Origin of the sequence: Caballeronia sp. INML3B (genome assembly GCF_023631305.1) — a bacterium.
Lineage (GTDB): Bacteria > Pseudomonadota > Gammaproteobacteria > Burkholderiales > Burkholderiaceae > Caballeronia > Caballeronia turbans.
The window spans coordinates 55,907-113,577 of the sequence record NZ_JALQDI010000005.1 but is presented as its reverse complement, the minus strand read 5'-3'; the positions used below and the strand labels follow the sequence as shown (position 1 = coordinate 113,577).

The following is a 57,671-nucleotide window of genomic DNA, read 5'->3' as shown; positions in this document are numbered from 1 at the left end:
ATCGCGCAGGATGCGCTGATTCACGCGCGCGGCGATTTCGTGGCGATGGGCGGCATCCGCGACGAGCGGCTCGCGCATGTCGATCACGGGCAGAGGCGCGACGCCGATCGCGCCGCCCGAGCGCGCGGCGACCGCATGCCAGGCCGCGACGATGTCCGCTTCCTCGGGCGGCGCCTCGCAGAACGCATCGAAGTCTTTCCCGTTGCCCGCGACGAGCCAGTTGAGCACGCTGCGGCGCGATTCCTTCGTCGAACGGTTCGACACATAGAAACCCGCGACGACGTAACAGCGGAACACCGCGCGCGTCAACCCGACGTAGACGAGACGCGCGCGCTCGGCCGCCTGCTCGCGCGCGATCAGCGCGCTCACGCGATCGTCATGCTCGCCTTCGATGCCGTAATGGAGCACGGCTTCGCCCGTGTCGTCGTGATACTCGCGCGCGTCGGGCAAGCCCGATTTCGACGAATCTCGTGACGCGCCGTCGTTCAAAAACGGGCAGAACACGACCGCATATTCCAGTCCTTTCGACTTGTGAACGGTCACGATCTGCACGAGATTGCGATCGGATTCGAGACGCAACTGCGCTTCCTCGCCGCCGCCCTGCTGCTCGCGTTGCGCGGCAAGCCAGCGCAGCGTCGGCGCGATCCCGGGCTGTTCGGCCGAACGCGCCTGCAGCAACTCCGCCAGATGATTCACGTTCGTGAGCCTGCGCTCGCCGTCGGGCCGCGCGACGAGACGCGTCGCGATCGACAACTCGCGCGCGAGCGTGCGCCACATCACCGCGAAGCCGCGCTCGTGCCAGATCGTGCGATAACGCGAGAAGCGCTCGACCCAGCTCGTGGAATCGATCGGCGCGCCGTGCGGATCGGCCGCGTCCGCGTGCTCCAGCCGCCAGAGCGCAGCGGCGTCGAGCCCGAACCAGTCGGTCGCGAGCGCCGCGCGCAGACGGCGCAAGTCGCCCGGCGTGTCGATGGCGGCGAGCACGCGCTCGATCTGCTCTGCATCGGGCGAGCCGAACACCGACGCCTGCGCGAGCTCGACGCTGCCGATGCCCCATGCGGCAAGCACGCGCTTCACGAGGCTCCCCTGCCGATGCGTCTGCACGAGCACCGCGATATCGCCCGCCGAAAGCGGCGCGCGGCCGATCGTCACCTCGCCGCGCTGCGCGCCGCGCAGGAGCCGCGCGATCTCGGCGGCGCAGGCTTCGGCAGCGTCGCGCTGCGCGCTGGTTTTCAATAGCGCCGATTCGCCGTCCGGCAGCATCCACACACAGAAATCGGCGATGTCGGAATAAGCTGCGGCCGGCGTGGCGTCGACGAACGGCCCGCGTTTGCGGGTGCCGGCACGCACCGGCTGATAGTCGAGCCCGTCGAGAATGAACGCCGCCGGATTCGCTTCGAACACGCGATTGCACGCCTCGATGATCTGCGGCGTCGAGCGCTGGTTGACCGCGAGCGTATAACGCGCGCTCGCGCCTTCGCGCGCGGCGAGATAGGTGTGCAGGTCGGCGGCGCGGAAGCTGTAGATCGCCTGCTTCGGATCGCCGACGAGAAAAAGCGGCCCGTGCGGCGCGAACACGCGGTTGAAGATGGCGTATTGCAGCGGATCGGTATCCTGGAATTCGTCGATGAGCGCCGCCGGATAGCGCGCGCGCAACGCCTCGGCGAGCCACGCGTGCCTGACGAGCGCGTGATGCAGGTTCGACAGCAGATCGTCGAACGATACGACGCGGCGCGCGCGCTTTCGTGCGGCGAGTTCCGCGGGCGCGTGATCGAGCCATTCGCGCACGATGCCGAGCCACATCGCGCGCTGCGACGCCTCGGCAGCGGCGGCGGTCACGGCGAGCGCATCGGCTTGATCGAAGAACGCGTGCACCGGCGGCGGGTGCTTGCCCTTGGTGCCCTTCGCGAGCGCGGTGGCGGTGAGCTTGAGCGCTTCCTTCGGCGGCGGCGCATGACAGTCGGCGCTGGCGAAATAGTCGGCCCACGCGTCGATGGCCGCATCGATGATCGTGCGCTTGTGCGTCGTCTTGTTGAGGATGGCCTCGGCGTCGAAGAGCAGCTTCGCGATCGTGTCGCGCTCGGCGTGCCACAACGCGCAGGCCTCATCGAACAGCGCCTGCATGTCCGCCGATTCGGCGGCGTCCGTATCACCGAAGCGCAGCGCAGCGAGCGGCTTTTTCAGACGCCGGGCGAGCTGCGCATCGAGCGATGCCGGCGCCGCGCCCTTCGCGACGAGCCACGACGCGAACGACGGCGTGCGCGCCGCGACCGGCTCCACGCGCTCGCGCCAGAAATCCGCCGCGAGCTCGAAACGCAGCGCGCTGTCGTCGGCTTCCATGTCGAACGCGAACGGCATCGCGGCGGCGAACGGCGCTTCCTGCAGCGCGCGCTGGCAGAACGCGTGAATCGTGTGGATCGCGGCCTGATCGAACGTCGACACGGCGATGCGCAAGCGCTTCGCGGCCTCGTTTGCGTCGATTGCGGCGAGCGTCGTTTCGAAGAGTTGCTCGATGAACGGATCGCCGGCCGCATCGCCGTTTTCGATCGCATGCGCGACGCCCGCGAGCCGCGAGCGGATGCGTTCGTGCAACTCGGCGGTCGCGGCCTTCGTGAAAGTCACGACGAGAATCTGCTCGACCGACAGGCGCTTTTCGAGCAGCAGCCGCACGTATAGCGCGCAGATGTTCCAGGTCTTTCCCGTGCCGGCGGAAGCCTCGATCTGGTTCACGCCATCGAGCGCGCAAGCGAAGACATCGAGTTCCTGCACGCCGATGTCATCGACGGATGCCGTGAGATTCGTCATGCGGCGCTTCCCAGATGTTGTACGAGCGGCTCGAACACGATGCGCGCGAGCGCGGCGAAGGCATCGTCGAGCGTGAGATCCGCGCCGCGAAACGCGATGCGAAACACCGGGTCGTCGGATTCGGCGTGTGTGCGTTCGGACTCCCACGCGGCCTGCGCTTTCGAATCGCCCTCTTTCACCTTGAGCCACGCGCTTTTCGGAAAGAACCTGAGCGGCATGCGTCGTCCCGCGCGATAGAGCGCCGCCAGCGGGGCGAGATGCGCGAGCGGATCGGCGACGGGCATCAGCGCGAAATCCGCCGATTGCGCCCCGCGACCGTGCCAGATCGTGCGGCGCGGGCCATCGGGGAGCGCCGCGCAATACGTGAGATGCGCGAGCCACGCGGACAAGTAATCCCGCGCGCGCGGCGTGTCGTAGCGATAGATCACCTGGCCTTGCGGCGTGAGCGCATTGAGCGTGCCGACGAGCGTCATCGGACGAATGTCGATGAGTGCGTCGTCGTGCGCGCCGAAGAGCGCGATGCCGGCGGTGTCGGGCCAGCGCGGCGCGAGATCGAGCGAGAACGGCAGACGCTCGACACCCGCGGACGTCGAAGCGCGCACGCGTTCGGCCAGTTGACCGAGCGCGTGAAGCTCGCGCGCCTGCCACACGCCGCCCGTCGCGCCGCCGGGCATTTCAGGACTCGCGCGCGCGACGCGTCTCGCGCGTTCGCGTGCGGCACGGTCGCCCTCGTCGGCGGCTTCGAGCAGCGCGGGCAGCACGCGCGCGGCGAGCGCATCGCGGCCCGCGAAGCCCAGTTCGAACGGCTCGGTCTCGTCGAGCTCGGCTTCGGCATCGACGAGCGCGATGCCGAGACGGTCACGCAACAGCGCGCGCGCGGGATGACGCCAGAAGCGCACGAAGTCGTCGAACGCGACAATTGCGACGTCGTCCTCCTGCGGCAAGGGCGCGGAGAAAAACCGCGCGACGGGCTGCGATTTGCCCGACTCCAGTGCGCGAGCGAGTTCGGCGCGCTCGGGCTCGTAGGTGAAGAGCCTGCCGTGCGCGTGAAAATAGTCCGGCGCATAGGGCTGCAACGGGTGCTCGAACACGAAACGCGCGCGGGCCTTTGCGAGTTCATCAGGTCCGGCATGCCTGCCCGCGACGGACCGCGCGAGATAGTCGAGCAGCTCGTCGATGAGCGCGGCGGGCGGCAGCACCGCGTTGTCGCGGATACTGCGCCCCGTGTACGCGATCATTAACCGATCGCGCGCGGCGAGCATGAGATCGAGGAACAGGTTGCGCTCGTCATCGCGGCGCTGGCGGTCGCCGAGCTTGCCGAAACACGCCATCAGATCGAACTCGTCGGCGCGCGTGAGGCTCGGAAGCATGCCGTCGTCCATGCCGAGCAGGCACACCACGCGATAAGGCAGGCCACGCAGGCTCGTCAACGACGAGAACGTGACACCGCCCCACGGCACGCCGCCGCGCGCGGGATCGTCGAGCGTATCGGTGAGCGCGGTGCGGATCACGGCGGCCGATACGTCGGTATCGCCCGCGCCTTCGTCCATCGCGGCGACGAGCGAATCGACCGCGCGGCGCACGTCGCCGATGGCGTCGGTGAATGCGATGCCCGCGTCGAAGAAACGCTCGAGCGCATCGAGCAGCAAAGCGCCCCACGCGCGCGCGGTGCGCGGCGTCGCGATGCGCTCGGCGAACGCGTCGATATCGTCGACGAAGCGCGTCAGACGGCCGAGCAATTCGGCATCGGAGCCGTTCGCGCCTTGTATGGGCAGCCACTCGCCTACCGGTGACCCGCCCTCGGGCAACGCGTAGCCGAGATAAAGACGCGTGAGCGCATCGGCGAATGTGTGGCGCGCGGCGGGCACGTCCGCGGCGGTGACTTCGTCCGGCCGTAACCCACGACGCGCGCCCGCGGCGGCGAGCCATGCCTGCGCCGTTTCGAGCGCGATGGCGTCGATGCCGTAACGCGCCGCGATCGCATCCACACGCAGCCATTCCACGAGTTCGGGCGCGCCGACGCCGCGCTCGGTAAGCGCGAGCCAGCCGATGAGCGCACGCGCGACGGGATTCGCCTGCGACGGCGGCAGGCCCGTGATGCGATACGGAATGCGCCGCCGCTCGTTGCTCGCGCCCGCGGGCGCGGTGCCGAAGATGCCGTCGATGAGCGGCCCCGCCACCGCGAGGTCCGGAAACGCGACGAGCACATCAGACGGCTCCAGGCCTTCGATGTCGTCGAACCAGTCGAGCAGACGATCGTGCAGCACTTCCAGCTGGCGCGACAGGCTATGACAGACATGCACTTCGATGCCGTTCTCCACGATCGTTTCGGGCTGCGGCTGCGCGTTCTCTTCATCGAGCGCCAGGATGCCGTTCTGCACGCGCGCGAGCCACGTGGGCGCGGGATTGTCCTCGAAGAGTTGCCGCTCGCTCGAGGCCGCGCTTTCGGTCAGCTCGTGCAGCATGTGCAGTTGCGCCTGCGTCTGGCGGCCCCATTCGGCAAGCAGCGGATGGCCGACTTCCTGATAATCGGCTTCGCCCTTCAGCTCGAGCTGCTCGACGCGCGCCGCGCTCACGATGTCGTACCAGAACTCGCGGCAGGGATTCTGCGCATAGACGCGCACGTCGATCCAGCGCGACAGCTCGCGCAACAGCGCTATATGCAGCGGCGGCATTGTCGGCAAGGCGAACACGCTGATGCGGCGCGGCCATTGCGCGCGCATCACGGCATCGAGGTCGAGGCCGGGCGCGTCGGCGAGAAAGCGGTACGCGGGCGGCGTCGGATCTTTCTCGTCGCCGTTCGCATCGCGTGCGAGATCCGCGAGCAACGCGCGCCAGAGGGCCGCCTGCCAGCGCTCGTCCTCGCGTTGAATATCGTTCGCGCCGGAAAGACGCGGGCCGCGCGCATCGGTCCTGGCGCCGCTGCCCGCGAGAATCGAGCCGCCCGCCTGCCAGTGCGTGAGCCACTCGGGCCGATACGTCAGATAGTGATCGAAAACCGTCGCGATGCGGCGCGCGAGCTCGTAGCGCATCGAGTCGTCGGCGGCGTTGAGATACGTGGACAGCCGCGCCGAATCGCCGATCGACGGATCCTCGAAGAGCCGGTAGCAGCGCCACGCAAGCCGGTCCGGCGCGAACGGCGAATATGCGGGCACGGGCAGCACGCGTCCGATCTGCGCCCAAAGCCATTGCGCGAGATAGCAAAAATCGACGTTCGCGCAGATGCCGAAGCGCTCGGCCATGTCGAGTTCGAGCCGCCGCCGCACGGCCGCGCTCGGCACGATGACGGCTTCGCGCGCGAAGGGATCGCTCTCGCGCATCGCGAACGCGTCGAGGTCCTCGAAGAGCGCCGCGGCGAGCGTCTCGTGACGATTCGAATAAAAGAGTTCGAGCATGGAAGCGGCGTGCTTTGCGGCTTGAAATGGGGGGATTTGAAAAGCTTTGCAACGTTCAGGCGCCAGCATAGCAAAGCGGGCGCGGCGGCGAGAACCTGGCCGAATGGCCGAGGGTCGAAGCCCGGGTGAGTTGGGTTAGACTCGTTTCTCGCCTCGTCCCCTTAGAACATCAACGAGCGTCAAGACAGGAAGTCGATGCGTTATTCGTTCGAAATCAGGAAGTTCATCTACAGCCAGTATTTCTTCGGCGGCTTGCGCATCGCTTTGGGCGTGTCACTGCCCGCCGTCCTCATGCTCATCGTCTTCGACAATCGCGAGCTCGGCTTCACGATCGCAACCGGCGCGCTCGGCGCGTGCGTCGTCGACATGCCCGGGCCGCTCAGGCACAAGCACAACGAGATGCTCGCCTGCACGCTGATCGGCTTTCTTGCGGCGCTCGCAACAGGAATCGCGACGGCGCATCCGCTCACGCTCTGGCTGACCATCGTGCCATTGACCTTCGTGCTGTCGCTGATCGTCGTCTATGGCAATCGCTGGCCGCAGATCAGCTTCGCGACGCTCTTCATGATGGTCGTCACGCTCGAAGAGCATTTCACGCCCTTGCAGGCGCTCATCAACGCGTCGTGGATTCTCGTGGGCGGCCTCTGGTACACCTACTGGGCGACGCTCGTGAGCCGCCTGCTCGTGTATCGCATCGAGCAGCAGGCGCTCGCCGAAAGCATTTTCAGTTGCGCGGAGTACCTGCTCGCGCGGGCCGAGTTCTATGACGGCGACGCCGATCTCGACGAGTGTTATCGCGTGCTCATCGAAAAGCAGATTGCGGCCGTCGAGCGGCAGGACGCGGCGCGCGACATCGTGCTGCGCAACCTGCCGAAAGTGAAAAGCGGCAAGCTCGACGCGCGGCGCGCGCGGCTCTTCAATCTTTTCATCAACGTGGTGGATCTGCACGAGTTCTTCGTCGGCGCGCACACGGACTATCCGCTCGTCAGAAAGACCTTCGCGGGCTCGGACGTGCTCATCTTCTATCGCGATCTGATGCGAAAGGCGAGCGCGGATCTCGAGGAAATCGGCCTCGCCGTGCTGCAGAACAAGCCGGCCGGGCGGCAGATCAGCATGAAGGCCGAATTGCGCGCGATCGAATACGAACTCGAACTGATGCGCAAGCACGGCCTGCCGGAGAAGAATCCCGAAGCGTACACGGCGGCAGCGGCGGTGTTCAGGCGGCTCTGGAGCGCGACGCGACTCATCGACAAGATGCGTCGCCGCACACGCGACGACGCGAGCCCGATCGAGACCGAAGTGCAGATCGATCACGCATTGTCGCGGTTCATTTCGAGCCGGCGCGTGCCGTTCATGCAGATCTTTTCGAATCTCACGATGGCCTCGCCGAGCTTTCGCCACGCGCTGCGCGTAACGATCGCGGTTGGCATCGGTTACTGGCTCGGACGTCTGCTGCCGCTCACGAACGCGTACTGGATCGTGATGACGACGGTCATCATTCTGAAGCCCGGCTATTCGCTCACGAAGCAGCGCAATACGCAGCGGATCATCGGCACGGCGATCGGCTGCGCGGTGACCATCGCGCTGATTCTCTTCGTGAAAGAGCCGCATATCCTGCTCGTCGTCATGTTCGCGTCGATGGTGATGAGCTATAGCCTCCTGCTCTTCAACTATGCGGCGAGCGTCGTGTTCACGTCGTCGTATGTGCTTCTGATGTTCCATCTGCTCGCGCCCGGCAGCTTGCGGCTGATCGGCGAGCGGGCGATCGACACCGTGGTCGGCTGCGCGATCGCCATCGCGGCGAGCCATCTCTTCCCTTATTGGGAATACCGGTTGATGGGCAAGCTCGTGAAGGATCTGCTCGCCGCGACGCGCAATTATCTGGAAGCCAGCTGGTGGTGGAAAGCGAAGCCGGCCACGCAGGCCGAGAAGGCGCGCGCGGCTTCGTCATCGGCGGTGGAAACGCCCGTCGAACGCGCCGTGTTCGCCGATGCCAACGCCGGCGCGGTGGCGGCGGCGTCGCCTGTCGAGGCGCCCGCGCAAACGGTGACCATCACGGCGGTCGCGGCCAGCGAGCCGCGCACCGTCACGCCGCCGCTCGATCCGGCGCTGGTCGTCGATTCGCAGATGAAAGCCGCGAGTGCCACGGCGCAGCGGTTGTCGTCGGTGAGTATCGGGGAAAGCACGGCGGCCACGGCGAGCAAGGGCGCGTCCGCCGCGGCGACGGTCGCGGCCACCGCGCTCGATCGTGACTTCCGCTATCGGCTCGCGCGCAAGAACGTGCACATCGCTTTCGCCAATCTCGCGCAGGCGTTCCAGCGCATGATGCTCGAGCCGAAGGCGCAGCAACGGTATGTCGCCGAATTGAACGATCTGCTCGTGCAAAGCCATGTCCTCGCCTCGCAGATCACCGCTGTGGCGCCGCTCCTGCAGTCGCTCAACGAAGCGGGCGGCCAGCCGTTCGAACCGGTGCAGCGCACGTTCGGCATCGTGCGCGACAATCTCGCCGGCGCCGTCGGCGAACTGCCTGCCGCGCCCGGGCCCGATGCGCCGCCCGCACAGACGGACGCGCTCAAGGAACTGCGGCGCGATCTGGACAAGATGGTCGTCGATGCCGAGCGCGCGCAAGCGCTGCCCGCCGATGCGCTTCACGATCTCAAGCTGCTCGCGCATCAATGCAAACAGATGCTGACCGCGTCATCGCTCATCGGCAAGGACGCGGCGCAGATTCGCCTGCCGGTCTGAACGCGGCGTGCTATTGCGTTACTGCGCTGCGCCGATCGCGGGCACCGCGGGGCGCACGTCGCTTGCCGCGGACGGTTGCGCGTTTTGCTGATCGAACTCGCGCTTTTCGCGAATCGCGTTGAAGAGAATCGTGCCGATCACGAGCAGCACCACGACGACGATGAACACGCTGACGGCGCGGGTCGGGTTCTTCGGCTTACCGTCCGGGCGGCGAGGATCGCGGGAATCGTGGTTCATGAAAAGGTTCGTGGCGACGTTTCGGGAAAGACCCGACATGGTACTCGCGTTGGGTTTCAGTTGGGTTGCGAGACATATCGGTCCAGCACCCGCTGATGCGGTTCGCCGCACTTCGGCTCATGTCGTTTCGATACGCGCACGCCGACGGCGAAATTCTGTGCTGCACCGCGCCGCTTGAAAGGCTCCCGTCCGGACGACGATACTGATTTCGATTCCATGCGCGTCCGATCCCGGCGAGGGCGGCAAGGGCAGGTGTCGGGATAACCTTGTGACCGGACGTGTTGAGCCGCCCTCCCGGGCGGCTTTTTGTTTCATGCATGCGCGGCGAACGCGCCCCGCATCGCTTGATCACCCTGAGCTGATGCGCTCGCGAACGCTCACGGCGCGAGCGTCGGCCTCACCGGCAGCGCCGTCGAATACTTGATCTGCTCCATCGCGAAACTGGAACTCACGTCATACAGAGGCACCGCGCGAATGAGCTGCTTGTACACGCGGTCGTAGTCGTCGATATCCGACACCACGACGCGCAGCAGATAGTCGGTTTCTCCGCTCATCCGATACACCTCGACCACTTCCGGAATGTCGCGGACCGCGCGCGTGAAATCCTCCGCCCACGTCTGCGTGTGCTGATTCGTGCGCACCGCGACGAACACCGTCGTACCGACGCCCAGTTTCTTCGGATCGCATAGCGCCACCTGCGCCCGGATCACGCCCGTCTCCTTCAGGCGCTGAACGCGCTTCCAGCACGGCGTCTGCGACAGATTCACGCGTTGCGCGAGTTCCGCGATGGGCATCGTCACGTCGTTCTGCAGCAACTCGAGCAGTTTGCGGTCGATGAGGTCCATTCCCATGCTGCACCCCTTATAGGAAATTATTCTATTTCTCGATGGTCGAGCGAAATTATATGGAAACTTATTCTGGAGGCAAGCCGGTATAAATGAGTGCAACAGGCAACAACGAAGAGACGGCCCTTCCACTATGCAACTCGAACATGTCAGCCGCCCGGCGCGGCCCTTTTCTCCGGCTGCGCCGGCTTCCGGTCCGGCTTCCCGCCAGAGCGCGGCGCTCGAGCAACTATGCCGCGAGCTGGATGCCGCTTTCTCTGCCGCCGAAAGGGGGCCGCGCGCTTCGTTCGGACAGCGCGTGCGCCTGGCGCTGCAACGGGCGATCGCCGATCCGGGCCTGTTGCGTCCGGATCAGCGTGCAAGCAATCCGCAGAGTTATTGCCGCCATCTGCTCGCCGCCGATCCGCTCGACCGCTATGCGATCGCCGCGCTCGTCTGGGCGCCGGGCCAGGCGAGCCCGGTGCACGGTCATCGAACGTGGTGCGGCTATGCGGTGATGGAAGGCACGCTCGAAGAAACGCTTTATCGCTGGGACGCGCTCGAGCACTGCGCGATTAAAACGCGGCGTCATCCACGCCCGCCGGGCGCGGTGTCGTATGTGGACGCGGGACGTGGCGCGATTCATCAGCTCGGCCTTCCCGCCGATGCCGCCGCGCGCGCCGTCTCGCTGCATGTCTACGGCGTCGCGGGCGAGCAGATCTCGACGCACGTCAACGATCTGCTGGCGGCCTGAAGAAAGCTCAGCCTTTCCCCGGCTCGGAGGCCGTCGGAATCTGCGGCGGAATCGGCACGGACTGATCGGTCGGCGGAGGCGCCGGCTGCGGCTCGTGGGAAACGTCGCGCGCCGCGGCCGCCGCGACCTTCGCCTCACGCGAAAGTCCCGGGCCGACCGCCTGTTCCTCTTCGTGTGCGGCCGGCGGCGCTTCGCCCGTCCAGATGCGCCGCCCGCGCCCTTCGGCGGCGTCGGCGCCGAGCATGGCATCGCGCGTCATCTGCACGTGCATCTGCGGGACGGGAATCTCCATGCCCGCCTCGTCCATCTTGCGCTTGATGCGCAGATTGAACGCCCGCGCGACGCTCCATTGCTGCAGCGGCCGCGTCTTGATCTGCCCCTTCACGACCATCCAGTTGGGATCGAAGCGGTCCAGCCCCCACACCTCGACCGGTCCCAGCATCTCGAGCCGGTAGCGGAAATCGGCCATCAGATCGGCGCCGACTTCGCGAATCATTTGCGTCACTTCCTCGACGTCGGCGGTAAACGGCACGCGCACCTCGAACACCGCATATGCGAAATCGCGCGACAGATTCTTGACCGTCTTGATCTGCGAGAACGGGATCGCGTGGATCGCGCCCTGACCGTCGCGCAGGCGCACGGTGCGAATCGTCAGGCTTTCGACGATGCCCGCGTGGCCGCCCTCGACCTCGATCGAATCGCCAACCGAAATCGTGTCCTCGATGATGATGAAAAGCCCCGTGATCAGATCCGCGACGAGCGACTGCGCGCCGAAACCGACCGCAAGACCGATCACGCCCGCGCCCGCGAGCAGCGGCGTCACGTTCAGGCCGAGGTTGGCGGCCGTGACGATCGCCGCGACCGTCAGCAGGAACACGAACACGACGTTGCGCACGAGCGGCAGCATCGTGCGGGCGCGCATGCTCGGACCGCGCCCGCCGCGCCGCGCCGCGTCCGGCCTGAGCGCCTCCTGAATGCCGGTGTCGATGAGAATCCAGATCAGCCATACGACGAAGAACGTCAGCACGATCATCGCGACCGCGTGCGTGATGCCGCGCGCGGCAACGCTCTCCTCGGCCATGTGGGCGAGCGAGAAGCCCCAGAAACGCGACGAGAGTTCAAGGAACACGAGCCACACGCCGACCACGATCATCGTGCCGACGAACTTGACGAGCCTGCGTACATAGGCCGATTGCCGGCGCGGTTTGCGCGACCTGGGCCGCGTGATGCGCACGATGATCGCGGAGAGAAAGAACGCGACGACGAGCAGGCCCGCGGTCGCGATCGCCATCTGCAACACATTCTCCGACGTGCCAATGCCCATCAGCGTCGCCACCACCGACGCCGACGCGAGCAACAGCAGCGGCAGTTGCCACAGCGACGCGACGACTTCGAAGGTTTCTGTCGCGGCCTTGCGCGTGTTGCGCTGCTCGTAGCTTCGGCTTCGGATCAGATGCGCGACGGGGCGCTGGAACGCGAGCGCGAAATACGCGGTGAGGCCCGCGGCGCCCATGTTCGCGCAGGTCGAGATGAGCCCGGCCAGATTGGTGCCGAGTTGCTGAGCGACGTCGTAGTTGGCGGCGGCGTCGCCGAGCGCGCCGAGCGTGCCGATCAGAAAGAGCAGCCGGCGCGCGCGAAGGATCAGCAGGTTCACCGCGACGCGCCGGTGCGCCGAGCCGAACAGCGAGAACATGATGAGGCAGATCGCGGAAAACACCGCGCCCGCGACGATTGCGTACGCGGTGACCATCGCGAGCGTGCGGCCGAGCGAAAGCGGCATGTAGTGCGTGAAGGTCAGCGCGGCGAAGAACGCGAAGAGATACGGCGCCACACGGCGCAGCGCGAAGAGCAGCAACTCGCGCGTCGTCGGATTCGAGTGCAGGCCGGCGCCGATGCCATAACGCGCCTGCACGCGCCGCTGCAGATAGACCAGCGTCATCGCGCACGCGGCCCATCCCGCGAGCGTCGCGAAGAAGTTGAAGAGCGTGCGGCCGAACGGCTCGCGGCTCTGGCTCGTGACGATCGTGAAAAGCTCGTTGCCGGCCGCGTTGAAGCGCCCGATCCAATAGGCGAAGGGCGTCTTGCCGCGCTTCACGTCGGCTTCGATATTGGTGAGCGCCGACGCGATCGCTCCAAGCAGGCCCGCGTTCTGCGCGATGGTCGCCACGACCGAGGAGGCCGTCGAGCCGGACGTCGGCGTCGCGCCCGAGGCGGCCGTGCTGCTTGCCGCGGCGTCCGCCGTCGCGGGAGCCGCGGCCGCGCCGGACGCCGGAACCGCGGCATCGGCAGCGCGCTTCGCATCGCGCAAGTGCTTCAACTGGGAGACGAGCGCGGCGCGCTGCTTGTCGCTGTCGAGCGTGGAGATGATGTTGTCGAGCGAGCGCAGCATCTCGGCATCGGACATGCCGGGCGCAGACGCGGCATCCGGCGCGGACGCGGGCGCGGCCGGCGTGATCAGTTCCTGAAAAGTGGGCAGCGTGAGCGCGGGAGCCGCCTGTGCGGCGGGCGCCGCGAACGCGATCGACGCGACGAGCACGGCAAGCACCGACGACATGACGAGCGAAAGAGCGCGCGACGCATGGTGCATGAGCGCGGCGCTGCAACGCACGCGCGCCGCCATCCAGGAGATCGCGACAGACGCCGCCGCGCGTGCAGGCGCGAGCTTGCGTGACTTCATAACGGTCTCGATTCTGAAAGACCGCCAGTTTAGCGGCTGTGACAGGAACGCCGCCCAACGGGGACGTAACGGAATGTTAAGCCGATTCGCGTGATTTTTTCAGACGAATGAGCGCTGATGCCGGCATCGGCTCGCGCTATTTGTCCATCTCGGTGCGGGCGCCGCTGCCATCGGCGGCCGGGCTTGCGACCGAGCCCTGCGCGCTCGCCTGCGGATTCGATGCGCCGCCGTTCGCGGACCATTCCTGCAGCTTGCGACCCGCCGATTGCAGGCCGGCGCCCGTCGCGCTCGCGGCATTGTTGATGGCGGCGTTCGTGGCGCTCGCCGCGCTGTCGAAGTTCGACCGCGCCGTCGCGGCGACGCTGCTCGCCGACACATCGGGCATCGATCCGGCGCCATCGACATTCTGTTGCGCCGACTGCCTGGCCGCATCGACCTTCTGGCCGACATAGCTCGCCGCCTGGTCGAACTTCTGGCTGGTCTGGCTCGCGAGGTTGTTGAATGCGCCCGCGGCTTGCCCCGCGGTGGCGTCGTGTTTCTCGCACGCCGCCAGCACGCCGAGCGCCGCGAGCGCCACGGCGATGCGGCTCATGGGAGTCATTTGCATGGTGTTACCTTCTGCCTGTTTCGTGATCTCAAAAAACTCGCGCACATCATACGCTGCCGGGGCGCAGTCTCTCCGGAATGCTGCTCCGCCGTGTCGCATGCGACGCGCAACTGAATAGTAGACTGGTCCGCGTTGTGCGCCTTGCACGCCGCACGGTGCATCCGACAACCCATTCCCTGACGAGGCTAGCGATGGCTGCGAAGAAGATTCTTTTCCTCACCGGCGATTTCGCCGAAGACTATGAAACGATGGTCCCGTTCCAGGCGCTGCAGGCCGTCGGCCATACGGTCGATGCGGTGTGCCCCGGCAAAGAGCGCGGCGATTACGTGAAGACGGCGATCCATGATTTCGAGGGCGATCAGACTTACACGGAGAAGCCCGGCCACCGCTTCACGCTCAACGCGAGCTTCGACGATGTCGATCCGGGCGGTTACGACGCCCTCGCGATCGCAGGCGGGCGCGCGCCGGAGTATTTGCGACTCGATGATCGCGTGCTTGAACTGGTGCGCCATTTCGCGCGGTCGAACAAGCCGATCGCCGCTGTCTGCCACGGCGCGCAGGTGCTCGCGGCCGCAGGCGTGATCGAGGGACGACGCATTTCCGCTTATCCGGCCTGCGCGCCCGAAGTGCGGCTCGCCGGCGCGACCTTCGCAGATATCGCAGTGGACGACGCCGTGACCGATGCGAATTTCGTCACCGCGCCCGCATGGCCTGCTCATCCCGCGTGGATCAGGCAATTTCTCGCGCTGCTCGGCACACGCATCGAACTCTGAAACCTTGCATCGCAGGGGAACCTGGCTGGCGCGCGAAGATTGCGCTGGCCTTTCGGCAACCAGCGCGACGCGGAACTGAAGTAGCAAACGGGAAATAGAATTTTCCCTCTATATTTAAGAGACTTCTGCTTTTGGTGCCTACTTCAGTGGCATATATTCGCCGACGTTCCAGCCTCCACGAAGTCTCGCACCATGCTTCTCATGAATGTCGCTGTCGCCCTGGTCGCAGGGTTGATGTTGTTCGAGCCGTTCACTCGCGCGCCCGTCTCCCGCTTCGCCACGCCCCGCATGCGCCGCAATCTCGCCAGCCGATCGTTCTATCAGGCAGGCGCGGCATTTCTCACGGCATTGTTCATCGCAACGAACCCGCCCGCGCCGGAACGTATTTCGCCGCTTGTGGTACTGGCCGTCGCCCTGCTGCTCGTATGCGCGAGCGTCTACTGGATCGTGCGCGGCAAGCGCCTCCTCAGGCAGCCGCGCGTGTTCAACAACATGTACTGATTCCCTCGACGCGGCGCACTATGCGCCGCGTTTGCCGTCGACCGGCGAAGATCTACGCCGCCGGTTTCCCTCCTCGCATTCCCCTTCGCTCGCGGCATCCCGATCTAGAGGATTGCGCACGATCGATTCAGTTCTATTGCCCTTCGGGTATATTTGCGTCAAAGCGTTTTAGCGAACGCACGGACGAAAAAAAAGGCGCTACGTTGCCGTAGCGCCTTAAAAGTTCTAGCCATTCCGAGGGCCGTGCTAGAACCTGAGAGCCTGTCTTTCGAGCCCTGAGCGGAAAGCGCCGACGCGCACGTCACCTTCGGTTTCGAAATTCGGTTCCATTTTTTCCGGGATCGCTGCCTAAGTCAAGCAAAATTTCGCCGTTCGGGCAACTGCCCAAGTTTCGTTCAAGGCACGGCAGTCGGCGTAAAAGTTTCATCGTGTATGCAGCTTACCGTGAAGCCTTGCATCGTTTGCAAGTTTGGCCGTGTCGCCCGGTAGAATTGCGCCCGCCATCAAATAAAACAATGTTTCACAAAACGAATGCCTATGCCCAATGAGCAGTCCTCATCCAGAGAGCGCGTCCGTGAGAAAGACGGCGAGGAAGTGACGGCGCTCGCGCGCGGGCTCGATGTGTTGCGCCGGATCGCCGCCGCCGACGCGCCTGTGAGCAATCGCGAACTGACCGACTGGACCGGCATCCCCAAGCCGACGGTTTCGCGTATCACCGCGACGCTCGTCGGTGCCGGTCTGCTGCTCCGGTTGCCCGATAGTGAGCGTTTCGTGCTCACCGCATCGGTTCTCGAGCTGAGCAACGGATTCTTACGCAACTTCGATATTCGTGCACGGGCGCGCCCGTTCCTCATCCGGCTCGCGGATCAAACCGGGTTGTCCGTTCACCTCGCCGTGCGCGATCGTCTGGAAATGGTTGTAATCGATGCCATCCGGCCTCGCTCCGCCGTGCTCGTCTCGCGACTGGAAGTCGGCGGCAGGATGGATCTGAGCCGCACGGCGGTCGGCCGCGCATACCTTGCGGTGCTGTCGGAACCGGACCGGCGCGCGCTCATCGGCAGTTTGCAGACCGCATCGGGCGACGACTGGCCGGCCATCGCGGGTGGCTTGCAGCACGGCCTCGACGATGCCTTGCGCCTCGGCTTCGCCCTCTCCGTCGGGGAATGGCATCAGGGGCTGAACGCGGTCGCAGCGGGCTTCGTGGGACCGTCCGGCGAACGGTATTCGGTCAACTGCGGCGGCGCCGCGCATCAGTGCCCGCACGACGTACTGATCGAAGAAGTCGCGCCGGCGCTGCTCGATTGCGTCGAGCAGATCACGCGCGAGATCGGCGGCACGCGCGCGACCAACGGCGCACACGCCGCCGGTTAGACTAAGCGACCACGCCTCTGCGCGGCGCGCGACGAAGCCCGTCGAAAGCTCGCGTCAGCGCGCATGTAACAGTCGTAATCAACAGAAAGAATGGCCGGTAGACGGCCCCCGGTGCGGGACGTAGCATCATGCTTCGCGCGCACCCGGGCCGCGCCGGGCTCCCCGCCTGAATTGACAGGCAGGCTTTCCAGACGCTTTCGACGGCCCCGCCATTTTCACGGTCCCCGCTTGAGTCACGGTTCATGCGCGCGGCGCATCGCTTTGCGCGACCGAACCGTGATCGCCGCCCGTCCGCGCTCCGTACAGATTTGAAAGACCCAGCCACCGAACCGATGGACGACCAAAAGAATCCTCCCGCGCAGCCGCGCCCGACGCCTCCAACGCCCGCCGTCATCGAACCCCCACGACGGCGGCGCCGGATGGTTCCGCTCATCGTCGCGCTCCTGGTCGTCGCCGGCGCGCTCGCGTGGTGGCATCCGTGGAATCGCGGCAGCGGCGGCGGCACGGGCGCCTCGCAGGACGCGCGTCAAGGCGGACGGCGCGGCGCGCAAGCAGCAAACCAGCCGCAGCCGGTGCATGTGGCGACCGTCACGCAAGGCGAAATGCCCGTCGTCATCAATTCGCTTGGCACCGTCACGCCGCTTGCAAACGTCACGGTCAAGACGCAGTTGAACGGCACGCTGGTCGACGTCGCGTTCAAGGAAGGCCAGATGGTCAGGAAAGGCGACGTGCTCGCGCAGATCGATCCGCGTCCCTACGAAATCTCGCTGCGCAACGCGCAAGGCGCGCTCGCGAAAGACCAGGCGTTGCTGCAGACCGCGCGTCTCGACTTGCAGCGCTACCAGACGCTGCTTTCGCAGGACTCCATCGCGAAGCAACAGGTCGACACGCAGGCGTCGCTCGTGAAGCAGTACGAAGGCGCGGTGAAGTCCGATCAGGCCAACGTCGATACCTACAAGCTCGATCTGACTTACGCGCGCATCACCGCGCCGGTGTCGGGGCGCGTGGGTCTGCGCCAGGTCGATCCGGGCAACTACGTGACGACGGGCGACACCAACGGCGTCGTCGTCATCACGCAGTTGCAGCCGATCAGCGTGATTTTCACGACCTCCGAGGACAACCTCGCCGCGATTCTCAAGCCGCTGCACGCGGGCACGAAGATGTCGGTGACCGCATACGACCGCTCGAACACGACGCCGCTCGAAGCGGGTTACCTCGAAACCGTCGACAACCAGATCGACACGACCACCGGCACCGTGAAGCTGCGCGCCACCTTCGACAACAAGGAAAGCATGCTCTTCCCGAATCAGTTCGTGAACACGAAGCTGCTCGTCGATGTCATCAAGAACGCGACCATCGTGCCCACTTCGGCGGTGCTGAACGGCTCGTCCGGCTCGTTCGTCTATGTCGTGAAGCCGGATAACACCGTCACGGTGCGCAACGTGAAGGCGGGCCCGGTCGACGGCGAGCGCACCAGCATCAAGTCCGGGCTGCAAGTGGGCGAGCGCGTGGTGATCGACGGCTCCGACCGCCTGAAGGAAGGCGCGAAGATCACGATTCCGGCTGAAAAGGCGCAGGCGGCATCGGGTGCTTCCGGCGCATCGGCGGCGGCGCCGGCTTCGGCGGCATCGGGGGCGCGGCACGGCGGGCATCGACGTCAGCAGTCGCAGCAGCAGTAACCGCAAGCATTACGTAACGAATCCGGCATGAACCCATCTCGCATTTTTATCCTGCGTCCGGTCGGCACGGCGCTCCTGATGGCGGCGATCATGCTGGTCGGCCTCGTCGCGCTGCGCTTCCTGCCGCTCTCGGCGCTGCCCGCCGTCGACTATCCGACGATCCAGGTCCAGACCTTCTATCCGGGCGCGTCGCCGGATGTGATGACATCGAGTGTCACCGCGCCGCTCGAAAAGCAGTTCGGGCAGATGGCGAGCCTGAACCAGATGTCGTCGCAGAGCTCCGCGGGCGCATCGGTCATCACGCTGCAATTCAGCCTCGACCTGCCGCTCGATATCGCCGAGCAGGAAGTGCAGGCGGCCATCAACGCGGCGGGCAACCTGCTGCCGTCCGATCTGCCCGCGCCGCCGATCTACGCGAAGGTGAACCCCGCCGACGCGCCGATCATGACGCTCGCGGTGAGCTCGAAGACACTGCCGCTCACGCAGGTGCAGGATCTCGCCGACACGCGTCTCGCGCAAAAGATCTCGCAGGTCGCGGGCGTGGGCCTCGTGTCGGTGAGCGGGGGCAATCGTCCGGCCGTGCGCATCCGGGCGAACACGCGCGCGCTCGCCTCCTACGGCCTCAACATCGACGATCTGCGCACGACGATTTCGAACCTCAACGTCAACACGCCGAAGGGCAACTTCGACGGCCCCACGCGCGCCTACACGATCAACGCGAACGACCAGCTCACCGACGCCGACGCCTACAAGAGCGCGGTGGTCGCCTATCGCAACGGCCGCCCGGTCATGCTGACGGACGTCGCGAGCATCGTCCAGGGACCGGAGAACACGAAGCTCGGCGCGTGGGTCGACGCGACACCCGCGATCATCCTGAACGTGCAGCGCCAGCCGGGCGCGAATGTGATCGCGGTCGTCGACGGTATCAAGAAAATTCTGCCGCAGTTGCAACAAGCGCTGCCGGCGGCGCTCGACGTGCGCGTCGTCACGGACCGCACCACGACCATCCGCGCATCGGTTCGCGACGTGCAGTTCGAGCTCGCGCTTTCCGTCGTGCTCGTCGTGCTGGTGATCTATCTCTTCCTCGCGAACGTCTACGCGACCATCATCCCCAGCTTGTCCGTGCCGCTCTCGCTTGTCGGCACGCTTGCAATCATGTATCTGTGCGGCTTCTCGCTCGACAACCTCTCGCTGATGGCGCTGACCATCGCGACTGGCTTCGTCGTGGACGACGCCATCGTGATGATCGAGAACATCGCGCGCTACGTGGAGGAAGGCGAATCGCCGCTCGAAGCCGCGTTGAAGGGGTCGAAGCAGATCGGCTTCACCATCATCTCGCTGACGGTTTCGCTCATCGCCGTGCTGATTCCGCTGCTCTTCATGGGCGACGTGGTCGGCCGCCTCTTCCACGAATTCGCAATCACGCTCGCGGTGACCATCGTCATTTCGGCGATCGTCTCGCTCACGCTCGTGCCGATGATGTGCGCGAAGCTCCTGCGCCACACGCCGCCGAAAGAAAGCAAGCGCTTCGAAGCGCGCGCGCACCAGTTCATCGACTACGTCATCGGGCGGTATGCGGTCGCGCTGAACTGGGTGCTCGAGCGTCAACGCGCGACACTGCTCGTTTTCGTGCTCACGCTCATCTGCACCGCGGTGCTGTACGTGTACATCCCGAAGGGCTTCTTCCCCACGCAGGACACCGGCGTGATCCAGGCGATCACCCAGGCGCCGCAGGCGGCGTCGTATCAGGCCGTCGCGGAGCAGCAGCAGGCGCTCGCGCAGAAAATCCTGCAGAACGCGGACGTGGAAAGCCTGACTTCGTTCGTCGGCGTCGATGGCACGAACATCACGCTCAACAGCGGGCGCATGCTCATCAACCTGAAGCCGCGCGACGACCGCAGCAATACGTCGAGCGACATCATCCGCACAATCCAGAGCGAAGTCGCGGACATTCCCGGCATCAAGCTCTACATGCAGCCGGTGCAGGATCTGACGATCGATTCGACCGTCAGCCCGACGCAGTACCAGTTCATGCTGACGGACCCGAATCCGTCCGAATTCGCCGAATGGGTGCCGAAGCTCGTCGAGCGCCTGCAGCACACGTCGATCCTCACCGATGTCGCCACCGACCTGCAGCAGAACGGCCAGTCGGTGTACATCGAGATCGACCGCGCGACCGCCGCGCGCTTCGGCATTACGCCTGCGACCGTCGACAACGCGCTCTACGACGCGTTCGGCCAGCGCATCATCTCGACGATCTTCACGCAGTCGAACCAGTACCGCGTGATTCTCGAAGCCGAACCGAGCGACGCGCACTACAGCGACACGCTCAACGGCATCTATCTGCCCTCCTCCACCGCGAACAACGGGCAGGTGCCGCTGTCGGCCATCGCGAAGTTCCACGAGCGCGCGGCGCCCTTGCTCGTCACGCACCTCGGCCAGTTCCCGGCGACGACCGTCTCCTTCAATCTCGCCAAGGGCGCGTCGCTCGGCGAAGCGGTGAAGGCGATCGAGCAGGCGAAAGAGGAGATCGGCCTGCCCGCATCGTTCCAGATCCGCTTCCAGGGCGCGGCGCTCGCGTTTCAGGCGTCGCTGTCGAACGAACTGTTCCTGATTCTCGCGGCCATCGTGACGATGTACATCGTGCTCGGCGTGCTGTACGAGAGTTTCATCCACCCGATCACCATTCTCTCGACGCTGCCGTCCGCGGGCGTCGGCGCGCTGCTCTCGCTGATGATCACCGGGCACGATCTCGACATCATCGGCATCATCGGCATCGTGCTGTTGATCGGCATCGTGAAGAAGAACGCGATCATGATGATCGACTTCGCACTCGAAGCCGAACGCGATCAAGGCAAGTCGCCGCGCGAGGCGATTTTCCAGGCTTCGCTGTTGCGCTTTCGCCCGATTCTCATGACGACGATGGCCGCGTTGCTCGGCGCGCTGCCGCTGATGCTCGGCTGGGGCGCGGGTTCGGAGCTGCGGCATCCGCTGGGCATTGCGATCGTCGGCGGTCTCATCGTGTCGCAATTGCTCACGCTTTTTACGACGCCGGTGATCTATCTCGGCTTCGATTCGCTCGCCCGCAAGCTGCGCGCGCGGTTTCATCGAGGCGCGCCGCCGGCGCCGGCCAGTGAGGGACGCTGAGCCATGAATCTGTCGCGCATCTTCATCGCCCGGCCGGTCGCGACGACGCTCCTCGCGATCGGCATCGCGCTCGCGGGCATGTTCGCGTTCGTGCGGCTGCCCGTGGCGCCGCTGCCGCAGGTCGATTTTCCGACGATCTCCGTGCAGGCGACGCTGCCCGGCGCGAGCCCGGAGACGGTCGCGACAAGCGTGGCGAGCCCGCTGGAGCGGCATCTCGGCACCATCGCCGACGTGAGCGAGATGACGTCGATGAGTTCGGTCGGCTCGACGCGCATCACGCTGCAATTCGGCCTCAATCGCGATATCGACGGCGCCGCGCGCGACGTGCAGGCCGCAATCAACGCCGCGCGCGCCGATCTGCCGACCTCGCTGCGCCAGAACCCGACGTATCACAAGGTCAACCCCGCCGACGCACCGATTCTCGTGCTCGCGCTCTCGTCGCCCACGCGCACGGCGGGCTCGCTTTACGATTCCGCCGCGACCGTGCTGCAGCAGACGCTTTCGACCGTGCCGGGCGTCGGCGAAGTCGACGTGAGCGGCTCGGCGAATCCGGCGGTGCGCGTCGAGCTGGAGCCGGGCGCCCTCTTTCACTACGGCATCGGGCTGGAGGACGTGCGCGCCGCGCTCGCATCGGCGAACGCGAACAGTCCGAAGGGCGCGATCGAGTTCAAGGGCAACCGCGTTCAGCTCTACACCAACGATCAGGCGAGCAAGGCTTCGCAATACAGGGATCTCGTCGTCGCGTACCGCAACGGCTCGGCGGTGAAGCTCTCGGATGTGGGTGAAGTGGTCGATTCGGTCGAAGACCTGCGCAACCTCGGCCTCATCAACAACAAGCGCGCGGTGCTCGTCATTCTGTATCGCCAGCCGGGGGCGAACATCATCGAGACCATCGACCGGGTGAAGTCGATGCTGCCGCAACTTCAGGCGGCGCTGCCCGCCGACGTGCAGATCACGCCGACCGCCGACCGCTCCGTGACGATCCGCTCGTCGCTGCACGATACCGAGCTGACGCTCGTGATCGCGGTGGCGCTGGTCGTGATGGTCGTATTCCTGTTTCTGCGCAACTGGCGCGCGACACTTATACCGAGCGTCGCCGTGCCGATTTCGATCATCGGCACCTTCGCCGCGATGTATCTGCTCGGCTTTTCGCTCGACAACCTGTCGCTGATGGCGCTGACCATCGCGACGGGCTTCGTCGTCGACGACGCCATCGTCGTGCTCGAGAACATCACGCGGCATGTGGAGAAAGGCGTGCCGCGCATGCAGGCCGCGATTTTGGGCGCGCGAGAAGTCGGCTTCACGGTGCTGTCGATCAGCGTGTCGCTCGTCGCGGTGTTCCTGCCTATTCTGCTGATGGGCGGCATCGTCGGGCGGCTGTTCCGCGAGTTCGCGCTGACGCTCTCGCTCGCGATCGCGGTGTCGCTCGTCGTGTCGCTGACCGTCACGCCGATGATGTGCTCGCGCCTCCTCCAGGAACCGCACGACCGCAAGGAAGAGGGCCGCGTCGCACGCTGGCTCGAGCGCCAGTTCGACCGCATGCAGCGCGCCTACGCGCGCACGCTGGGCTGGGCGCTCGCGCATCCGCGCACGATTCTGCTGATTCTGCTCGCGACCATCGGGCTGAACATCTATCTGTACGTCATCGTGCCGAAGGGATTTTTCCCGCAGCAGGACACGGGGCGCATCATCGGCGGCATTCAGGCGGACCAGAGCACGTCGTTCCAGGCAATGAAGATCAAGTTCGCGGAGATGATGAAGATCGTCGAGGCGGATCCGGCCGTGGATAGCGTCGCGGGCTTCACCGGCGGCCGTTCGACCAATTCGGGCTTCATGTTCATTTCGCTTAAACCCAAGAGCGAGCGCAAGGTGTCCGCCGATCAGGTGATCAACCGGTTGCGACGTCCGCTCGCGGACGTCGCGGGCGCGCGCACATTCCTGCAGGCGGTGCAGGACATCCGTGTGGGCGGACGGCAGTCGAATGCGCAATATCAGTTCACGCTGTTGTCTGACACGACATCCGATCTCTACAAATGGGGGCCGCTGCTTACCGACGCGCTGCAAAAGCGGCCCGAGCTCACCGACGTCAATTCCGACCAGCAACAAGGCGGCCTCGAAGCGATGGTCACGTTCGACCGCTCGACCGCCGCGCGCCTCGGCATCAAGCCCGCGCAGATCGACAACACGCTCTACGACGCGTTCGGCCAGCGCCAGGTCTCGACCATCTACAACCCGCTGTCGCAGTATCACGTGGTGATGGAACTCGCGCCGAAATACTGGCAGAACCCGGAGACGCTCAAGCAGATCTACATCAGCACGTCGGGCGGCACGGCGAGCGGCTCGGCATCGACACAATCGACGACGACGTCCGGGGCGACGTCGACCGCGTCCACTTCTGCGACCGGATCGACCGGCGCGGGCGGGTCATCGACGAGCACGAGCGACACCACGGCCGCCCTCGCGCTTGCCGCGGTGAAGAACTCCGCCACCAACGCGATCGCGGCGACGGGCAAGAACGGTTCGTCGTCGGGCGCGGCGGTATCGACGTCGAAGGAAACCATGGTCCCGCTTTCGGCCATCGCGAAGTTCGGGCCGGGCAATACGCCGCTTTCGGTGAATCACCAGAGCCAGTTCGTCGCCTCGACGATTTCGTTCAACCTGCCGCCGGGCAAATCCCTGTCCGACGCGACCGCGGCCATCTACGAAACCATGGCCGAGATCGGCGTGCCGCAGACCATCCACGGCAGCTTTCAGGGCACGGCGCAGGCGTTTCAGCAATCGCTCGACGACCAGCCGCTCCTCATTCTCGCGGCGCTGGCGGCGGTGTATATCGTGCTCGGCATCCTGTACGAGAGCTACATCCATCCGATCACGATTCTTTCGACGCTGCCGTCCGCGGGCATTGGCGCGCTGCTCGCGCTGCTTTTGTTCAAGACGGAGTTCAGCATCATCGCGTTGATCGCGGTGATATTGCTTATCGGCATCGTGAAGAAGAACGCGATCATGATGGTCGATTTCGCGATCGAGGCGACGCGGCACGGCGCGCAGACGCCGCAGGACGCGATTCGCGAAGCGTGTCTGTTGCGGTTCCGCCCGATCATGATGACGACCGCGGCCGCCCTGCTCGGCGCGCTGCCGCTCGCGTTCGGCACGGGCGAAGGCTCGGAGATGCGCGCGCCGCTCGGTATTGCGATCGTCGGCGGGTTGATCGTGAGCCAGATGCTCACGCTCTATACGACGCCGGTCGTGTATCTCTATATGGACCGATTCCGCATTCGTGGGGAGGAGCGGCGTGCGCGGCGACAGCGGCGTGCACGGCCGGCGAGCGCGGCGGAGTGAATGGAGTGAATGGCGTTCTTGGCTTTCGCCCCGGCCGTTCGTACCCCGCCCACGCCAGCCGAAATGCTGCAAACGCAAATGCATCCCACAGCGCGCCACGCAAAAATCGCCTACTTTGTCGGGTAAAGGCTCACTGCGACCACAGCGAAGGAGCGTCCCGCATGAAACCGCTAAGGGTTTTGCTGATCGGCGCACACGGTCGCACGGGCCGACTGATCGCGCAGCGGCTGCGTGACGAAGCCATACCGTTTCGCGCCATGCTGCGCAAATCCGCCCACAGGAGCGAGTTCGCGGCGATGGGCGCCGAAATCGTCCTCGGCGATCTCACCAACGACTTCTCCCACGCCTTCGACGACATCACGCACGTGATCTACGCGGCCGGATCGGCGGAAACGGAAAGCGTGCACGAGCAACGCGCGATCGACCGCGACGCCGTCATGCACGCCGCCGACTACGCAAAGCGCCGGCGCGTGCAGCAGATCGTCGTCATTAGCGCGCTGTCGGCGTTCTATCCCGAGCGCAGCGGATTTGCGCTGCGCCACTATTCGCGGATGAAGCGCGAAGCCGACCAATACGTCGCGCACCGCGGCGTGCCTTACGCGATTCTTCGGCCCGGGCCGCTATCGGATGAACCGGCGCACGGCGCGATCGCGCTTGCCGGCGAACTCACGAAGCACAAGCCCGAGGTGTCGCGCGCCGACGTCGCGCGCGTCGCGCTGCAATGCGTGACATCCGGCATCAACAACCGGATGATCGCGTTCGTCGGCGGCGACGAGCCGATCGACATCGTGCTGGATTCGCTCCGGCTCGAATCCGCGCACACCTTCCGTCACGCCGCGCCGACGAGCCTGTAGCCGACGCCCGTTTCCGTCACGATATGCTCGGGCTGCGCCGGATCGCGCTCGAGCTTCTGGCGCAGATGCGCCATGTAGATGCGCAAGTAATGCGGGCTTTCGACATGCGACGGCCCCCACACTTCCACCAGCAATTGCCGATGCGTCAACACGCGCCCCGCGTGCCGCACGAGCGTCGATAGCAGGCGATATTCGATCGGCGTCAGATGCACGTTTTCGCCGTTCTTCACGACGCGGCGCAGCGCCAGATCGACGCTCACGTCGCCGAACGCGACCACCGGCGTCTCGCTCGCCTGCGCCTGATTACGCCGCCGCAAATGCGCGCGAATCCGCGCCATCAGTTCGGAGACGCCGAAGGGCTTCGTGAGGTAGTCGTCGGCGCCGGCATCGAGCGCGGCCACTTTCTCTTCTTCCTGCGTGCGCGCCGACAGCACGATGATCGGCAACCCCGTCCAGCCGCGCAACTCGCGGATCACGTCGATGCCATCGGTATCGGGCAAACCGAGATCGACGATCACGAGATCGGGCTTGCGCGTCGCGGCTTCGACGAGGCCCTTCTGCCCCGTTTCCGCCTCATGGACCGTCATGCCCTGCGCTTCGAGCGACACGCGCACGAAGCGGCGAATCTGCTTTTCGTCCTCGATCAGGACGACGGTGAAGGACGGCTCGCTCATGGTTCTATTAGTGTTGATGGTGACGAACCGCCCTCGCGCTTCACGTCAGGGCAGAAGGATCGTCGAGCCGGTCGTCTTGCGCGCTTCGAGCTCTTCATGTGCGCGAGCCGCATCGGACAAGGGATAACGCTGGCGCACGTTCGTCTTCACCTTGCCCGAGGAGACGACGTCGAACAACTCCGCCGCCATCGCATCGAGATCGCTGCGTTTGGCGATGTAGCTGAAGAGCGTCGGCCGCGTGAAGTAGAGCGAGCCGCGTCCTGCGAGCTCCGAGGAATCGATCGGCGGCAGCGGCCCCGACGAATTGCCGAAGCTCACAAAAAGGCCGAGCGGCGCGAGGCAATCGAGCGACGCGATGTACGTGTCCTTGCCGATCGAATCGTAGACCACCGGCACGCCCGCGCCGTTGGTGATCTCGCGCACGCGCTGCGTGAAGTTCTCGCGCGTGTAGACGATCGGGTAATCGCAGCCGTGCGCCTTCGCGAGCTCGGCTTTCTCGTCGGAACCGACAGTGCCGATCACCGTCGCGCCCAGCGCCTTCGCCCACTGGCACGCAAGCATGCCGACGCCGCCCGCCGCCGCGTGGATCAGCACCGTATCGCCGGCCTTCACGCGATACGTCCGCCGCAGAAGATATTGCGCGGTCAGGCCTTGCAGCATGATCGACGCGGCGTCCTCATAACTGATCGAATCGGGCAGCCTGACGACGTAATCCGCCGACATCACGCGCTCTTGCGCATACGCGCCCGGCGGACGCGACGCGTACGCCACGCGATCGCCCGGCTTGAATTGCGTGACGCCCTCGCCCACCGCCGTCACCTCGCCGGCGGCCTCCATGCCGAGGCCGCCGGGCAGCGGCATCGGATAAAGACCGGTGCGGAAGTACACGTCGATGAAATTCAGGCCCACCGCATGATGCTTCACGCGGATCTCGCCCTTGCCCGGCGCGCCCACGTCCACGTCGACCCATTTCATGACTTCCGGGCCGCCTGCCTTGTCGAATCGGATTGCCTTGGTCATCGCTTGTTCTCCATCGGTTCGTCAAGCCCGCGCAAAGCGCTGGCGCAAGTCGTCGAGAATCATGCGCGCCGTCGCGATGTTGGTCGCGCACGGCACGTTGTGCACGTCACAGGCGCGCACGAGCGCGTTGATGTCCGGCTCGTGCGGCTGCGGTGTCATCGGATCGCGCAGGAAAATCACGAGGTCGACGCGGCCCTCGGCCAGTTCCGCCCCGATCTGCAGGTCGCCGCCGTGGGGGCCGGAGAGCTTGCGCTCGACCTCCAGCCCGTGCGCCGCCGCGATGCGTCCGCCAGTCGTGCCCGTCGCAACGAGATCGCATTGCGCAAGCGTGTCGACGAACTCGCCCGCGAGCGTGACGATGTCGTCCTTCTTCATGTCGTGCGCGATCAGCGCGACGCGTGTGGTCATATGCGTGATCCTCGATCAGTACGTGCCGGGGTAAGCGCCGCCGTCGATCAGCAGGTTCTGACCGGTGATGTAGCCCGCGTGCACGCTGCATAGAAACGCACACGCCTTGCCGAATTCTTCCGACGTGCCGAAGCGTCCCGCAGGCAGACTCTGCGCTCGACGCGCGCGCATCTCCTCGATCGGGATGTTCTGCGCCTTCGCCTGCGCTTCCATCGTCACGGCGATGCGGTCGGTGTCGAAGGTGCCGGGCAACAGATTGTTGATCGTGACGCCGGTCGATGCGACCTTGCGTGCAACGCCCGCGACGAAGCCCGTGAGCCCGGAACGCGCGCCGTTGGACAGGCCGAGCACGTCGATCGGCGCCTTCACCGACGAACTCGTGATATTCACGATGCGACCGAAGCCGCGCTCGATCATGCCGTCGATGGTCGCCTTGATCAGCTCGATCGGCGTCAGCATGTTGCCTTCCAGCGCCTTGATCCACATGTCGTGCGTGAAGGTGCGGAAGTCGCCCGGCGGCGGGCCGCCCGCGTTGTTGACCAGAATGTCCGGCGCGGGGCACGCGGCGAGCGCGGCGGCGTGGCCTTCGGGCGTCGTGATGTCGCCCGCGACCGTCGTCACGGTGACGCCGTACTGCGCGCGGATGTGCGCGGCCGTCGCTTCGAGCGTTTGCGCCGTGCGCGCGGTGATGACCAGATTCACGCCCTCGGCGGCGAGCGCCTCGGCACAGCCTCGTCCGAGGCCCTTGCTCGCCGCGCACACCAGCGCGGTGCGGCCCGCGATTCCCATGTCCATCGTCCATCCTCCGTCTTCGTTGTAGAGTTGCCTCGCACGCGCGTCGCGGCGCATGCGAGGGTGCCATGTCTCTCGCGCATTCTAGAAGAATCGGGGCGGCAACGTCGGCGGTCCCTCGGCACCACGCGATTCTTCTTAGGTGCGGGCGGCCTTTTGGGTAAACTGTCGCCACTGTCCGCTCCCCGAGCGTCGAAGGCAGAACATCACACGAGCAGGACGCGCAGCGCGCGCGAGACCCATGAAACAAGACAGCCGCTTCCCCAATCTCTTCATCCTCGATCACCCGTTGATCCAGCACAAGCTCACTCACATGCGCGACAAGGACACGTCGACGCGCACGTTCCGCGAGCTGCTGCGGGAAATCACGCTGCTGATGGGCTACGAAATCACGCGCAACCTGCCGCTCACGACCAAGCGCGTGGAAACGCCGCTCGTCGAGATCGACGCGCCGGTGATCGCCGGCAAGAAGCTCGCGATCGTGCCGGTGCTGCGCGCGGGCATCGGCATGTCGGACGGTCTGCTGGATCTGGTGCCGTCGGCGCGCGTCGGGCATATCGGCGTGTATCGGGCCGAGGATCATCGCCCGGTCGAGTATCTCGTGCGGCTCCCGCCCGATCTCGAGGAGCGCGTCTTTATTCTCTGCGATCCGATGGTCGCGACCGGCTACTCGGCGGTGCACGCCGTCGACGTGATGAAGCGCCGCAAGGTGCAGAGCGAGAACATCGTGTTCGTCGCGCTGGTGGCGGCGCCGGAAGGCGTCAAGGTATTCCAGGACGCGCATCCGGAAGTAAAGCTCTACGTTGCGTCCCTCGATTCGCATCTGAACGAGCATGCGTATATCGTCCCGGGGCTCGGCGACGCGGGAGACCGCCTGTTCGGCACGAAGAACTGAGCGTCCGCAACATTTTCGCGATTCCTGTTCATCCCGCCGCGCCGTCCGCGCGGCGGTTTTGCGTTTACTGCCGCCTTTTCGAGTTTTCGCCGCGATTCGCCGGAATTTCACGTCGTTTGCATCACTTTTCCTGTGTCTGTCCGCGCGCAGCGGTTCTGAGAGCGGGCGCCGCCATGCTAAAATTTCGGTCTGTTCCTATCCGGGTTGCGCCAGATTCGGCGATTCGCGAGCGGACTCGCGACCGGCGCACAAGCGCGGCGCGGACAGACACATTCGGCATCACAAAGCACGACAGCACACTAGGCGCACGGCTAGACGCCCGCGCGCGATGGAGAAAGGTAATGGCGGGTCATTCGAAATGGGCCAACATCAAGCATAAGAAAGCCGCGGCCGACGCGAAGAAGGGCAAGGTCTGGACGCGCCTCATCAAGGAAATCCAGGTCGCGGCGCGCATGGGCGGCGGCGAGGTCGATTCGAACCCGCGCCTGCGTCTCGCCGTCGACAAGGCCTACGACGCCAACATGCCGAAGGACAACATCAACCGCGCGATCCAGCGCGGCGTAGGCGGCGTCGATGGCGCGAACTACGAAGAAATCCGTTACGAAGGCTACGGCATCGGCGGCGCGGCGATCATCGTCGACACGATGACGGACAACCGCACGCGCACCGTCGCGGAAGTGCGCCACGCATTTTCGAAGTTCGGCGGCAACATGGGCACGGACGGCTCCGTGTCGTTCATGTTCGATCACGTCGGCCAGTTCCTTTTCGCACCCGGCACGCCGGAAGACAAGCTGATGGATGCGGCGCTCGAAGCCGGCGCGGACGACGTGGTAACGAATGAGGACGGCAGCATCGAGGTGATCTGCCCGCCGAACGACTTTCAGAAGGTGAAAGACGCGCTCGAAGCCGCGGGCTTCAAGGCAGAACTCGCCGAAGTGACGATGAAACCGCAGACGGAAGTCGAATTCAGCGGCGACGACGCAGTGAAGATGCAAAAACTGCTCGACGCGCTCGAAAATCTCGACGACGTGCAGGAAGTCTATACAAACGCGGCGATCAACGAAGACTGAACTTCGTATCGCAGGGGGCGTGGCGCAAACGAAAGCGCCCCGCCCTCGCATGGAACATCTTTCGCTTCGGCTCGCATGCCGGAGCAGCGCCGCGTGATCTTTGCGGCGCGGCATCGCCACTGGAAGGCGCGTGACGCAGCCGATGTCAGCGCGAGCCGCCTTCGCGACGCTTTGACGGTCGTCATGCGCGCAAGCCAGGGGCCGTGCGCCCGCCGCTTTTTCTCAAGCCGCTTTTTGTCAGGATTTCGGGGATTCAAATGAAGTTACTCGTCGTCGGTTCCGGCGGCCGCGAACATGCGCTGGCCTGGAAGCTCGCGCAATCGCCGCGCGTGCAGATCGTCTATGTCGCGCCGGGCAACGGCGGCACCGCGCAGGACGAGCGTCTGCGCAACGTCGACATCACGGACCCGGCGGAACTCGCCGATTTCGTCGAGAAAGAGCATGTAGCATTCACGCTCGTCGGGCCGGAGCAGCCGCTTGCCGCGGGCATCGTCAATGTGTTCCGTTCGCGCGGCCTGAAAATCTTCGGACCGAGCAAGGAAGCCGCGCAGCTCGAAAGCTCGAAGGACTTCGCCAAGGCGTTCATGAAGCGCCACAACATCCCGACGGCCGAATACGAAACCTTCTCCGACGCCGCCGCCGCGCACGCGTACATCGACGCGAAGGGCGCGCCGATCGTCGTCAAGGCGGACGGACTGGCCGCCGGCAAGGGCGTCGTCGTGGCGATGACGCCGGAAGAAGCGCACGCCGCCGTCGATTCGATGCTCGCCGACAACAAGCTCGGCGATGCGGGCGCACGCGTCGTAATCGAGGAGTTTCTCACGGGCGAGGAAGCGAGCTTCATCGTAATGGTGGACGGCAAGCACGTGCTCGCGCTCGCGTCCAGTCAGGACCACAAGCGCCTGCTCGACGGCGACAAGGGCCCGAACACGGGCGGCATGGGTGCGTACTCGCCCGCGCCGATCGTCACGCCGCAGTTGCACGCGCGGGTGATGCGCGAAATCATCCAGCCGACGGTGCGCGGCATGGAAAACGAAGGCATCCGCTTCACGGGCTTCCTGTACGCCGGTCTCATGATCGACGCGAACGGCAATCCGAAAACGCTCGAATTCAATTGCCGCATGGGCGATCCGGAGACGCAGCCGATCATGGCGCGCCTGAAGGGTGACTTCTCGAAGGTCGTGGAAATGGCCATCGACGGCAAGCTCGACAGCGTCGATCTCGACTGGGACCGCCGCACGGCGCTCGGCGTCGTCCTCGCGGCGCACAACTATCCGGAGACGCCGCGCAAGGGCGACCGTATCAGCGGGATTCCGGCGGAAACCGACAGTTCCGTCACTTTCCATGCCGGCACGACGCTCACTGACGGCAAACTCACGACCTCGGGCGGACGCGTGCTGTGCGTCGTCGGTCTGGCGGATTCCGTGCGCGGCGCGCAATCCGTGGTCTACGATACAGTCAACCAGATCTCGTTCGACGGCATGCAGTACCGCCGGGATATCGGTTATCGGGCGGTGAACCGCAAGCAGTCGGCGGACAAGCCCGGCGACAAGCACTGACACGTAACCGCGCGGCTTTTGCCGCACGAATCAACGCGCTGCCGGACCTCGTGTCCGGCAGCGTGCTTTTGAGAGTTTTGAGGCGAAGGGTTTACCCCCGCCCATTCATGGCCGCCCGCAGGGCGCACGCAGCAATCGATGAGTGAACCGAACCGCAGCGCGGAACAACGTAAAGAACACGACGCAGCCCACGATATCGGGGCCGTCCGCGATTATCTGACGGGCCTGCAGACGCGCATCGCCGATGCCCTCGGCGCCTTCGACGGCACCGCCTTCGCCACCGATGCCTGGACGCGCGAGCCCGGCGCGCATCTGCGCGGGGGCGGCGTCACGCGCATCCTGGAAGGCGGCGGCTTTTTCGAGCGCGGCGGCATCGGCTTTTCGGACGTGCAGGGCGACGCGCTGCCGCCCTCCGCCAGCGCGGCGCGTCCGCAGCTTGCGGGACGCGGCTTCGAGGCGCTCGGCGTGTCGCTCGTGATGCATCCGCGCAATCCGCACTGCCCCACTGTGCACATGAATGTGCGCATGCTCACCGCGACGAAGGCAGGCGAAGCGCCGATCTTCTGGTTCGGCGGCGGCATGGATCTCACGCCGATTTACGGCTACGAGGAAGACGCGCGGCATTTCCATCGGATCTGCCGCGACGCGCTCGATCCGTTCGGCGCGGACCTGTATCCGCGCTTCAAGACGTGGTGCGACGAGTACTTCTATCTGAAGCACCGCAACGAGCAGCGCGGCATCGGCGGGATTTTCTTCGACGATTTCTCGGAGCCCGGCTTCGAGCGCTCGTTCGCGATGATGCAAAGCGTCGGCGATGCGTTTCTCAATGCGTATCTGCCTGTCATCGAGCGCCGCCGCGACACGCCGTATTCCGAGCGCGAGCGCGAGTTCCAGGCGTACCGGCGCGGGCGCTACGTCGAATTCAATCTCGTGTTCGACCGCGGCACGCACTTCGGCCTGCAAAGCGGCGGACGCACCGAGTCGATTCTGATGTCGATGCCGCCCGTCGCGAACTGGCGCTACGACTGGAAACCCGAGCCCGGCACGCAAGAAGCGCGGCTGTACGAAGATTTTCTGGTGCGGCGGGAATGGCTGTGACCCGGACCGCACCGGCGCGCGCGTCTTGTGCCAAACGCGTCGGCATATTCGGCGGCACCTTCGATCCGATCCACAACGGGCATCTCGCGCTCGCGCGGCGCTTCGTCGAGTTGCTGCGACTGACCGAGCTCGTGCTGCTGCCCGCCGGCCAGCCGTGGCAGAAGGCGGGCGTATCGGCGCCGGAACATCGGCTGGCGATGACGCGCGCGGCGGCGGCATCGCTCGTGCTCGACGGCGTGCAAGTCATCATCGCCACCGATGAAATCGACCGCCAGGGCGACACCTATACCGTCGACACGCTCGCCCGCTGGCGCGAGCGCGAAGGCGCGGATGCGTCGCTTTCGTTGCTGATGGGCGCGGATCAGCTCGTCAAGCTCGACTCGTGGCATCAATGGATGCGGCTCTTCGACTACGCGCATATCTGCGTGGAAACGCGCCCGGGATTCGATGTCTCGACGCTGCCGGCGGTGGTCGCCGCGCAAGTCGGACAGCGCGCCGCATCGCCCGAAACACTGCAAGCGAGCCCGCACGGGCACGTGCTCGTCGACGAGACGCTTCTACTCGACGTATCCGCCACGGCGATCCGCGAGGAAGCGCGCACGATGACAGACGAACACGGCGCCCGCGCACATGCACGCAATCAGGTCCCGCCCGCTGTATGGGACTATATTGTTCAACATCACCTGTACCAGACACGGTAACTATGGAACTTCAGAAGCTTCAACGCGCGATTATCGACGGTCTCGAAGACGTCAAGGCGCAAGACATCAAGGTGTTCAACACGACCCATCTGACGTCGCTGTTCGACCGCGTGGTCGTGGCGAGCGGCACGTCCAACCGGCAGACCAAGGCGCTCGCCAATAGCGTGCGCGAGAAGGTCAAGGAAGCCGGCGGCGACATCATCAGCACGGAAGGCGAAGAGATCGGCGAATGGGTGCTGGTCGATTGCGGCGACGCGGTCGTCCACATCCTGCAACCCGCGCTGCGCCAGTACTACAACCTCGAGGAAGTCTGGGGCGACAAGCCCGTGCGCGTGAAGCTGCAAACGCCGAACATGTTCGGCGGCGCGAACGTGACCGCCGACGAAGACGAGGACGAGGAAGACGCCGCACCCGCGGTCAAACGTCCCGCGCGCAAGACCACGCGCAAGCACTGAAGCCGCTTCATTCGATGAAGCTGGTCATCCTCGCCGTCGGACACAAGATGCCCGACTGGATCACGAATGGCTTCGACGAATACGCGAAGCGCATGCCGCCCGAACTGCGCATCGAGCTGAAGGAAATCAAGCCCGAACAGCGCTCGGCGGGACGCAATGCCGAAAGCGTGATGGCGGCCGAGAAGCAGCGCATCGAAGCCGCCTTGCCGAAGAACGCGCGCGTCGTCGCACTCGACGAACGCGGCCGCGACTGGACCACGATGCAACTCGCGAACGCCCTGCCCGGCTGGCAACAGGACGGGCGTGATGTCGCGTTCGTGATCGGCGGTGCGGACGGGCTCGATCCGGCAGTGAAAGCGCGCGCCGAACTGATGCTGCGCGTGTCGAGTCTCACGCTGCCGCATGGCATGGTGCGCGTGCTGCTCGCCGAACAGCTTTACCGCGCGTGGAGCATCACGCAGAATCATCCCTATCATCGCGCGTGAGGCTTTTTCGACGTTGGATCGAATGCCGTGCGCGCCATTCGAACCCGACTTCAAGATGCCGACTCATCGCTTCGTTTATCTCGCGTCTCAAAGCCCGCGCCGTCAGGAGCTGCTGCGTCAGCTCGGCGTGCAGTACGAACTCCTGCTTCCCCGTCCCGATGAAGACGCCGAAGCGCTCGAAACCGAGCTGCCAGGCGAGTCCGCCGATGCATATGTCGTGCGCGTATGCGCGCTGAAGGCGCACGCGGCGCGCGCGCGGCTGCTTGCGGGCGGCCATGCAAGCGCGCCGGTGCTGGTCGCCGATACGACCGTGACCATCGACGGCCTGATCCTCGGCAAGCCGCGGCACGAAGAAGACGCGGTTGCGATGCTCGAACGCCTCGCGGGACGCGAGCACGAAGTGCTGACGGCGCTCGCCGTCGTCGATGCGGATGGCGCGCTTCTCGAACCTGCACTCTCGCGCTCGACGGTGCGTTTCGCGCGTGCCGATCGTGCTGCGCTGCAGCGCTATGCGGCGTCCGGCGAGCCGCTCGGCAAGGCGGGCGCGTACGGCATACAGGGACGCGCGGCGGAGTTCATCGAGCGAATCGACGGGTCCTATTCGGGTATCATGGGTTTGCCCCTTTTCGAAACAGCAGCACTCTTGCGCGTGGCGCGCGTCGCATTCTAAACAGGCCATGAACGAAGAAATCCTGATCAACGTCACACCGCAGGAATCCCGGGTCGCACTGGTTCAGCAAGGCGCCGTTCAGGAACTTCACGTCGAGCGCACGCTTTCGCGCGGACGCGTCGGCAATGTCTATCTCGGCCGTGTCGTGCGCGTGCTGCCGGGCATGCAGTCCGCGTTCATCGATATCGGTCTCGAGCGCGCCGCGTTTCTTCATGTCGCCGACATCTGGCATCCGCGCATCGCGGGCGAGCCGCATTCGTCGGCGCCGCATGTGCCGATCGAGAAGATCGTCTTCGAAGGGCAATCGCTGATGGTGCAGGTCGTGAAGGACCCGATCGGCACGAAGGGCGCGCGGCTGTCGACGCAGGTGAGCATTGCGGGACGCACGCTCGTTTATCTGCCGCAGGAGCCGCATATCGGCATCTCGCAGAAGATCGAGAGCGAGGCGGAGCGCGAGGCCGTGCGCGCGCGCCTCACGGCCGTGTTGCCCGCCGACGAGAAAGGCGGCTACATCGTGCGGACCATTGCCGAAGACGCGACGAGCGAAGAGCTCGCGGCCGATGTCGCGTACCTGCGCAAGACCTGGGCGACGATCGTCGCTCAAGCGCAGCGCGTGCCGCCCACGACGCTGCTCTATCAGGACCTGAACCTCGCGCAACGCGTATTGCGCGACTTCGTCAATGACGAGACCACGCGCATTCAGGTCGATTCGCGCGAAACATATCAGATGCTCGCCGACTTCGCGGCGGAGTTCACGCCGGCGGTGGCTTCGCGTCTGCATCACTACACCGGCGAGCGGCCGCTCTTCGATCTGTACAACATCGAAGCGGAGATCCAGCGCGCGCTGTCGCGGCGCGTCGATCTCAAGTCGGGCGGTTACCTGATGATCGACCAGACCGAGGCGATGACGACCATCGACGTCAATACGGGCGGCTACGTCGGCGCGCGCAACTTCGACGACACGATCTTCAAGACGAATCTCGAAGCGGCGCATACCATCGCGCGGCAACTGCGCCTCAGGAATCTCGGCGGGATCATCATCATCGACTTCATCGACATGGAGAATGTCGAGCACCGCGATCAGGTCCTGGGGGAACTCAAGAAGGCTTTGTCACGGGACCGCACGCGCGTGACGGTGAACGGGTTCTCGCAGCTCGGGCTGGTGGAGATGACGAGAAAGCGCACGCGTGAGTCACTGGCTCACGTATTGTGCGAACCGTGCCCGACGTGCGAGGGGAAAGGTCAGGTGAAGACGCCGCGCACCGTGTGCTACGACGTGCTGCGCGAAATCATGCGCGAGTCGCGGCAGTTCAATCCGCGTGAGTTCCGGGTGGTCGCGTCGCAGCAGGTCATCGATCTCTTTCTCGAAGAAGAGTCACAGCATCTGGCGATGCTGATGGACTTCATCGGGAAGCCGGTTTCATTGCAGGTGGAGAGCAATCTCAGTCAGGAGCAGTACGACATCGTGCTGATGTAGGTTCCGCGACAACCTCGCCCGAAGCGCATTCGAGCGAGGTCCGCAACCGTGACGCAACGCAGCCTTCGCGCCTCACGCCGCCTGCTGCTGATACTGAATCCGATGCAGATGGGCATACAACCCATCCTTGCGCAACAGCTCGGCATGACTTCCCTGCTCCGCGATCTTCCCTGCTTCCATTACGAGAATGCGGTCCGCGCGCTCGATCGTCGACAACCGGTGCGCGATGACGAGCGTGGTGCGTCCTTTCATGAGCGTCTCGAGCGCCGACTGCACGTGGCGCTCCGATTCCGAATCCAGCGCTGAGGTCGCTTCGTCGAGAATCAGGATCGGCGCGTCTTTATAGATCGCCCGCGCGATCGCGAGACGCTGGCGCTGCCCGCCCGAGAGCCGCATGCCGTTACCGCCGACCAGCGTGTCGATCCCATCCGGCAGCGACGACACCACATCCGACAGATTCGCCGCGGCGAGCGCCGACATCACGCGCTCGCGATCCGGCGTCTGACCATACGCGACGTTCGCCGCGATCGTATCGTTGAAGAGCACGACGTCCTGGCTGACCATCGCAAGCTGACCGCGCAGATCGTGCAGGTTGTACTCGGTGATCGGCACGCCATCGACGAGCACCTGACCGGCGCGCGGATCGAAGAAGCGCGGCAGCAAATTCACGAGCGTCGTCTTGCCGCTGCCCGACGGACCCGCAAGCGCGACCATCTCGCCCGGCGCAACCTTGAACGACACGCGATCGAGCGTCGGCCGGTCGATGGAGCCGTAGCTGAACGTCACGTCGCGGAATTCGACCTCGCCGCGTGCGCGCGGAAGACGCCGCCCGCCGCCCTCGGGCTCGGCCGGTTCGTCGATCAGGCCGAAGATCAGCTCGGCCGCCGTCATGCCGCGCTGCAGGGGCTGGTTGATATCGATCAGATGCTTGAGCGGCGAGATCACGAGCAGCATCGACGTGACGAACGCGACGAAACCGCCGACCGTGGTTTGATCGTTCGCCGACTGCACGACCGCGATCGTGATGACGATCGCCAGCGCGATCGACGCGAGAAACTGCGTGAGCGGCTGTGCGAGCCCGCCCGATACCTGCATGCGCATCGCATAGCCGCGCAGGCGATGGCTCATCTCCGAGAATCGGCCAATCTCATACGGCTCGCCGTTGTGCACCTTCACGACCTTGTAGCCGCCGACCGTCTCCTCGACGATATACGACAGCTCGTTGGTCAGCGTCTGATGCTCGCGGTTCAGGCGCCGCAGCCGGCGGTTGATCTTGCTGACGAGCCAGCCGATCGCGGGGAGGATCACCGCGACGATCAGCGTGAGGCGCCAGTTGAGGATGAACAGATAGCCGAGAAGGAAGACGACCGTGAGCGAATCGCGCACGAGGGTGACGACCACGCTCGACAGCACGCTCAGGATCTGATTGACCTCGAAGACGATCGCGTTGATGACCGTGCTCGCTGTCTCGCGCTGGAAGAAGCCGGCGCTCGTGTGGATCATGCGGTGGAACATTTCGAGCCGCAGTTGCAGCAGGATCTTGTTCGTCACGTAGGAAAGAAAATAGCCGGATGCGTATTGCGCCGCGCCGCGCACGAGCGCGAGGCCGATGACCGCGGCCGGCACGAGCCACTTCGCGTGATCGCTGCTCTTGGCGCCGAAGCCGTGGTCGAGCAAAGGCTTCAGCAGCATCGGGATGCCCGCCTCGGTCGCGGCGACGATGCCCATCGTCAACAGGCCGAGAAGAACCATGCCCATCAGCGGTCGGATGTACGGCCATAGGCGTTTCATGACCGCCGTGGGCGAGCTGCTTTCGCCCGCGCCGATGGTCTTGCGCAATGTCTGCTTCTCGCTCAAATCTTTCCTCGGTGTTCGGTTTGCATGAAAGTGCGCCAGTTTGATTCGCCGCGCGGGTCAGCATACGAGAATCCGCCATTCTAATCCTGTGAGGGACGCTATCGAAGAAACGCCTGTGCAGCCGATCCCGATGGAATCGAGCGCGATGCTCCCAGGTGCTGTCGCATGGGCGAACGCCACGATGAAAAGAATGAGGGGCGCGCCAGTTTAGAGAAACAAATCCGGCTGAAAACGATACGTTTTTGTCGTCATGGACCTTCCGCCAGCATCTCCTCCAGCGCCCGGCTCACCGCTTCGAGCGAAATGAGGCCCATGCATGCGGCATGATCGCCGCGCCAGGCGACACACGTCGTTTCATTGCGATCGCAGCGGCGTACCCACGAAACATGCCGCCGAAAAATGATCGGCTCGTCGCGGCACGGCATGTCGACGATGGAAACCGGCCTGAAGGGCGCGTCGCGCCAGAATTCGCCCGCGCCGTGAATCATCGCGTTGCCCGGACCGAAGAGCGTTACTGTCGGCACGCCCACCATTCGCCCCAGGTGCGCGACGCCCGTGTCGGGACAGACGACTGCGCGCGCGCGCCCAAACAGCCACCAGAGTTCGCCGAGCCCCATACGGCCCGCGAAGCTCGGATATCGTCCTTCAGGGTCGATTGCACGTACCAGGTCGGCTTCAGTCGGACCGCCGCTCCACACCGGCACGTAGCCGAGCGCCTCGATGAGCCCGGCGAGCGCGCGCCAGCGATCGTTCGGCCAGCGCTTGACAGACGTGCTCGCGCCCGGATGCAGCACCACGTAGGGTCGCGCGAGCAACGCGGCGTCCGCCTGCGTGAGCGGCGCGCTCGCCGGCGCCGGCCAGTCGCTCGGGCGATAAGGCGCTGGCGGCGGCCCGTCGATTAGCGTCGCGGCGATGTCGGCCCATGCAGCGGGTTCCGGCGGATAGGGATGCAACTCGTCGAGCGGCCAGTTCTTCCACGCGGGCGTGTCGCCGCCGTGGCCTATGATCCACCGGCACTTCGCGGCGATGGCGAGCCACGCGTGACGATTGTCGCCGACTACGATGCCGAGATCGTACGGGCCGGACTTCAGCACGGCCGAGACGCTAGCGGCATCACGCGGATCGAAGGGCAGCGCCTCCGCGCCATAGGGACGTCCCGCGTAGAGCGGCATGATCGCCTTCGGACACGTGAGCGCGATGCGCGCGTGCGGATATTGCATGCGCAGCTTCGCGACGAGCGGCGTCAGCAGCAAGGTATCGCCGAGCAGCAAGTGATGCGCGATCAGAATGCTCGACACGTCGGTCGGCCTCTGGCGGAACGCCTTGAACGCAAGCTTGGGTATCGCTCGGGCAATGATGCGTATGCGCCCGGAGAGTCGGCTCATAGAATCAAAACAGGATTGCTCGGGGTGCTGTCCACCGGCGAAGCAGGCGCAAAACACGCTTCTGCTGCAGATGGGATTCGTCAGGCCGCATGTTTCATGGCCACCGATGCGGCTCGCGAAGAAAACCCGGTGCTCGATGGCCGACGTGACGGGCAACCAGACCCGCCTCGATCGAACTTTTGCTGGGCGCTCCCGTCAGGCACACTATCGGCCTCATCGACGATGAAACGAAAAGAGGCCCGCGGCCTCTTTACACTCGGTTCGGGCGAGACGGAATGCCTCGCATAACGCCACGCCCGACCGCTATTCAATAATTATACCAACTCGCACCCCCGGTCCACGCTCCATGTCACGCCCCACGCTCGGCATCGCCATCATCACCCACAACGCCGCCGCGCGGCTCGCACAATGCCTTCAGGCGGTCTCCTTCGCCGACGAAATCGTCGTCATCGACGGCGGGAGCACCGACGCGACCGTGGGCATCGCCGAGGCGCATCGCGCGCGCGTGATCGAGGCGCGCGACTGGCCGGGCTTCGGCCCGCAGAAAAACCGCGCGCTCGACGCGCTCTCGACAGACTGGGTGCTCTCGATCGACGCCGACGAAATCGTGTCGCCGGAACTGGCGGCGTCCATCCAGGCGGCGATCACCGATCCGCAGGCAGACGTCTACGCGGTCGATCGCCTGTCGAGCTTTTGCGGCGTGTGGGTGAAGCACAGCGGCTGGTATCCCGACTGGATTCCGCGGCTCTTCCGGCGCGGCACGGCGCGCTTTTCGCCCGATCTCGTGCATGAGCGCCTCGTGCTGTCGACGGGCAAGCCGGTCGCCCGCCTCTCCGGCAAGCTGATGCACTACTCCTACGAGGATTTCGAAGCGGTGCTGCGCAAGCTGGATGCATACTCGACGGCGGGCGCGCAGCAACGTCATGCGGCCGGCAAACGTGGCGGCTTCGGCATCGCGCTCGCGCGCGGCGCGTGGGCGTTCGTGCGGACTTATGTGTTGCGGCGCGGCTTTCTGGACGGCAAGGCCGGCTTCATGATCGCGGTGTTCAACGCGCAGACGGTCTACTACCGGTTTCTGAAACTCGCGCACCTGAACCAGATGCGCTGAGCGTCTCAGCGCTTCGTGGCGATGTCGCGCGCAATGTCGATCAGCGCTCGCACGTGCGAATCGACACGGGTGTCGTAGCGCACCGCGTCATCCGGCACGCGCGCGGCGTCGCGCCGCGTTTCGATGGCATCGAGCACCGTGCGGCGCAGATCGCCGGCGTCGCCGGACTTGAAGACGTGCTTCGCGTGGTCCGCGATCGCATCGCAGCAGCCGATGCACGCCGGAAAGATCACCGGTGTGCCACACATGACCGATTCGATGCCGACGAGCCCGAACGGCTCGTAACTCGACGCGAGGATCGTGAAATCCGCTGCGCGATACGCATCCTCGATGTTCTTCGCATAACCGACGTAGCGCACGTTCGCCGCGGCCTTCTCCGGCGCGCGACCCGCGACGGCGATCACCACGTTCATGCCGGCGAGCGCCTTTTCGATCAGCGGCAAGCCCTTGCGTTCGTGACTGCTAGACGGAAAGAGCAGCACGGTCTCATCGGGTTTGAAACCGAAGCGTTCGCGCAGGCGTGCACGCGTAGCGGCATCGACCGGTGAGAAACGCGCGCCGTCGACGGGCGGATAAAGCACGCGGATTTTCCGGCTGTCGACGCCGTATAGCGCGCGCAGTTCGTCGCTCATCATGTCCGAATGCGCGACGATCACCTCGGCCTGAGCGTACTGGCGGCGTTCCAGCGCGATCTGCCGCGTGTCCGAGCGCTTCTCGCGCCGCCCGGTCGCGCGCAGAAAGCCGATGTGCGTGCCGCCGCAAATGGCGATCTCGGAACCTTCCACGCGATTGCAACCGATGAGCACATCGACCTTCGCACGTTTGCGCGCGCGCTTCAGCGCCCACGAGAAGTAGGCGTCGCGCAGCTTGCCCGGCAGAAACGACACCTTGATGCGATGCGCCTCGATCAGCCGGCTTTCGGCCAGCGACATATCGATCTTGCGCGCGAAGAACGCGGGCTTGCGCTTGCCGTCGAAGCCCGCGGCGGCGAGACCGCGCACGAGATCCATCGCATAGCGCTCGAGACCGCCGGAATGCTTCAGCGCATTCGCCGATATGCCGATGCGCATCAGTAGACGATTTCGATCGCGCTGCCCGCGAATTCACCGCGCAACGCCGTGATGAGTTCGTCGGTCGGCTTGACGCGCCATGCGTCACCGAGGCGCACTTCGCCTTCGGCGTGCTCGCTGCGATAGACGATGCTTACGTTCAGGCCGTTAGGAATGGGCGCGCTTTGGCGCGAACGTCCGTTATCGCGAGCGGGCGGCGCGGCAACAGGCGCCGGCGTTTCAGCGCCCGCCGCATGCGCCTCGAGCACACGGCGCAGGCGCAACGCATCGGCGTTGCCGTTCATCTCGACCTTCACCGACTGCGCATAGCGGCTGCGCGCGCGCTCGAGATCCATCGCCGTATCGACGGTGAAGCGAATGCCGCCCGTGAAGGCGTCGTTGCGCGCCTGACCTTGCACGACGAGCAACTCGTCTTCCTTGAAGAGCGCCTTGTTCGCTTCGAACTGCTCGTTGAAGACGGTGACTTCGCACTGCCCGCTGCCATCGTCGAGATTGACGATCAGCATCTTGCCCCGCTGCGTCATCTGCGTGCGCATCGCCGAAATGACGCCCGCGACCAGCTTGTCGCGCCCTTCCTTCAACTCGCCGATTTTCTGGCGCACGAAGCGTCGCACTTCGCCTTTGTAGGCATCGAAGAGATGCCCCGACAGATAGAAGCCGAGCGCGGTCTTCTCTTCCTGCAAGCGCTTCTTGTCCGACCACTCGGGTTCGTCGACATATTCGTGTTTCGCGAGCGGCGCGTCGCCCATGTCGAAAAGGCCGGCCTGCATCGCGTTGGCGGCGGCCTGATCGGCGGCTTCCATCGCGAGCGGCACCGATGCGAGCAGTTGCGCACGATTCGCATGCACCGTGTCGAACGCGCCCGAGCGGATCAGCGCTTCCACCGTGCGACGATTCACGACACGACGGTCTATGCGCTCGCAGAAGTCGAACAGATCGACGAACGGGCCGTCCTCGCGCGCGCGCAGGATTTCCTCGATCGCGTTCTGACCGCTGCCCTTTACCGCGCCGAGACCATAGCGAATGGTTTTCGAGCGCTTGCCGTCGGCTTGCGCAACCGGCTCGAAGCGATACGCCGAGCGGTTGATGTCCGGCGGCAGCACCGCCATGCCGTTCGCGATGCAGTCCTCGAAGAGGATCTTCACCTTGTCGGTGTCGTCCATGGCGAGCGACATGTTGGCCGCCATGAATTCAGCCGGATGATGCGCCTTCAGCCACGCCGTGTGATACGCGAGCAACGCATAGGCGGCCGCGTGCGACTTGTTGAAGCCGTAGCCAGCGAACTTCTCCATCAAGTCGAAGGTCTCGTCCGCCTTCTCGCGCGTGAGGCCGTTCTTCGCCGCGCCTTCCGCGAAAATCTCGCGATGCTTCGCCATTTCCTCCGGCTTCTTCTTGCCCATCGCGCGACGCAGCAAGTCCGCGCCGCCGAGCGAGTAGCCGCCGATGATCTGCGCCATCTGCATCACCTGCTCCTGATAGACCATGATGCCGTAGGTCTCTTTCAGAACAGGCTCGACTCGCGGGTCCGGATATTCGACGATCTCCCGCCCGTGCTTGCGCGCGCAGAAGCTCGGGATCAGGTCCATCGGGCCCGGACGATACAACGCCACGAGCGCGATGATGTCCTCGAAGCGATCCGGCTGCGCGTCCTTCAGCATGCCTTGCATGCCGCGGCTTTCGAGCTGGAACACAGCGACGGTGTTTGCTTTCTTGAGGATCGAGAACGACGCCGGATCGTCGAGCGGCACCTGCGAGAGATTCCAGTCCTTTTTCGACGGATCGAGCCGGCGAATATAGCGCTCGGCCCAGTCGAGAATGGTGAGCGTGGTCAGGCCCAGAAAGTCGAACTTCACGAGGCCGACGGCTTCCACGTCGTCCTTGTCGTACTGGCTGACGACGCCGCCGTCCTCGCCTTGCGTATAGAGCGGACAGAAATCCGTGAGCTTGCCCGGCGCGATCAGCACGCCGCCCGCGTGCATGCCGACGTTACGCGTGAGCCCTTCCACGCGCTGCGCGAGTTCGAGCAGCTGATGCACTTCGTCTTCGCTGTCGAAGCGTTCCTGCAGAGTCGGCTCTTCCTTCAGCGCATCCGCGATGGTCACGTGCTTGCCCGGCTTGAACGGAATCAGCTTCGCGATGCCGTCCGTGAACATGTAGCCGAGATCGAGCACGCGGCCGATGTCGCGTACCGCGGCCTTCGCGGCCATCGTCCCGAAGGTCGCGATCTGCGAGACCGCATCTGCGCCGTACTTTCCCTTCACATACTGGATGACGCGGTCGCGCCCTTCCTGACAGAAGTCGATATCGAAGTCGGGCATCGACACGCGTTCCGGATTCAGGAAGCGCTCGAACAGCAGGTTGTAGCGCAGCGGATCGAGGTCCGTGATGCCGAGCGCATACGCGACCAGCGAGCCCGCGCCCGAACCGCGCCCCGGGCCGACCGGCACGCCATTGTTCTTCGCCCACATGATGAAGTCGGCGACGATCAGGAAGTAGCCCGGAAAGCCCATCTTGATGATCGTGCCGCACTCGAAGTCGAGGCGCGCGTAGTACGTTTCGCGCTGCGCTTCACGTTCGGCTTCATCCGGATAAAGCTGTTGCAGACGGACTTCGAGACCTTCCTTCGACAACTGCACGAGGTAGTCGTCGAGCGACATGCCATCGGGTGTCGGGAAAAGCGGCAGCTTCGGCTTGCCGAGTTCGAGCGTCAGATTGCAGCGCTTCGCGATCTCGACCGTGTTCGCGAGCGCCGACGGAATGTCGGCGAAGAGCGCGCACATCTCGTCCTGCGTGCGGAAATACTGATCGTTCGTGAAGCGCTTCTGACGACGCGGATTGGCGAGAATGTCGCCTTCGGAAATGCACACGCGCGCTTCGTGCGCGGTGTAGTCGTCGGGCGTCATGAACTGCAGCGGATGCGTCGCGACCACGGGCAGCTTCAGCTTCGCGGCGAGCTTGACCGCTTCCTGAACGTAGGCCTGCTCACCCGGCAGACCCGCGCGTTGCAACTCGATGTAGAACGCGTTCGGAAAAAGTGCCGTCCAGCGCTCGGCGTTGCGTTGCGCGCCGGCTGCATTGCCTGCCGCGAGTGCCATGCCGATGTCGCCCGTCTGCGCGCCCGAGAGCGCGAGCAGTCCTTGGGCCAGGCCTTCTTCGAGCCATTCGACCATCACCTCGGCGCGGCCGCGATACTGGTTCGTCAGCCATGCGCGGCTCAACAGCTCGCACAGATTGAGATAGCCCTGCTTGTCGCGCACGAGGAGCAGCAGGCGCGAGGGCTTGTCGCGATCGGCGGGATTCGTGATCCAGACATCGCAGCCCGCGATGGGCTTGACGCCATTACCGCGCGCTTCCTTGTAGAAGCGCACGAGGCCGAACGCGTTGCCGAGATCGGTCAGCGCAAGCGCGCCTTGCCCGTCTTTTGCGGCAGCCTTGACGACGTCGTCCAGCCGCACGATGCCGTCGGCGATCGAGAATTCGGAGTGGACGCGGAGATGAACGAAGCGGGGATCTGACATGGCGGTATTGTACATGCGGGATACACGCGAAAACGGGCGCGGCGAAGCGCGTTGGCCGAACGGATAAGGCCTGCGCGCACGCCCGACATTGCGCACGCGCAAGACCCGGCGACACGGCAGATCGAATCCCGGAGAGCCACGCGCCGTTTGCGGGATAATACGTGTTTTGCGCGCGTTTCATCCGCGCACTTTTTACCCGTTACAGCCGTTTGCGCGTCATCCGATCATGAGCATTCTGAATCTCTCCGCCTACAAATTCGTCACCATCGAGGACGGCCCCGCGTGGCGGCCGCTCGTCACCGAACGCTGCAACGCGCTCGGCCTGAAAGGCACGATTCTGCTGGCGCCGGAGGGCATCAATCTTTTCATTGCCGGTCCGATTGCCGAAGTCCGCGAATTCATCGACTACATTCGGACGGATGCCCTCTTCGGCGGCCGTTTCGCCGATCTGCAGTTCAAGGAAAGCCTCTCCGCGAAGCAGCCGTTTCGCCGCATGCTCGTGAAGCTCAAGCGCGAAATCATCACGATGAAAAAGCCCGCGATCAAGCCGGAACTCGGCCGCGCGCCTTCCGTCGACGCGCCCACGCTGAAAGCCTGGCTCGACCGCGGCCATGACGACGAAGGTCGTCCGGTCGTGATGCTCGACACGCGCAACGCGTTCGAAGTGGACGTCGGCACGTTCGACAACGCGCTCGATTACCGCATCACGAAATTCAGCGAGTTTCCCGAGGTGATCGAGCAAAATCGTGCGGATCTGCAGGACAAGACCGTCGTGTCGTTCTGCACCGGCGGAATCCGCTGCGAAAAGGCCGCGATTCACATGAAGGAAGTCGGCATCGAGCACGTTTATCAGCTCGAAGGCGGCATTTTGAAGTACTTCGAGGAAGTGGGCGGCGCGCATTACACCGGCGAATGCTTCGTGTTCGATTACCGTACGGCGCTCGATCCGAACCTGCAGCCCACCGCGACCGCGCAGTGCTTCGGCTGTCGCGCGGTGGTGTCGGTCGAAGATCAGATGTCGCCGTTCTACAAGCCAGGCGAAACGTGCCCGGCTTGCCATCCCGACGCAAAGGTCAGCCGCGCGGCCTAGAGATCGACAAGAGCCCGATGACCTATCGCGGCCGCTTCGCGCCCTCGCCCACTGGACCGCTGCACGCGGGTTCTCTCGTCAGCGCGCTCGCGAGTTTTCTCGATGCCCGCGCGCACGGCGGAAGCTGGATCGTGCGCATCGAGGATGTCGATGCGCCGCGCACCGTGCCCGGGGCCGCCGATGAAATCCTCGCGACGCTCGCGCATTTCGGTATGCCTTCGGACGAACCGCCGGTCTGGCAAAGCGAGCGCGGCGATGCATATCAGGCCGCGTTCGAACGTCTTCAGGCGGCAGGCTTCATCTATCCCTGCGGCTGCACGCGACGCGAAATCGCGGATTCGCTGGTGCACGCGCACGCGCGCCATGCGACGCTCGCCTATCCGGGAACATGCCGCGGCGGCCTGCATGGCAAGCCCGCGCGCGCATGGCGGCTGCGCGTGCCGGATGGCGATGCGGCGGTCGTTACGTTCGTCGATCGCTGGCAAGGACCGCAAACGCAGAATCTCGCAACCGAGGTCGGCGATTTCGCGCTAAAGCGCGCGGACGGGCTGTGGGCATATCAACTGGCGGTCGTCGTCGATGACGCCGACGCCGGAATCACGCACATCGTGCGCGGCGCGGATCTGCTCGATTCGACCGCGCGGCAGATCTATCTCCAGCGCTGCCTCGGTGTGCCGACGCCGGCTTATCTGCATGTGGCCGTCGTCAACAACGACGTCGGCGAGAAACTGAGCAAGCAGACGGGCGCGGCGCCGCTCGATCGGCACGCGCCTCTCCAGGCGCTCGTCGCAGCGGCGCGGCATCTGGGCATCGATGTCTCGACCGATTCCCTCGACACGTTCTACAGCGCCGCGACGGCCGAATGGGCGAAGCGCTTCGCGCGCTAGATTCGTCGCCCGAAAGCAAAAAAGGCAGCCGCGCGGGCTGCCTTTTTTCGTTCGGCGTCAGGAACTCACGACGACTTGCGCGGCATCCCAAGCCCACCGAGCAACGCCGCGAGCGGCTGTTTCGGCGCGCTTTTGCGCTCGGGTTCGACCGTTTCCTCGTGACGCTTCATCGCCGAAGGCGACGGCTCGTACGGCTTCAGGAAAAATTCGTCGACGGGCTGCTGACGGCCACGCGGGCGATCGTGCGCGCCCGCCGGACGGCGCCGCGAACCAGATTCGTCGCGCGAGGCATGACGATGCTCGGTCCGCTCCGGGCGGCCCAAGCGCTCATCGCGACGCGGCGCCGATCCGTCGCGGCGCGCACGCTGCGTCACTTCGAGAGTTTCGACTTCGAGCGGACGCTTGATCAGTTTCTCGATGTCCGCGAGCTGCTTGCGCTCGTTCGCGCTACACAGCGACAGCGCATCGCCCGACGCACCCGCACGCCCGGTTCTGCCGATACGGTGCACGTAATCTTCCGCGTTGAACGGCAAATCGAAATTGATGACGGCCGGCAACTCGGCGATATCGAGACCGCGCGCCGCGACGTCGGTGGCGACGAGCGCCTCGATCTCGCCCCGCTTGAACGCGTCGAGCGCCTGCATGCGCTCGCCCTGCGTGCGGTCGCCGTGAATCGCCGTCGCAACGATGCCGTCGCGCTCCAGCACGCGCGCGAGCCGGCTCGCGCCGATCTTGCTGTTGCAGAACACGATGACCTGCTTCAACTCGCGCTCGCGAATGAGTTGCGAGACCGCGCCGGACTTGTCGCTTTCATGCACCTCGAAGACGATCTGGCGCACGTTGGTGGCGGTCGAATTGCTGCGCGCGACTTCGATCGTCTGCGGATTGCGCAAGTACGTGGACGCGAGCTTCTTGATTTCCGGCGAGAACGTCGCCGAGAAGAGCAGCGTCTGACGCTCCTTCGGCAACAGATTCAGGATGCGCTGCAGGTCGGGCAGGAAGCCCATGTCCAGCATGCGGTCGGCTTCGTCGAGAACGAGCATCTGCACTTGGCCGAGATTGACCGTCTTCTGCTGCACGTGATCCAGCAGACGCCCGGGCGTCGCGATCAGGATCTCGACGCCGCGGCGCAACGCATCGGACTGCGGGTTCATATCGACGCCGCCGAACACCACCGTGCTGCGCAGCGGTGTGTGCTTCGAGTAAGTCTGCACGTTGGCGGCGACCTGGTCGGCGAGCTCGCGCGTCGGCGTGAGCATCAGCGCGCGCACCGGATGGCGCGCGGGCGAGGCGCTCGTGTTCGCCGAGGGCAGCAGGCGCTGAATGATCGGCAGCGAGAAGCTCGCGGTCTTGCCGGTGCCGGTCTGCGCGGCGCCCATGACATCGCGGCCCGCGAGGACGACCGGAATCGCCTGCGCCTGGATCGGCGTGGGCGTGGTGTAGCCGGACTCGCTCACCGCTTTCAGGATGTCGGCGGACAATCCGAACTGGTCGAACGTCGGCGCGTCGGCCCCTGCGGTGGACGTGTTCGTGGCGGCGGAATCGGACATGGTGACTATATTGGCTTTCGCTAAAGTGCCGCTCGATGCGGCGCGCGTAAAAAATCGGTCGAATCGTTCGGTCGATCGTCGCGACCGGTTGCTTACGCGGATGGGTTTCGTTGGCGCACGCGGCGCATCAATCAGGCACGAAGTGCGCGCTAGACGGGGCGGCCTGTTTCGAGCCTGACTCGCCCGTTCCGGTACGCGAGCCCGCGCTCCGATAGGACACGGCTTCGATGACGCCTTCAAGGCACGCGGCATCGCCGATTTTCTGGAGCGGCGGTTCGCTCGAGGCCCGTGTACCGCTCAAGCCGGCATCGAACGGCGATGCCGGAAAATCCGGAATCCGGTCCGGCAACGATTTCACAGCCGGAAAGCCGCACATTGTAGCACCGCACGCCAGTACGCTCGCGCGGCGCGACAGCGCGGTCCGACCTTCTTCCATCATGCTGCGCGCCTACTTCTTGCGCGCCTCGCAATCCGCGAGCAGGGGCGGCGAGTCCTTCGCGGCCATTTCGTCGTACAGGTTCGCCTGCGAGCCCTTGGTCCACCACGTGTACTGATCGGCGACGTATCTCGCGCCGGATCCCGCGACCACGTTGACGAACAGCAGCTTGCGCCCGTCGACGGTCAGCGCCGCGAAACTCTGACGATTGCGCGTGTTCGTGTACTGCACCGACACGCTTTTGCCGTCCTTGCAGTCGTAGCGGGTCGTCTGCGTCGACGCGGTCTGGATCTGCGGCACGGTGAGCGGCATTGCAAAGGCCGATTGCGTGACGAGCAATGCGAACGTGAGTGCGATGGGTTTCTTCATCATCCGATTTGCGATGGTTTCGAAGTCGATGCGAGCGCAGCGATCACGGATCGATCACGTCCGCGCATGCGTCGGTCGGCGCCGCCGCGACATGCCCAACGACCGGCACGATCTTCAGTCCCGCCGAGGCGATACGGCACGGCGCCGCGGCAAGCCCGCAGCCTGAAAGTCCCAGCGAAACCGCGACGAGCGCGGCCAGTGCTTTCCATATCACGTTCTCGCTCCCGCCGGCGCCTGTGGGCCGGTCATCTGGCCGAAACCGGCCGCACCTTGGACGCCGCGAGTTTCGCGCGCTCGCGCGCCTCGTCGGTGTCGGCCCCCGTCGCCAGCGCGACGCCCATGCGGCGCTTCACGAAGCTCTCCGGCTTGCCGAACAGCCGCACATCCGCGCCCGGCACGGCGAGCGCTTGCGCCACGCCCTCGAACGCGATGCCCGCTTCATCCAGACCGCCGTAGATCACCGCGGACGCGCCCGGCTCGCGCAGGGCGGTATCGACCGGCAAGCCGAGAATCGCGCGTGCATGCAATTCGAACTCGGAGAAGCGCTGCGTCGCGAGCGTGACGAGGCCGGTGTCGTGCGGACGCGGGCTCACTTCGGAGAACCAGACGTCGTCGCCGCGCACGAAGAGCTCGACGCCGAAGAGCCCGCGCCCGCCGAGCGCGGTCGTCACCTTCGCGGCGACATCGCGCGCTTTCTCGAGCGCGGCGGGGCTCATCGCCTGCGGCTGCCACGATTCGACGTAATCGCCCGCGACCTGCACGTGCCCGATCGGATCGCAGAAGTAAGTTTGCGTTTCGCCGCTCGCGGGGTCCGCCGCCCGCACGGTGAGCTGCGTGATTTCGTATTCGAAGTCGATGAAGCCCTCGACAATCACGCGTCCGTAATTCACGCGCCCGCCTGCCATCGCGTAATTCCATGCCGGTTCGACGTCGGCATCGCTGCGCAGCACCGACTGCCCCTTGCCCGACGAGGACATCACCGGCTTCACGACGCACGGAAAGCCGATCTTCGCGATCGCCGCCTTCATCTCGTCGAGCGATTGCGCGAACGCATAGGGCGATGTCGGCAGGCCGAGCTCCTCGGCGGCGAGGCGCCGGATGCCTTCGCGGTTCATCGTGAGCTGCGTGGCGCGCGCCGTCGGGATGACGGTCGCGAGTTTCGCCGCTTCTATTTCGGCGAGCGCGTCTGTCGCGATCGCCTCGATCTCCGGCACGATCAGATGCGGCTGCTCCTTCTCGACGAGCGCGCGCAGCGCCGCGGCGTCGGTCATGTCGATCACGTGCGCACGATGCGCAACCTGATGCCCCGGCGCGTTCGCATAGCGGTCGACCGCGATCACTTCCACGCCCAGGCGCTGCAACGCGATGATCACTTCCTTGCCGAGTTCGCCCGCGCCGAGCAGCATCACGCGGGTCGCGTTGGCGGAAAGCGGCGTGCCGATGCGCCACGCATCAGGACGGATTGAATCGGTCTGCATGAGTGCTCCAGGGATCGATCGGTGACGAGGCCAATAAAGCCGAAAGCGGCGGAATTGGGCGCGATGTTAACACGCAGCGCCGACCGTAACACTCTGCCGTCCGGTCTATTGACAGCGTCCTCGCAAACCGTGTTGACACGAAAATGTCGACGGGAATTCCCGCGCATTGCCGATCGATGACAGCCGCGGACGGTCAAGTCGAACATTTTGTTGCTCGTGGGCGCTAGACAAATAGTAGGACGCGTGCGATACCCTTACGGTTTCGCCTGCTTCAGGATCATCGATGCCCATGCATTTCCTTCGCGCATACGCTCTTCGTTCGGCGCGCTCATCGTCAGGTTTCCTGTCGCGCCGCAAAGCGGCGCTTTCGCTGGCGTCCCGCGCGTGCGCATTCGTCGTCGCGGCGACGGTCGTCTCCGGCTGCGCGCTGCCGAAGCACCCCGATGCGAGCGCGCCGCCCACCGATCCTTATAATCCTGCCGCCACGCAATTACTCGACGACACGCAATGGGAGCTCACGAGCTGGACCGACGCGAGCGGCCAGCCGCGCGCGGTGCCGCACGCGGGCGAGAGCGACGCGCGGCCGATCACGCTCGATTTCTCGACCGCGAATGGTCATCGCCAGGCGAGCGGTTTTTCGGGCTGCAACCGTTTCGCGGGCGCATACGCACTGAAGGACGGCAAGCTCACGTTCGGCCCGCTCGCCGGCACGCGCATGGCGTGCGTGCAGGGTGCGGGCGCCGCGCTGGAGCGGCCCTATCTCGAGGCGCTTGCGCATATCGCGAAAAGCGGCGTGCAGATGAACCCGCCGCAAACGCTGCAACTGACGCTCGACGACGGTCAGGTGCTCATCTTCTCGGCTCGCGCGAAGTGATGTGTTGCGTACATGCGGCACGCGTGTCGTGCCTGCGCGGCGCCCGCGCGGTTGCCGTTAAACTGCTCGATCGAACAGTCCGGCCGGCAGGCGCGGCCGAGTGGCAGTCTCCGGGTCACAACCTGATTCGTTTCACCCAACATTGATTCAATCTCAAGCATGCACATGGTAGTTCTCGGCTGGTTCGGTGCATCGGTCGTCTGGTTTCTTCCGCTCTTCTGGCGCATTGTCAAGCTCGCGCTGCCGGGCAGCGCAGGCGTGCGCGGCCCCGGCACGATCCGCCTCTGGCTCGGCTTTATCGGAGTACTGCTCGCGAGCAGCACGCTGGAAGGCGCGCTCGCAAACTCACTCGAAACGCAGGTGAACATCAACCGCTGCGGGCGCGCGCTCGCCACAGCGTTGAGCGGACCCGCGCATCTGGGCGGCGCAGCCGCGCTCGCGGCAATCGTGCTCGCGATATGCCTGCCGTGGCTGATCGAATTCAGCTGGAGTTCGGTGCTCGCATGGGCGGACGAAGCGTTCGGCTTCGGCCTGCCGCAAAGCTGGCTCACGCCGCGCGAACGCCAAAGCGAGTCGCGACAAAGTTCGCCCAGCCGCGACAAGACTCGCAACAAGGCGGGCAACTGGTTCGAACGGCGCGCGCACGCAAGAGCCGCGCGCGATACGCAGGAACGCGCTCATCGCGCGGAGCGTTTCGATGCGCCGCCGCCGCGCACGTCGCACGACGAGCCGACGCTCGGTCTTCCGACCGCCCCCCGGAGCAGCCGTTATCAGCGGCCGACCGTGTGGCGCCCGCCTTCGAACGGCAAGAGTGCCAAACGCACGTCGATGGCCACCGCGAGCGCCATCGCCACCGCCGAGGCTTACGCGAAGCGCCCCGCGTTCGAGGCGGCCGGTGTCCCGCGTCCGGTGACGCAGATCGAGCCGGTCGCGCCTTCGGACTGGCTGAATCCGTCGGCGTCATCGGCGAATCGCGAGGCCAGCGCGCCGTTCGGGGCGCGTCGGGCGTCCGCGTTCGAACCTTCGGGCTCGGGCTTGCGCGCGTCTGTCGCCGTCGACAAGCCGCGCATGTCCGCGCCGCCGACGCCCGCGCCTCGCATGGATCGCCCGCGCAGTCCGGTGACGTCGATGCCCGCGCAACGGCCGTCAGGCGCGGCGAGCATATCCACGTCCGTCGCGACGGGCGTGAGCGCCGCGCGTAGAACGCCTCTGCCTCAGGCGCCACAGGGCTTCCGACGTGCGCCATCCGTGCATCCCTCCGCGGTCGGTGCGACGCGTGAATTCGCGCCGACACCGCTCGCCGCACCGGCGTTCTCGCGGCCGGCCACACCGCTCGGGCCGCCCACGCCGCCGCCCGCGCCCGAAGCGATTCAGGCGACGTTGCGATCCATCGAGGAGAAAACCGCGCTGTGGACGTCGCTCGCGGGCGCGAGTCTCGCTCGCGGACATGTGGCGATGGCGCGGGCCGGTCAGCCCGACGTTCAGCCGAACGCCGAGGAGGTGAAAGCGTCGACGACAGCCGACGAAGGCATCGTCGGAACGGTGCCCGAACCGCGCATCGAGCCGCAGCCGCAGGTGCCGCCGCCCGAAAAGGCCCGGGAAATCGAAGCGCGCATCGAGCCCGCGGCGCCCGTGCCCGCACCGATCCAGCAATTCGACGCGGCCATCGAGGCTGTGACGCCGCAGCCCGAACGGGTCCGGGAAGTCCTTCCGCACATCGAGCCGATGGCACCCGCGCCCGAAAAGGTCCAGGAAACCGAAGTGCGCATCGAGCCGCCTTTGATCGACGCGCACGTGATCGCCCCCGCGCTTGTCGAGCCGCCGCCGCTCTTCGACTTGCGTCTGCCGGAACCGCCGGCCCCCGCCGAGCCGAACGCGGCCGAGGCAAACGCAACGCAAGCGCCCACGCGCATTCACTTGCCGTCCGAACCGGCACTGCCTCGCCCGGCCGAGACGGCGGCGCTTCCGCCCGTCGCGCGACAGCCGGAACAAGCACAGGACTCGCGCGATCTCGCGCCGACGCCGCCGTGGCTCGACATGCCCGAGTCCCGCGCAGCCCACAGCGAGCCCCCTGCCCCGCCGCTCTTGCGCGTCGCCGACGAGCCGGACGATGTGCTCGACATGCCGGAGGACGAGCCGCAACCCGTCGCCGAGCGCCAGGTCGCCGGCGACGAATTCGCATCGCCGTCGAACATCGTGCGCTTTCCGGTCGTCGCGGCCGCCCCGGTCGTCGCGCCTCCCGTCACGAGTCAGCAGGCCGCGACGCCGCCCTCCTCGCCCGAACCGCGCCCGCCGGTGCGCGGCTCCGCGCCGACCGAGTTCGAGTTCCATGCGCCGCACGCGTCGGCGGTGGAATTGCCGACGCTCGATCTGCTCGAACCCGCGTCCGGCGAAATCGAGCCCGTCTCCGAGGAGCATCTGAACGAAACCGGCCAGTTGATCGAGCAGCGTTTACAAGAATTCAAGGTGCCGGTGACGGTGGTCGGCGCGTCCGCCGGTCCGGTCATCACGCGCTTCGAGGTCGAGCCGGCGCTCGGCGTGCGCGGCAGCCAGATCGTCGGGCTGATGAAGGATCTGTCGCGCGGCCTCGGCCTCACGTCGATCCGCGTCGTCGAAACGATTCCCGGCAAGACCTGCATGGGCCTCGAACTGCCGAACGCGAAGCGCCAGATGATCCGCCTCTCGGAGATTCTCGAGGACGACGTCTATCGAACGTCGAAGTCGAATCTGACGATCGCGATGGGCAAGGACATCGTCGGCAATCCGGTCGTAACGGACCTCGCGCGCGCGCCGCACATGCTGGTCGCGGGCACGACGGGCTCGGGCAAGTCGGTCGCGATCAACGCGATGATCCTCTCGCTGCTCTACAAGGCGAAGCCCGAGGACGTGCGCCTCATCATGATCGATCCGAAGATGCTGGAGCTGTCGGTCTATGAAGGCATTCCGCATCTGCTCGCGCCGGTCGTCACCGACATGAAACTCGCGTCGAACGCGCTCAACTGGTGCGTCGGCGAAATGGAGAAGCGTTACCGGCTGATGTCGGCGGTCGGCGTGCGCAACCTGCAAGGCTTCAACCAGAAGATCCGCAATACCGAGGCCGCAGGCAAGAAGCTCACGAACCCGTTCTCGCTCACGCCCGACGCGCCCGAGCCGCTGTCCACGCTGCCGCTCATCGTCGTGGTCATCGACGAGCTCGCGGATCTGATGATGGTCGCGGGCAAGCAGATCGAGCAGTTGATCGCGCGTCTCGCGCAGAAGGCGCGCGCGGCCGGCATCCACCTGATTCTCGCGACGCAGCGGCCGTCCGTCGACGTGATCACCGGCCTCATCAAGGCGAACATTCCGACGCGCGTGGCGTTCCAGGTCTCGTCGAAGATCGATTCGCGCACGATCCTCGACCAGATGGGCGCGGAATCGCTGCTCGGCGCGGGCGACATGCTGTTCCTTCCGCCCGGAACTGGCTATCCGCAGCGCGTTCACGGCGCGTTCGTCGCGGACGACGAAGTGCATCGCGTGGTCGAGCATCTGAAGCAGTTCGGCGAGCCGGAGTACGAGGAAGGCATTCTGTCCGGCCCGACCTCCGAAGGTGGCGGCGCCCAGGATCTCTTCGGCGAAACACCCGACGCCGAAGCCGATCCGCTCTACGACGAAGCCGTCGCCTTTGTCGTGCGCACGCGCCGCGCGTCGATTTCGTCGGTGCAGCGGCAGTTGCGCATCGGCTATAACCGCGCGGCTCGCCTCGTCGAACAGATGGAAGCGGCCGGCCTCGTCTCGTCGATGAGCAACAACGGCAACCGCGAAGTGCTCGCGCCGCCCGGCCCGGCGGACTGAGCGTTACCAGAGCCGCAGGCGGCGCAGCAGAAAGATGGTGATGGCGGCACAACCCGTCATCACGCCGACCACGATCCAGAACGACGCCGGATCCTTGGTCCCCGGCAAGCCCGCCACGTTCATGCCGAAGATGCCCGTCACGAGCGTGGCGGGCAGCAGCAACGCGGACATGATCGCGAGCCAGAGCAGCTTGCGGTTGATGTCCTCCGACAGCGCCGTGGCGATTTCATCCTGCAACAGCTTCGCGCGTTCGTAGAGACCTTCGAGACCGCCGCCGAGGCCGTTCAACACCTGAATCGCCTGCACGAGCGCTTCCATCGAGCGCGGCTCGGCCCATTCGAGGCGGCGCAATACGAGCTGCGTCAGCGCGTTGCGCTCGGGATCGATGAACCGCTTCACTTCGACGATGCGCCTCCGCACGTCGCCCAGCACCGCGCGGCATCTGGAATGGCTTCCTTCGAGCACGCTTTCCTCGACATCGTCGAGACAATCGCCGATTTCGTCGATGCGGTCCGCGAAGGTATCGTTCAGCGCGCGAATGAGTCCCGCGAAGAGGTCGACGGTATCGCGGAATATCGCGCCTTCGAGGACCGCGTGGCGCAACCGGTCAGTCGATTGCAGCGGCCGTGCGCGCACGGTGATCATGCGATGTTTGTCGACGTAAAAGCGCAGCGCGCCGGTCGCACGGTTCGCTTCGCGCGCGCCGGGCGCGGCCGCATCCGGCGTCTTCGCGACGAGTTCGAGGTCCGCGACGACGCCGTACATGAAGTTCGAACCGATATGCACGCGCGGACGCTTGTCCTCGCCGTTCAGGAATTCGCGCGCGACATCCGGCATCGACGTGACGCCTTCGAGCCAGCCCTCGACGGTGTCGTCGTTCGCCGACAGATGCAGCCACGTCGGGCCATTGCCCGCGACGGAATCGCGCGCTTCGTCCCACGTCAGCCGCAGCGCCTCGCCGCCGGCAAAGCTGAACGCGCTGATGAATCCCGGCGGCGCCGGCTCGTTGCGCTTGAGCGGGCGCTCGCGCGCGTCGAATGGTTGAGTCATGTTCAATCTTGCATTTCCTGCTATTGCCTTTCGGTTTCCTCAGGGCATCTTCAGCCAAATGGGCGCGAAAAGCGCTTCGGAACCGCATCGTACTAGAACTCGTAGCGCCCCCAGAAGAAAGCGACGTCGCCATCGTTCAGGCCGGGGATGTGCGGG

At 65.4% G+C, this 57,671-nt stretch carries 43 protein-coding genes and 1 pseudogene (2 of these 44 running past the window's edge); 23 read left to right on the top strand and 21 right to left on the bottom strand.

Annotated features, from left to right (window positions below; all coding sequences use genetic code 11):
• Both recB and recC read right to left on the bottom strand, forming a co-directional pair.
• Window positions 1–2,805, bottom strand: the 5' portion of a protein-coding gene (gene recB, locus NCS58_RS05315) for an exodeoxyribonuclease V subunit beta (protein ID WP_250538037.1). Its footprint begins 900 nt before the window's first position; only the first 2,805 of its 3,705 coding nucleotides appear in the window; it begins with the start codon at window positions 2,803–2,805; its stop codon lies beyond the left edge, outside the window.
• A complete protein-coding gene (gene recC / locus NCS58_RS05310) occupies window positions 2,802–6,200 on the bottom strand; it encodes an exodeoxyribonuclease V subunit gamma (protein ID WP_250538036.1) in 3,399 nt (1,132 codons plus the stop codon). The genes recB and recC overlap by 4 nt, the downstream gene beginning before the upstream one ends.
• A 195-nt stretch (window positions 6,201–6,395) precedes the next feature.
• On the opposite strand from recC, the gene NCS58_RS05305 reads away from it, so the two are divergent.
• Window positions 6,396–8,945, top strand: a complete 2,550-nt coding sequence (locus NCS58_RS05305; protein WP_250538035.1) for an FUSC family membrane protein — start codon at window positions 6,396–6,398, stop codon at window positions 8,943–8,945.
• An 18-nt stretch (window positions 8,946–8,963) separates the two neighbouring features.
• Here NCS58_RS05305 and NCS58_RS05300 read toward each other — a convergent pair whose 3' ends face one another.
• Window positions 8,964–9,182 (bottom strand): hypothetical protein, encoded by a 219-nt coding sequence (locus NCS58_RS05300; protein WP_250538034.1) that lies wholly within the window; start codon window positions 9,180–9,182, stop codon window positions 8,964–8,966.
• A 377-nt stretch (window positions 9,183–9,559) separates the two neighbouring features.
• Entirely contained in the window at window positions 9,560–10,027 is a 468-nt protein-coding gene (locus NCS58_RS05295) for an Lrp/AsnC family transcriptional regulator (RefSeq protein ID WP_086961356.1), read from the bottom strand.
• Window positions 10,028–10,160: 133 nt separating this feature from the next.
• Between NCS58_RS05295 and NCS58_RS05290 the strand changes: the two genes are divergently transcribed.
• Window positions 10,161–10,760, top strand: a complete 600-nt coding sequence (locus NCS58_RS05290; RefSeq protein ID WP_061119917.1) for a cysteine dioxygenase family protein — start codon at window positions 10,161–10,163, stop codon at window positions 10,758–10,760.
• Between the two features lie 7 nt (window positions 10,761–10,767).
• Here the strand turns inward: NCS58_RS05290 and NCS58_RS05285 are convergent, their stop codons facing one another.
• Together NCS58_RS05285 and NCS58_RS05280 are read right to left on the bottom strand one after the other, a co-directional pair.
• Window positions 10,768–13,437 carry a mechanosensitive ion channel family protein gene (locus tag NCS58_RS05285; protein ID WP_250538033.1) on the bottom strand — a complete coding sequence of 890 codons (2,670 nt, stop codon included), beginning with the start codon at window positions 13,435–13,437 and terminating at the stop codon, window positions 10,768–10,770.
• 136 nt (window positions 13,438–13,573) lie between these two features.
• Window positions 13,574–14,044, bottom strand: a complete 471-nt coding sequence (locus tag NCS58_RS05280; RefSeq protein ID WP_061119919.1) for a hypothetical protein — start codon at window positions 14,042–14,044, stop codon at window positions 13,574–13,576.
• Window positions 14,045–14,235: 191 nt separating this feature from the next.
• On the opposite strand from NCS58_RS05280, the gene NCS58_RS05275 reads away from it, so the two are divergent.
• The 7 genes and pseudogenes from NCS58_RS05275 to NCS58_RS05245 all read left to right on the top strand — a co-directional run bounded on the left by NCS58_RS05275 (window position 14,236) and on the right by NCS58_RS05245 (window position 25,708).
• On the top strand, window positions 14,236–14,817 hold the full coding sequence (locus NCS58_RS05275; protein WP_061119920.1) for a DJ-1/PfpI family protein: 582 nt from the start codon (window positions 14,236–14,238) through the stop codon (window positions 14,815–14,817).
• A 192-nt stretch (window positions 14,818–15,009) separates the two neighbouring features.
• A complete protein-coding gene (locus NCS58_RS05270) occupies window positions 15,010–15,318 on the top strand; it encodes a hypothetical protein (protein ID WP_061119921.1) in 309 nt (102 codons plus the stop codon).
• A gap of 537 nt (window positions 15,319–15,855) precedes the next feature.
• Window positions 15,856–16,689, top strand: a complete 834-nt coding sequence (locus NCS58_RS05265; protein ID WP_061119922.1) for an IclR family transcriptional regulator — start codon at window positions 15,856–15,858, stop codon at window positions 16,687–16,689.
• Between the two features lie 332 nt (window positions 16,690–17,021).
• Window positions 17,022–18,368 carry an MdtA/MuxA family multidrug efflux RND transporter periplasmic adaptor subunit gene (locus NCS58_RS05260; RefSeq protein WP_250538031.1) on the top strand — a complete coding sequence of 449 codons (1,347 nt, stop codon included), beginning with the start codon at window positions 17,022–17,024 and terminating at the stop codon, window positions 18,366–18,368.
• Window positions 18,369–18,392: 24 nt separating this feature from the next.
• Window positions 18,393–21,515: pseudogene (locus NCS58_RS05255) on the top strand (MdtB/MuxB family multidrug efflux RND transporter permease subunit); the annotation flags it as partial.
• A 3-nt stretch (window positions 21,516–21,518) separates the two neighbouring features.
• Window positions 21,519–24,854, top strand: a complete 3,336-nt coding sequence (locus tag NCS58_RS05250) for an efflux RND transporter permease subunit (protein ID WP_250538029.1) — start codon at window positions 21,519–21,521, stop codon at window positions 24,852–24,854.
• 161 nt (window positions 24,855–25,015) lie between these two features.
• The gene (locus NCS58_RS05245; RefSeq protein ID WP_250538028.1) at window positions 25,016–25,708 is read left to right on the top strand and encodes an SDR family oxidoreductase; all 693 of its coding nucleotides are present in this window, start codon (window positions 25,016–25,018) and stop codon (window positions 25,706–25,708) included.
• Here the strand turns inward: NCS58_RS05245 and kdpE are convergent.
• Genes kdpE through NCS58_RS05225 form a run of 4 tightly spaced genes read right to left on the bottom strand, consistent with a single transcriptional unit; the run spans window position 25,684 to window position 28,605 of the window.
• On the bottom strand, window positions 25,684–26,382 hold the full coding sequence (gene kdpE, locus NCS58_RS05240) for a two-component system response regulator KdpE (RefSeq protein WP_061119927.1): 699 nt from the start codon (window positions 26,380–26,382) through the stop codon (window positions 25,684–25,686). The two genes, NCS58_RS05245 and kdpE, sit on opposite strands and share 25 nt — an antisense overlap.
• A 45-nt stretch (window positions 26,383–26,427) precedes the next feature.
• Entirely contained in the window at window positions 26,428–27,402 is a 975-nt protein-coding gene (locus NCS58_RS05235) for a quinone oxidoreductase (RefSeq protein ID WP_061119928.1), read from the bottom strand.
• 21 nt (window positions 27,403–27,423) lie between these two features.
• Window positions 27,424–27,810 carry a methylglyoxal synthase gene (locus tag NCS58_RS05230; protein WP_061119929.1) on the bottom strand — a complete coding sequence of 129 codons (387 nt, stop codon included), beginning with the start codon at window positions 27,808–27,810 and terminating at the stop codon, window positions 27,424–27,426.
• Window positions 27,811–27,825: 15 nt separating this feature from the next.
• Window positions 27,826–28,605, bottom strand: a complete 780-nt coding sequence (locus tag NCS58_RS05225; protein WP_061119949.1) for an SDR family oxidoreductase — start codon at window positions 28,603–28,605, stop codon at window positions 27,826–27,828.
• Between the two features lie 238 nt (window positions 28,606–28,843).
• On the opposite strand from NCS58_RS05225, the gene upp reads away from it, so the two are divergent.
• The 9 genes from upp (at window position 28,844) to rng (ending at window position 37,012) form a co-directional block, all read left to right on the top strand.
• Window positions 28,844–29,497 carry a uracil phosphoribosyltransferase gene (gene upp / locus NCS58_RS05220; RefSeq protein ID WP_250476500.1) on the top strand — a complete coding sequence of 218 codons (654 nt, stop codon included), beginning with the start codon at window positions 28,844–28,846 and terminating at the stop codon, window positions 29,495–29,497.
• Window positions 29,498–29,838: 341 nt separating this feature from the next.
• Window positions 29,839–30,567, top strand: coding sequence for a YebC/PmpR family DNA-binding transcriptional regulator (locus tag NCS58_RS05215; protein WP_061119931.1), 729 nt, complete (start codon window positions 29,839–29,841; stop codon window positions 30,565–30,567).
• Window positions 30,568–30,824: 257 nt separating this feature from the next.
• Entirely contained in the window at window positions 30,825–32,126 is a 1,302-nt protein-coding gene (gene purD / locus NCS58_RS05210) for a phosphoribosylamine--glycine ligase (RefSeq protein WP_061119933.1), read from the top strand.
• A gap of 138 nt (window positions 32,127–32,264) precedes the next feature.
• On the top strand, window positions 32,265–33,224 hold the full coding sequence (hemF, locus tag NCS58_RS05205) for an oxygen-dependent coproporphyrinogen oxidase (RefSeq protein ID WP_061119934.1): 960 nt from the start codon (window positions 32,265–32,267) through the stop codon (window positions 33,222–33,224).
• Complete coding sequence (locus tag NCS58_RS05200; RefSeq protein WP_250538027.1) at window positions 33,215–33,925, top strand: nicotinate-nucleotide adenylyltransferase; 711 nt, start codon at window positions 33,215–33,217, stop codon at window positions 33,923–33,925. Before hemF ends, NCS58_RS05200 begins: the two co-directional genes overlap by 10 nt.
• A gap of 2 nt (window positions 33,926–33,927) precedes the next feature.
• Window positions 33,928–34,380: a ribosome silencing factor gene (gene rsfS, locus NCS58_RS05195; RefSeq protein WP_061119936.1), complete on the top strand. Its 453-nt coding sequence runs from the start codon at window positions 33,928–33,930 to the stop codon at window positions 34,378–34,380.
• Window positions 34,381–34,394: 14 nt separating this feature from the next.
• The gene (gene rlmH / locus NCS58_RS05190) at window positions 34,395–34,865 is read left to right on the top strand and encodes a 23S rRNA (pseudouridine(1915)-N(3))-methyltransferase RlmH (RefSeq protein ID WP_061119937.1); all 471 of its coding nucleotides are present in this window, start codon (window positions 34,395–34,397) and stop codon (window positions 34,863–34,865) included.
• A 55-nt stretch (window positions 34,866–34,920) separates the two neighbouring features.
• Window positions 34,921–35,535, top strand: a complete 615-nt coding sequence (locus tag NCS58_RS05185) for a nucleoside triphosphate pyrophosphatase (protein WP_061119950.1) — start codon at window positions 34,921–34,923, stop codon at window positions 35,533–35,535.
• Window positions 35,536–35,542: 7 nt separating this feature from the next.
• The gene (rng, locus tag NCS58_RS05180; RefSeq protein ID WP_061119938.1) at window positions 35,543–37,012 is read left to right on the top strand and encodes a ribonuclease G; all 1,470 of its coding nucleotides are present in this window, start codon (window positions 35,543–35,545) and stop codon (window positions 37,010–37,012) included.
• Window positions 37,013–37,084: 72 nt separating this feature from the next.
• On the opposite strand, the gene msbA is transcribed toward rng, so the two are convergent.
• On the bottom strand, window positions 37,085–38,803 hold the full coding sequence (gene msbA, locus NCS58_RS05175; protein WP_409219258.1) for a lipid A export permease/ATP-binding protein MsbA: 1,719 nt from the start codon (window positions 38,801–38,803) through the stop codon (window positions 37,085–37,087).
• Between the two features lie 314 nt (window positions 38,804–39,117).
• Window positions 39,118–40,254, bottom strand: coding sequence for a glycosyltransferase family 9 protein (locus NCS58_RS05170; protein WP_250538026.1), 1,137 nt, complete (start codon window positions 40,252–40,254; stop codon window positions 39,118–39,120).
• 346 nt (window positions 40,255–40,600) lie between these two features.
• Here NCS58_RS05170 and NCS58_RS05165 point away from each other — a divergent pair, with 346 nt between their 5' ends.
• Window positions 40,601–41,362 carry a glycosyltransferase family 2 protein gene (locus tag NCS58_RS05165; protein WP_250538025.1) on the top strand — a complete coding sequence of 254 codons (762 nt, stop codon included), beginning with the start codon at window positions 40,601–40,603 and terminating at the stop codon, window positions 41,360–41,362.
• Window positions 41,363–41,367: 5 nt separating this feature from the next.
• Here NCS58_RS05165 and NCS58_RS05160 read toward each other — a convergent pair whose 3' ends face one another.
• Together NCS58_RS05160 and dnaE are read right to left on the bottom strand one after the other, a co-directional pair.
• Window positions 41,368–42,432: a glycosyltransferase family 4 protein gene (locus NCS58_RS05160; RefSeq protein WP_061119942.1), complete on the bottom strand. Its 1,065-nt coding sequence runs from the start codon at window positions 42,430–42,432 to the stop codon at window positions 41,368–41,370.
• Window positions 42,432–45,965, bottom strand: a complete 3,534-nt coding sequence (gene dnaE / locus NCS58_RS05155) for a DNA polymerase III subunit alpha (protein ID WP_061119951.1) — start codon at window positions 45,963–45,965, stop codon at window positions 42,432–42,434. Before dnaE ends, NCS58_RS05160 begins: the two co-directional genes overlap by 1 nt.
• A 211-nt stretch (window positions 45,966–46,176) precedes the next feature.
• Here dnaE and NCS58_RS05150 point away from each other — a divergent pair, with 211 nt between their 5' ends.
• A complete protein-coding gene (locus tag NCS58_RS05150) occupies window positions 46,177–47,040 on the top strand; it encodes a sulfurtransferase (protein WP_250476489.1) in 864 nt (287 codons plus the stop codon).
• Window positions 47,041–47,057: 17 nt separating this feature from the next.
• On the top strand, window positions 47,058–47,927 hold the full coding sequence (gene gluQRS, locus NCS58_RS05145) for a tRNA glutamyl-Q(34) synthetase GluQRS (RefSeq protein ID WP_061119943.1): 870 nt from the start codon (window positions 47,058–47,060) through the stop codon (window positions 47,925–47,927).
• A 65-nt stretch (window positions 47,928–47,992) separates the two neighbouring features.
• On the opposite strand, the gene NCS58_RS05140 is transcribed toward gluQRS, so the two are convergent.
• From NCS58_RS05140 to purT, 5 genes are all read right to left on the bottom strand, one after another.
• Window positions 47,993–49,477 carry a DEAD/DEAH box helicase gene (locus NCS58_RS05140; protein ID WP_061121760.1) on the bottom strand — a complete coding sequence of 495 codons (1,485 nt, stop codon included), beginning with the start codon at window positions 49,475–49,477 and terminating at the stop codon, window positions 47,993–47,995.
• A 127-nt stretch (window positions 49,478–49,604) separates the two neighbouring features.
• Window positions 49,605–49,916 (bottom strand): hypothetical protein, encoded by a 312-nt coding sequence (locus NCS58_RS05135; RefSeq protein WP_250538024.1) that lies wholly within the window; start codon window positions 49,914–49,916, stop codon window positions 49,605–49,607.
• Window positions 49,917–49,925: 9 nt separating this feature from the next.
• Entirely contained in the window at window positions 49,926–50,285 is a 360-nt protein-coding gene (locus tag NCS58_RS05130) for an MliC family protein (RefSeq protein WP_409219256.1), read from the bottom strand.
• Between the two features lie 40 nt (window positions 50,286–50,325).
• Window positions 50,326–50,496, bottom strand: coding sequence for a DUF6726 family protein (locus NCS58_RS05125; RefSeq protein ID WP_250476486.1), 171 nt, complete (start codon window positions 50,494–50,496; stop codon window positions 50,326–50,328).
• Between the two features lie 31 nt (window positions 50,497–50,527).
• Window positions 50,528–51,760 (bottom strand): formate-dependent phosphoribosylglycinamide formyltransferase, encoded by a 1,233-nt coding sequence (purT, locus tag NCS58_RS05120; RefSeq protein ID WP_061121762.1) that lies wholly within the window; start codon window positions 51,758–51,760, stop codon window positions 50,528–50,530.
• A gap of 283 nt (window positions 51,761–52,043) precedes the next feature.
• Between purT and NCS58_RS05115 the strand changes: the two genes are divergently transcribed.
• Window positions 52,044–52,634, top strand: coding sequence for an META domain-containing protein (locus NCS58_RS05115; RefSeq protein ID WP_250538023.1), 591 nt, complete (start codon window positions 52,044–52,046; stop codon window positions 52,632–52,634).
• Between the two features lie 159 nt (window positions 52,635–52,793).
• Window positions 52,794–56,465 (top strand): DNA translocase FtsK, encoded by a 3,672-nt coding sequence (locus NCS58_RS05110; protein ID WP_250538022.1) that lies wholly within the window; start codon window positions 52,794–52,796, stop codon window positions 56,463–56,465.
• 3 nt (window positions 56,466–56,468) lie between these two features.
• On the opposite strand, the gene NCS58_RS05105 is transcribed toward NCS58_RS05110, so the two are convergent.
• Window positions 56,469–57,515 carry a transporter gene (locus NCS58_RS05105; RefSeq protein WP_250476484.1) on the bottom strand — a complete coding sequence of 349 codons (1,047 nt, stop codon included), beginning with the start codon at window positions 57,513–57,515 and terminating at the stop codon, window positions 56,469–56,471.
• Between the two features lie 92 nt (window positions 57,516–57,607).
• On the bottom strand, window positions 57,608–57,671 hold the 3' portion of the coding sequence (locus NCS58_RS34325) for a hypothetical protein (protein WP_250476483.1). It continues 158 nt past the right edge of the window; only the last 64 of its 222 coding nucleotides appear in the window; its start codon lies beyond the right edge, outside the window; the stop codon is at window positions 57,608–57,610.

Excerpts from the sequence above, each read along its gene's own strand:
- recC (WP_250538036.1), bottom strand. The coding sequence starts at position 6,200 with ATGCTCGAACTCTTTTATTCGAATCGTCACGAGACGCTCGCCGCGGCG.
- NCS58_RS05305 (WP_250538035.1), top strand. The coding sequence starts at position 6,396 with ATGCGTTATTCGTTCGAAATCAGGAAGTTCATCTACAGCCAGTATTTC.
- NCS58_RS05300 (WP_250538034.1), bottom strand. The coding sequence starts at position 9,182 with ATGAACCACGATTCCCGCGATCCTCGCCGCCCGGACGGTAAGCCGAAG.
- NCS58_RS05295 (WP_086961356.1), bottom strand. The coding sequence starts at position 10,027 with ATGGACCTCATCGACCGCAAACTGCTCGAGTTGCTGCAGAACGACGTG.
- NCS58_RS05290 (WP_061119917.1), top strand. The coding sequence starts at position 10,161 with ATGCAACTCGAACATGTCAGCCGCCCGGCGCGGCCCTTTTCTCCGGCT.
- NCS58_RS05285 (WP_250538033.1), bottom strand. The coding sequence starts at position 13,437 with ATGAAGTCACGCAAGCTCGCGCCTGCACGCGCGGCGGCGTCTGTCGCG.
- NCS58_RS05280 (WP_061119919.1), bottom strand. The coding sequence starts at position 14,044 with ATGCAAATGACTCCCATGAGCCGCATCGCCGTGGCGCTCGCGGCGCTC.
- NCS58_RS05275 (WP_061119920.1), top strand. The coding sequence starts at position 14,236 with ATGGCTGCGAAGAAGATTCTTTTCCTCACCGGCGATTTCGCCGAAGAC.
- NCS58_RS05270 (WP_061119921.1), top strand. The coding sequence starts at position 15,010 with ATGCTTCTCATGAATGTCGCTGTCGCCCTGGTCGCAGGGTTGATGTTG.
- NCS58_RS05265 (WP_061119922.1), top strand. The coding sequence starts at position 15,856 with ATGCCCAATGAGCAGTCCTCATCCAGAGAGCGCGTCCGTGAGAAAGAC.
- NCS58_RS05260 (WP_250538031.1), top strand. The coding sequence starts at position 17,022 with ATGGACGACCAAAAGAATCCTCCCGCGCAGCCGCGCCCGACGCCTCCA.
- NCS58_RS05250 (WP_250538029.1), top strand. The coding sequence starts at position 21,519 with ATGAATCTGTCGCGCATCTTCATCGCCCGGCCGGTCGCGACGACGCTC.
- NCS58_RS05245 (WP_250538028.1), top strand. The coding sequence starts at position 25,016 with ATGAAACCGCTAAGGGTTTTGCTGATCGGCGCACACGGTCGCACGGGC.
- kdpE (WP_061119927.1), bottom strand. The coding sequence starts at position 26,382 with ATGAGCGAGCCGTCCTTCACCGTCGTCCTGATCGAGGACGAAAAGCAG.
- NCS58_RS05235 (WP_061119928.1), bottom strand. The coding sequence starts at position 27,402 with ATGACCAAGGCAATCCGATTCGACAAGGCAGGCGGCCCGGAAGTCATG.
- NCS58_RS05230 (WP_061119929.1), bottom strand. The coding sequence starts at position 27,810 with ATGACCACACGCGTCGCGCTGATCGCGCACGACATGAAGAAGGACGAC.
- NCS58_RS05225 (WP_061119949.1), bottom strand. The coding sequence starts at position 28,605 with ATGGACATGGGAATCGCGGGCCGCACCGCGCTGGTGTGCGCGGCGAGC.
- upp (WP_250476500.1), top strand. The coding sequence starts at position 28,844 with ATGAAACAAGACAGCCGCTTCCCCAATCTCTTCATCCTCGATCACCCG.
- NCS58_RS05215 (WP_061119931.1), top strand. The coding sequence starts at position 29,839 with ATGGCGGGTCATTCGAAATGGGCCAACATCAAGCATAAGAAAGCCGCG.
- purD (WP_061119933.1), top strand. The coding sequence starts at position 30,825 with ATGAAGTTACTCGTCGTCGGTTCCGGCGGCCGCGAACATGCGCTGGCC.
- hemF (WP_061119934.1), top strand. The coding sequence starts at position 32,265 with ATGAGTGAACCGAACCGCAGCGCGGAACAACGTAAAGAACACGACGCA.
- NCS58_RS05200 (WP_250538027.1), top strand. The coding sequence starts at position 33,215 with ATGGCTGTGACCCGGACCGCACCGGCGCGCGCGTCTTGTGCCAAACGC.
- rsfS (WP_061119936.1), top strand. The coding sequence starts at position 33,928 with ATGGAACTTCAGAAGCTTCAACGCGCGATTATCGACGGTCTCGAAGAC.
- rlmH (WP_061119937.1), top strand. The coding sequence starts at position 34,395 with ATGAAGCTGGTCATCCTCGCCGTCGGACACAAGATGCCCGACTGGATC.
- NCS58_RS05185 (WP_061119950.1), top strand. The coding sequence starts at position 34,921 with ATGCCGACTCATCGCTTCGTTTATCTCGCGTCTCAAAGCCCGCGCCGT.
- rng (WP_061119938.1), top strand. The coding sequence starts at position 35,543 with ATGAACGAAGAAATCCTGATCAACGTCACACCGCAGGAATCCCGGGTC.
- msbA (WP_409219258.1), bottom strand. The coding sequence starts at position 38,803 with ATGAAACGCCTATGGCCGTACATCCGACCGCTGATGGGCATGGTTCTT.
- NCS58_RS05170 (WP_250538026.1), bottom strand. The coding sequence starts at position 40,254 with ATGAGCCGACTCTCCGGGCGCATACGCATCATTGCCCGAGCGATACCC.
- NCS58_RS05165 (WP_250538025.1), top strand. The coding sequence starts at position 40,601 with ATGTCACGCCCCACGCTCGGCATCGCCATCATCACCCACAACGCCGCC.
- NCS58_RS05160 (WP_061119942.1), bottom strand. The coding sequence starts at position 42,432 with ATGCGCATCGGCATATCGGCGAATGCGCTGAAGCATTCCGGCGGTCTC.
- dnaE (WP_061119951.1), bottom strand. The coding sequence starts at position 45,965 with ATGTACAATACCGCCATGTCAGATCCCCGCTTCGTTCATCTCCGCGTC.
- NCS58_RS05150 (WP_250476489.1), top strand. The coding sequence starts at position 46,177 with ATGAGCATTCTGAATCTCTCCGCCTACAAATTCGTCACCATCGAGGAC.
- gluQRS (WP_061119943.1), top strand. The coding sequence starts at position 47,058 with ATGACCTATCGCGGCCGCTTCGCGCCCTCGCCCACTGGACCGCTGCAC.
- NCS58_RS05140 (WP_061121760.1), bottom strand. The coding sequence starts at position 49,477 with ATGTCCGATTCCGCCGCCACGAACACGTCCACCGCAGGGGCCGACGCG.
- NCS58_RS05135 (WP_250538024.1), bottom strand. The coding sequence starts at position 49,916 with ATGATGGAAGAAGGTCGGACCGCGCTGTCGCGCCGCGCGAGCGTACTG.
- NCS58_RS05130 (WP_409219256.1), bottom strand. The coding sequence starts at position 50,285 with ATGATGAAGAAACCCATCGCACTCACGTTCGCATTGCTCGTCACGCAA.
- purT (WP_061121762.1), bottom strand. The coding sequence starts at position 51,760 with ATGCAGACCGATTCAATCCGTCCTGATGCGTGGCGCATCGGCACGCCG.
- NCS58_RS05115 (WP_250538023.1), top strand. The coding sequence starts at position 52,044 with ATGCCCATGCATTTCCTTCGCGCATACGCTCTTCGTTCGGCGCGCTCA.
- NCS58_RS05110 (WP_250538022.1), top strand. The coding sequence starts at position 52,794 with ATGCACATGGTAGTTCTCGGCTGGTTCGGTGCATCGGTCGTCTGGTTT.
- NCS58_RS05105 (WP_250476484.1), bottom strand. The coding sequence starts at position 57,515 with ATGACTCAACCATTCGACGCGCGCGAGCGCCCGCTCAAGCGCAACGAG.